This window comes from Kitasatospora sp. NPDC004289 (assembly GCF_053602875.1).
The window spans coordinates 1-55,394 of the sequence record NZ_JBSGEL010000003.1 but is presented as its reverse complement, the minus strand read 5'-3'; the positions used below and the strand labels follow the sequence as shown (position 1 = coordinate 55,394).

54 protein-coding genes and 2 pseudogenes (1 of these 56 running past the window's edge) are annotated in these 55,394 nt (G+C 73.0%); 24 read left to right on the top strand and 32 right to left on the bottom strand.

The window, feature by feature from the left end:
- On the top strand, positions 1-537 hold the 3' portion of the coding sequence (locus ACWEPF_RS02855) for a Gfo/Idh/MocA family protein (RefSeq protein ID WP_452171127.1). It extends 348 nt beyond the left edge of the window; only the last 537 of its 885 coding nucleotides appear in the window; its start codon lies off the left edge, out of view; the stop codon is at positions 535-537.
- Positions 538-613: 76 nt separating this feature from the next.
- Here ACWEPF_RS02855 and ACWEPF_RS02850 read toward each other — a convergent pair whose 3' ends face one another.
- The 4 genes from ACWEPF_RS02850 to ACWEPF_RS02835 form a co-directional block, all read right to left on the bottom strand.
- Complete coding sequence (locus ACWEPF_RS02850) at positions 614-1,129, bottom strand: GNAT family N-acetyltransferase (protein ID WP_452171126.1); 516 nt, start codon at positions 1,127-1,129, stop codon at positions 614-616.
- A gap of 86 nt (positions 1,130-1,215) precedes the next feature.
- Positions 1,216-3,240: a glycosyl hydrolase family 28-related protein gene (locus ACWEPF_RS02845; protein WP_452171125.1), complete on the bottom strand. Its 2,025-nt coding sequence runs from the start codon at positions 3,238-3,240 to the stop codon at positions 1,216-1,218.
- 124 nt (positions 3,241-3,364) lie between these two features.
- A complete protein-coding gene (locus ACWEPF_RS02840; protein ID WP_452171124.1) occupies positions 3,365-5,578 on the bottom strand; it encodes a DUF7927 domain-containing protein in 2,214 nt (737 codons plus the stop codon).
- Between the two features lie 150 nt (positions 5,579-5,728).
- A complete protein-coding gene (locus ACWEPF_RS02835; protein WP_452171123.1) occupies positions 5,729-6,769 on the bottom strand; it encodes a hypothetical protein in 1,041 nt (346 codons plus the stop codon).
- A 211-nt stretch (positions 6,770-6,980) separates the two neighbouring features.
- On the opposite strand from ACWEPF_RS02835, the gene ACWEPF_RS02830 reads away from it, so the two are divergent.
- On the top strand, positions 6,981-8,360 hold the full coding sequence (locus ACWEPF_RS02830) for an erythromycin esterase family protein (RefSeq protein WP_452171122.1): 1,380 nt from the start codon (positions 6,981-6,983) through the stop codon (positions 8,358-8,360).
- Between the two features lie 97 nt (positions 8,361-8,457).
- On the opposite strand, the gene ACWEPF_RS02825 is transcribed toward ACWEPF_RS02830, so the two are convergent.
- On the bottom strand, positions 8,458-9,030 hold the full coding sequence (locus ACWEPF_RS02825) for an SMI1/KNR4 family protein (RefSeq protein WP_452171121.1): 573 nt from the start codon (positions 9,028-9,030) through the stop codon (positions 8,458-8,460).
- Between the two features lie 43 nt (positions 9,031-9,073).
- Positions 9,074-9,391: a hypothetical protein gene (locus ACWEPF_RS02820; protein WP_452171120.1), complete on the bottom strand. Its 318-nt coding sequence runs from the start codon at positions 9,389-9,391 to the stop codon at positions 9,074-9,076.
- Between the two features lie 182 nt (positions 9,392-9,573).
- On the opposite strand from ACWEPF_RS02820, the pseudogene ACWEPF_RS02815 reads away from it, so the two are divergent.
- The 4 genes and pseudogenes from ACWEPF_RS02815 to ACWEPF_RS02800 form a co-directional block, all read left to right on the top strand.
- Positions 9,574-9,999 (top strand): annotated as a pseudogene (locus ACWEPF_RS02815) (IS5 family transposase); the annotation flags it as partial.
- 515 nt (positions 10,000-10,514) lie between these two features.
- On the top strand, positions 10,515-11,051 hold the full coding sequence (locus tag ACWEPF_RS02810) for a hypothetical protein (RefSeq protein ID WP_452171119.1): 537 nt from the start codon (positions 10,515-10,517) through the stop codon (positions 11,049-11,051).
- Positions 11,052-11,139: 88 nt separating this feature from the next.
- The gene (locus tag ACWEPF_RS02805; RefSeq protein WP_452171118.1) at positions 11,140-12,420 is read left to right on the top strand and encodes a VanZ family protein; all 1,281 of its coding nucleotides are present in this window, start codon (positions 11,140-11,142) and stop codon (positions 12,418-12,420) included.
- 40 nt (positions 12,421-12,460) lie between these two features.
- Positions 12,461-12,673: pseudogene (locus tag ACWEPF_RS02800) on the top strand (transposase); the annotation flags it as partial.
- Here the strand turns inward: ACWEPF_RS02800 and ACWEPF_RS02795 are convergent.
- Positions 12,670-13,056 (bottom strand): hypothetical protein, encoded by a 387-nt coding sequence (locus tag ACWEPF_RS02795; RefSeq protein WP_452171117.1) that lies wholly within the window; start codon positions 13,054-13,056, stop codon positions 12,670-12,672. The pseudogene ACWEPF_RS02800 and the gene ACWEPF_RS02795 sit on opposite strands and share 4 nt — an antisense overlap.
- A 211-nt stretch (positions 13,057-13,267) precedes the next feature.
- On the opposite strand from ACWEPF_RS02795, the gene ACWEPF_RS02790 reads away from it, so the two are divergent.
- Entirely contained in the window at positions 13,268-13,921 is a 654-nt protein-coding gene (locus ACWEPF_RS02790; protein ID WP_452171116.1) for a hypothetical protein, read from the top strand.
- A 29-nt stretch (positions 13,922-13,950) separates the two neighbouring features.
- Here ACWEPF_RS02790 and ACWEPF_RS02785 read toward each other — a convergent pair whose 3' ends face one another.
- From ACWEPF_RS02785 to ACWEPF_RS02770, 4 genes are all read right to left on the bottom strand, one after another.
- Positions 13,951-14,595, bottom strand: coding sequence for a hypothetical protein (locus ACWEPF_RS02785; RefSeq protein ID WP_452171115.1), 645 nt, complete (start codon positions 14,593-14,595; stop codon positions 13,951-13,953).
- A 179-nt stretch (positions 14,596-14,774) separates the two neighbouring features.
- Entirely contained in the window at positions 14,775-16,277 is a 1,503-nt protein-coding gene (locus ACWEPF_RS02780) for a SulP family inorganic anion transporter (RefSeq protein WP_452171114.1), read from the bottom strand.
- Between the two features lie 106 nt (positions 16,278-16,383).
- Complete coding sequence (locus ACWEPF_RS02775; protein WP_452171113.1) at positions 16,384-16,989, bottom strand: carbonic anhydrase; 606 nt, start codon at positions 16,987-16,989, stop codon at positions 16,384-16,386.
- 260 nt (positions 16,990-17,249) lie between these two features.
- A complete protein-coding gene (locus ACWEPF_RS02770; RefSeq protein WP_452171112.1) occupies positions 17,250-18,041 on the bottom strand; it encodes a DUF2785 domain-containing protein in 792 nt (263 codons plus the stop codon).
- A 207-nt stretch (positions 18,042-18,248) separates the two neighbouring features.
- Between ACWEPF_RS02770 and ACWEPF_RS02765 the strand changes: the two genes are divergently transcribed.
- Both ACWEPF_RS02765 and ACWEPF_RS02760 read left to right on the top strand, forming a co-directional pair.
- A complete protein-coding gene (locus ACWEPF_RS02765; protein WP_380150049.1) occupies positions 18,249-18,734 on the top strand; it encodes a cation:proton antiporter regulatory subunit in 486 nt (161 codons plus the stop codon).
- A 4-nt stretch (positions 18,735-18,738) separates the two neighbouring features.
- Complete coding sequence (locus tag ACWEPF_RS02760; RefSeq protein WP_452171111.1) at positions 18,739-19,959, top strand: cation:proton antiporter; 1,221 nt, start codon at positions 18,739-18,741, stop codon at positions 19,957-19,959.
- 98 nt (positions 19,960-20,057) lie between these two features.
- On the opposite strand, the gene ACWEPF_RS02755 is transcribed toward ACWEPF_RS02760, so the two are convergent.
- From ACWEPF_RS02755 to ACWEPF_RS02735, 5 genes are all read right to left on the bottom strand, one after another.
- Positions 20,058-20,189, bottom strand: a complete 132-nt coding sequence (locus ACWEPF_RS02755; protein ID WP_452171110.1) for a hypothetical protein — start codon at positions 20,187-20,189, stop codon at positions 20,058-20,060.
- Entirely contained in the window at positions 20,189-20,995 is an 807-nt protein-coding gene (locus ACWEPF_RS02750) for a class I SAM-dependent methyltransferase (RefSeq protein WP_452171109.1), read from the bottom strand. Before ACWEPF_RS02750 ends, ACWEPF_RS02755 begins: the two co-directional genes overlap by 1 nt.
- A gap of 80 nt (positions 20,996-21,075) precedes the next feature.
- Positions 21,076-22,158, bottom strand: coding sequence for a Fic family protein (locus ACWEPF_RS02745; protein WP_452171108.1), 1,083 nt, complete (start codon positions 22,156-22,158; stop codon positions 21,076-21,078).
- On the bottom strand, positions 22,155-23,075 hold the full coding sequence (locus ACWEPF_RS02740; RefSeq protein WP_452171107.1) for a DUF6426 family protein: 921 nt from the start codon (positions 23,073-23,075) through the stop codon (positions 22,155-22,157). The genes ACWEPF_RS02745 and ACWEPF_RS02740 overlap by 4 nt, the downstream gene beginning before the upstream one ends.
- 264 nt (positions 23,076-23,339) lie before the next feature.
- Positions 23,340-24,050 carry an esterase/lipase family protein gene (locus ACWEPF_RS02735; RefSeq protein ID WP_452171106.1) on the bottom strand — a complete coding sequence of 237 codons (711 nt, stop codon included), beginning with the start codon at positions 24,048-24,050 and terminating at the stop codon, positions 23,340-23,342.
- Between the two features lie 179 nt (positions 24,051-24,229).
- Here ACWEPF_RS02735 and ACWEPF_RS02730 point away from each other — a divergent pair, with 179 nt between their 5' ends.
- Entirely contained in the window at positions 24,230-24,778 is a 549-nt protein-coding gene (locus ACWEPF_RS02730; RefSeq protein ID WP_452171105.1) for an LURP-one-related/scramblase family protein, read from the top strand.
- Positions 24,779-24,826: 48 nt separating this feature from the next.
- On the opposite strand, the gene ACWEPF_RS02725 is transcribed toward ACWEPF_RS02730, so the two are convergent.
- On the bottom strand, positions 24,827-25,081 hold the full coding sequence (locus ACWEPF_RS02725) for a LapA family protein (RefSeq protein WP_449796559.1): 255 nt from the start codon (positions 25,079-25,081) through the stop codon (positions 24,827-24,829).
- A 146-nt stretch (positions 25,082-25,227) separates the two neighbouring features.
- Here ACWEPF_RS02725 and ACWEPF_RS02720 point away from each other — a divergent pair, with 146 nt between their 5' ends.
- The gene (locus ACWEPF_RS02720) at positions 25,228-26,307 is read left to right on the top strand and encodes a PP2C family protein-serine/threonine phosphatase (protein ID WP_452171104.1); all 1,080 of its coding nucleotides are present in this window, start codon (positions 25,228-25,230) and stop codon (positions 26,305-26,307) included.
- Here the strand turns inward: ACWEPF_RS02720 and ACWEPF_RS02715 are convergent, their stop codons facing one another.
- Entirely contained in the window at positions 26,308-27,102 is a 795-nt protein-coding gene (locus ACWEPF_RS02715) for a YhjD/YihY/BrkB family envelope integrity protein (protein WP_452171103.1), read from the bottom strand.
- 104 nt (positions 27,103-27,206) lie between these two features.
- Positions 27,207-28,046: an ABC transporter ATP-binding protein gene (locus ACWEPF_RS02710; RefSeq protein ID WP_380150039.1), complete on the bottom strand. Its 840-nt coding sequence runs from the start codon at positions 28,044-28,046 to the stop codon at positions 27,207-27,209.
- A 162-nt stretch (positions 28,047-28,208) separates the two neighbouring features.
- Here ACWEPF_RS02710 and ACWEPF_RS02705 point away from each other — a divergent pair, with 162 nt between their 5' ends.
- The 6 genes from ACWEPF_RS02705 to ACWEPF_RS02680 all read left to right on the top strand — a co-directional run bounded on the left by ACWEPF_RS02705 (position 28,209) and on the right by ACWEPF_RS02680 (position 33,043).
- Positions 28,209-28,640, top strand: coding sequence for an SRPBCC family protein (locus ACWEPF_RS02705; RefSeq protein ID WP_452171102.1), 432 nt, complete (start codon positions 28,209-28,211; stop codon positions 28,638-28,640).
- A 75-nt stretch (positions 28,641-28,715) separates the two neighbouring features.
- The gene (locus tag ACWEPF_RS02700) at positions 28,716-29,033 is read left to right on the top strand and encodes a type VII secretion target (RefSeq protein WP_452171101.1); all 318 of its coding nucleotides are present in this window, start codon (positions 28,716-28,718) and stop codon (positions 29,031-29,033) included.
- A gap of 5 nt (positions 29,034-29,038) precedes the next feature.
- On the top strand, positions 29,039-30,298 hold the full coding sequence (locus ACWEPF_RS02695; protein ID WP_452171100.1) for an amidase domain-containing protein: 1,260 nt from the start codon (positions 29,039-29,041) through the stop codon (positions 30,296-30,298).
- On the top strand, positions 30,298-30,669 hold the full coding sequence (locus ACWEPF_RS02690; RefSeq protein WP_380150035.1) for a hypothetical protein: 372 nt from the start codon (positions 30,298-30,300) through the stop codon (positions 30,667-30,669). Before ACWEPF_RS02695 ends, ACWEPF_RS02690 begins: the two co-directional genes overlap by 1 nt.
- A gap of 69 nt (positions 30,670-30,738) precedes the next feature.
- On the top strand, positions 30,739-32,271 hold the full coding sequence (locus ACWEPF_RS02685; protein ID WP_452171099.1) for an SMI1/KNR4 family protein: 1,533 nt from the start codon (positions 30,739-30,741) through the stop codon (positions 32,269-32,271).
- Positions 32,272-32,515: 244 nt separating this feature from the next.
- Entirely contained in the window at positions 32,516-33,043 is a 528-nt protein-coding gene (locus ACWEPF_RS02680; RefSeq protein ID WP_452171098.1) for a hypothetical protein, read from the top strand.
- Positions 33,044-33,102: 59 nt separating this feature from the next.
- On the opposite strand, the gene ACWEPF_RS02675 is transcribed toward ACWEPF_RS02680, so the two are convergent.
- A complete protein-coding gene (locus tag ACWEPF_RS02675) occupies positions 33,103-33,951 on the bottom strand; it encodes a lysozyme (protein ID WP_452171097.1) in 849 nt (282 codons plus the stop codon).
- 200 nt (positions 33,952-34,151) lie between these two features.
- Here ACWEPF_RS02675 and ACWEPF_RS02670 point away from each other — a divergent pair, with 200 nt between their 5' ends.
- From ACWEPF_RS02670 to ACWEPF_RS02655, 4 genes are all read left to right on the top strand, one after another.
- Complete coding sequence (locus ACWEPF_RS02670) at positions 34,152-34,688, top strand: GNAT family N-acetyltransferase (protein WP_380150030.1); 537 nt, start codon at positions 34,152-34,154, stop codon at positions 34,686-34,688.
- 152 nt (positions 34,689-34,840) lie between these two features.
- A complete protein-coding gene (locus tag ACWEPF_RS02665) occupies positions 34,841-36,544 on the top strand; it encodes a glycosyltransferase family 2 protein (RefSeq protein ID WP_380150029.1) in 1,704 nt (567 codons plus the stop codon).
- Between the two features lie 167 nt (positions 36,545-36,711).
- Positions 36,712-38,715 (top strand): acyltransferase family protein, encoded by a 2,004-nt coding sequence (locus ACWEPF_RS02660; RefSeq protein WP_452171096.1) that lies wholly within the window; start codon positions 36,712-36,714, stop codon positions 38,713-38,715.
- Between the two features lie 121 nt (positions 38,716-38,836).
- Positions 38,837-41,209, top strand: coding sequence for a lamin tail domain-containing protein (locus ACWEPF_RS02655; protein ID WP_452171095.1), 2,373 nt, complete (start codon positions 38,837-38,839; stop codon positions 41,207-41,209).
- A 6-nt stretch (positions 41,210-41,215) separates the two neighbouring features.
- On the opposite strand, the gene ACWEPF_RS02650 is transcribed toward ACWEPF_RS02655, so the two are convergent.
- From ACWEPF_RS02650 to ACWEPF_RS02620, 7 genes are read right to left on the bottom strand one after another with little or no spacing between them, the layout of a single operon-like run.
- Positions 41,216-42,484 (bottom strand): amidohydrolase, encoded by a 1,269-nt coding sequence (locus tag ACWEPF_RS02650; protein ID WP_452171094.1) that lies wholly within the window; start codon positions 42,482-42,484, stop codon positions 41,216-41,218.
- A complete protein-coding gene (locus ACWEPF_RS02645; protein ID WP_452171093.1) occupies positions 42,481-43,554 on the bottom strand; it encodes an LLM class flavin-dependent oxidoreductase in 1,074 nt (357 codons plus the stop codon). Before ACWEPF_RS02645 ends, ACWEPF_RS02650 begins: the two co-directional genes overlap by 4 nt.
- On the bottom strand, positions 43,554-44,414 hold the full coding sequence (locus tag ACWEPF_RS02640; RefSeq protein ID WP_452171092.1) for an ABC transporter substrate-binding protein: 861 nt from the start codon (positions 44,412-44,414) through the stop codon (positions 43,554-43,556). Before ACWEPF_RS02640 ends, ACWEPF_RS02645 begins: the two co-directional genes overlap by 1 nt.
- Positions 44,415-45,164: an ABC transporter ATP-binding protein gene (locus ACWEPF_RS02635; protein WP_452171091.1), complete on the bottom strand. Its 750-nt coding sequence runs from the start codon at positions 45,162-45,164 to the stop codon at positions 44,415-44,417.
- Positions 45,161-45,976 (bottom strand): ABC transporter permease, encoded by an 816-nt coding sequence (locus tag ACWEPF_RS02630; protein ID WP_452171090.1) that lies wholly within the window; start codon positions 45,974-45,976, stop codon positions 45,161-45,163. Before ACWEPF_RS02630 ends, ACWEPF_RS02635 begins: the two co-directional genes overlap by 4 nt.
- The gene (locus ACWEPF_RS02625; protein WP_452171089.1) at positions 45,973-46,995 is read right to left on the bottom strand and encodes an NrtA/SsuA/CpmA family ABC transporter substrate-binding protein; all 1,023 of its coding nucleotides are present in this window, start codon (positions 46,993-46,995) and stop codon (positions 45,973-45,975) included. The genes ACWEPF_RS02630 and ACWEPF_RS02625 overlap by 4 nt, the downstream gene beginning before the upstream one ends.
- 12 nt (positions 46,996-47,007) lie before the next feature.
- Positions 47,008-48,042, bottom strand: a complete 1,035-nt coding sequence (locus tag ACWEPF_RS02620; RefSeq protein ID WP_452171088.1) for an ABC transporter substrate-binding protein — start codon at positions 48,040-48,042, stop codon at positions 47,008-47,010.
- Positions 48,043-48,361: 319 nt separating this feature from the next.
- On the opposite strand from ACWEPF_RS02620, the gene ACWEPF_RS02615 reads away from it, so the two are divergent.
- Positions 48,362-49,144 (top strand): IclR family transcriptional regulator, encoded by a 783-nt coding sequence (locus tag ACWEPF_RS02615; RefSeq protein ID WP_345279958.1) that lies wholly within the window; start codon positions 48,362-48,364, stop codon positions 49,142-49,144.
- A gap of 130 nt (positions 49,145-49,274) precedes the next feature.
- Complete coding sequence (locus ACWEPF_RS02610) at positions 49,275-49,715, top strand: hypothetical protein (RefSeq protein ID WP_452171087.1); 441 nt, start codon at positions 49,275-49,277, stop codon at positions 49,713-49,715.
- Here ACWEPF_RS02610 and ACWEPF_RS02605 read toward each other — a convergent pair.
- Positions 49,696-50,070: a hypothetical protein gene (locus ACWEPF_RS02605; RefSeq protein WP_452171086.1), complete on the bottom strand. Its 375-nt coding sequence runs from the start codon at positions 50,068-50,070 to the stop codon at positions 49,696-49,698. The two genes, ACWEPF_RS02610 and ACWEPF_RS02605, sit on opposite strands and share 20 nt — an antisense overlap.
- 32 nt (positions 50,071-50,102) lie before the next feature.
- Complete coding sequence (locus ACWEPF_RS02600; RefSeq protein WP_452171085.1) at positions 50,103-50,651, bottom strand: hypothetical protein; 549 nt, start codon at positions 50,649-50,651, stop codon at positions 50,103-50,105.
- A 150-nt stretch (positions 50,652-50,801) separates the two neighbouring features.
- Between ACWEPF_RS02600 and ACWEPF_RS02595 the strand changes: the two genes are divergently transcribed.
- Positions 50,802-51,032, top strand: a complete 231-nt coding sequence (locus ACWEPF_RS02595; RefSeq protein ID WP_452171084.1) for a hypothetical protein — start codon at positions 50,802-50,804, stop codon at positions 51,030-51,032.
- A gap of 30 nt (positions 51,033-51,062) precedes the next feature.
- On the opposite strand, the gene ACWEPF_RS02590 is transcribed toward ACWEPF_RS02595, so the two are convergent.
- The 3 genes from ACWEPF_RS02590 to ACWEPF_RS02580 form a co-directional block, all read right to left on the bottom strand.
- The gene (locus ACWEPF_RS02590; protein WP_452171083.1) at positions 51,063-54,074 is read right to left on the bottom strand and encodes a hypothetical protein; all 3,012 of its coding nucleotides are present in this window, start codon (positions 54,072-54,074) and stop codon (positions 51,063-51,065) included.
- 170 nt (positions 54,075-54,244) lie between these two features.
- Positions 54,245-54,577 (bottom strand): hypothetical protein, encoded by a 333-nt coding sequence (locus ACWEPF_RS02585; protein WP_452171082.1) that lies wholly within the window; start codon positions 54,575-54,577, stop codon positions 54,245-54,247.
- Positions 54,578-54,667: 90 nt separating this feature from the next.
- A partial coding sequence (locus ACWEPF_RS02580; protein ID WP_452171081.1) for a LysR substrate-binding domain-containing protein occupies positions 54,668-55,394 on the bottom strand: 727 nt, incomplete at its 5' end.

Genomic DNA, 55,394 nt, shown 5'->3' with positions numbered 1-55,394 from the left:
TTCTTCACCCTGCGGTACCACCCCGACATCGCCGACTGGCTCACCGAGCAGGGCGCCCGCGACGGCTGGTTCACCGCCCGCGCGGAGTGGTTCGGCTCGGTCTTCGCCCCCGGCAGCGGCAGCCCGTACGCGGACTCGCCCTGGCGGCGGGAGAAGGGCGCCCTCTGGGACGTCGGCCCGCACGCCCTCTCGGTGCTCCTCCCGGTCCTCGGCGACGGGGAGGTGATCTCGGCGTCCACCGGCCCCCTGGACACCGTCCACCTGGTGATCCGTCACGCCGCCGGTGCCCTGAGCAACCTGACGCTCAGCCTGACCATGCCGGTCGCGGGTGCGGTGGAGGGCGTGGTCCTGGAGCTGCGCGGTGAGGCCGGCCGCTTCCTGATGCCCGAGCGCCACGAGAGCCCGCAGGAGGCGTACGCCCGCTCGGTCTCGGCGCTGCTGCGCTCGGCGGCGGACGGCACCGCGCACCCGTGCGACGCGGCCTTCGGCCTGCGGGTGGTCGAACTGCTCTCGGATGCCGAGCGGTTGATGCGCTGAGCACCACCGGGGGCCGTCGGCTCGCCGCGCGCCCGCGCCGCGAGCCGCCGACCCCCGCCGGGCTCTGTCCGGTGCCTCAGATGCCGAAGGCCGCCGGGTAGCGGACCAGACCGGAGGGCAGCGGGTCGCCGGGGGTGAGGGCGAGGGCCATCAGGGCCTCGTCGGGGACCTCGATGGAGAGCTTGATGCCGTGCTGGGAGGCGCGCTCGAAGCCGAAGCGCGGGTAGTAGGTGGGGTGGCCGAGGACCACGACGTGGCGCTCGCCCAGGGCGGCGGCCGCGCGGAGGGCGGCGCGGATCGCGGCGGCTCCGGCGCCGGTGCGCTGGTGGGAGGGGAGCACCGCGCAGGGGGCCAGGGCGAGGGCCGGGGTCCCGTCGATGTGACAGCGGGTCAGCAGGGCGTGCCCGACCGGGCGGTCCTCCTCGTCGACGGCGACCAGGGAGAGGCCGTCGATCCAGGCGGTGGGGTCGGCGCGCAGGGCGTCGACCAGGTCGGCCTCGCCCGGGGTGTCGAAGGCGGCCAGGTTGATCGCGCGGACGGCGGGGACGTCGGAGGGGGTCTCGGCGCGGGTGGTCCAGATGGTGGTGCTCATGGTGTCCGAACCTAACCGACCGGGCCCGGAACGGGCGAGGCGCCGCGCCCGGGGTGGGGGTCCCGGGCGCGGCGCTGGGTGCGGGCTCAGCCCCAGGGGGACGGAGCCGGCGGGGTGACCACCGGCGGGCGGTCGTCGCAGGTGATCGTGTTCGGCAGCTCCCAGGGGGCGAGCCAGGGGCCGGTGGTGCCGCCGCCGTCGTTGCCGCCGAGGTCGGTGAGGGCGAACTCGGAGCCGGCCGGGGTGAAGTGGAAGGTGCCGCAGTTGTTGACGCCGACCGCGCCGACGTTGCGGGCGTCCACGTTCTCGAAGGTGGCCGAGCCGGCGGCCCGGGCGCTGAGCACGGAGGTGCCGGTGCCGTCGATCCGCAGGTCCTTGAACTTCAGGCCGTCGATGGAGACCTGGTCCTTGACCGGCCAGTCGGAGACCAGCATCAGGGCGTTGTAGGTGGAGTCCAGCAGGTGGTCACCGGTGACCCGGACGTCGGCGGAGATCGAGCGGTCCAGGGCGTAGAACCAGATCGCGCCCAGCCCGATCTTCCAGTTCAGCTCGTACGTGCCGCCGCGCACCGTGGTGTTGTCGGTGATCAGCAGCTGCCCGGCGAAGGGCTCGGCGCCGAACCGCGAGCCCGCGTGGATGGCGCTGCCCTCGCGGACCGGGTCGGCGACCAGGTTGTTCGAGAGGGTGGTGTCGGTGCCGCCGTAGATCGCGATGCCGTTGGCGAGGACGGGGGACTGCACCGTGTTGTGGTCGAAGACGTTGCGCGCGTTCGCGGTCTTCTCCGACCACATCGCCAGGCCGTCGTCGCCGGTGTTGCGGACGAAGTTGTCGGCGACCACGGAGTCCGTCACGGCGGTGTGGAAGTTGAGGCCGTCGGCGATCTGGTCGGCGATGACGTTCCCGGTCACCTTCAGCCGGGCCATCGGGCCGTCCAGCCAGAGTCCGACCTTGGTGTGGTGCAGGTAGAGGCCGGAGACGGTGGAGTCGCTGAGCGCGCCGCCGATCGCGTTGACCTGGTCGGTGTCGATCCGCTCGCGGACGTCGCCCTCGATCGCGAAGCCGGACAGGTGCACGTTGCGGCTGCCGCCCTCGGCGGCGCTCTTGCCGTACAGGCCGACGCCGGTGTGCACCGAGCCGTCCGGGGCGGGCTGCGGGAGGGTGGTCTGACGCCCCTTCAGCACGGTGTACCAGCTGCCGGCGCCGACGACGGTGACGTCGTCCACGGTGATGTGCCGGTTGACCTGGTAGGTGCCCGGCGGCAGGTAGACCTTGAGGCGGCTGCGCTGGGCGAAGGCGATGGCGCGCTCGATCGCGGGCGCCGAGTCGCGGCGGCCGGTCGGGTCGGCGCCGAAGGCCAGCACGTTGGCGGCGAAGGGCTCGACGTGCGGGGCGCCGACCAGTTGGGAGTCCAGCAGGTCGACGACGGTCCACTCGGCCGCGTTCGCGGTGCGGGGGACGGTCAGGCGGACCACGTCGCCGGCCTTGTACCGCTTGCCGAGCAGCAGTCGCTGCTCGTCGTAGAAGTGGCTGGGTCGGAACGGCTTGTCGACCACCGGAGCCGGGGTGGTCGCGGCCGGGACGCAGCCGCACTCGGTGATCCACCAGTCGGGGTGCAGGAGTTCGGCCTGCGGGTCGTTGGAGAACGGGTACTGGTTGTAGAGCCAGGAGTACTCGGAGGTCAGCGTCATGGTGCGGCGGTCCTTGCCGTTGACGGTGACGTCCAGCGGGCTGGTGATGCCGCCGCCCCGGGGCGCGTCCGGGATGCTGTAGCGGACGGTGATCGCGTCGGCCGCCGCGGGGAGGGTGAACTCCACGTACTGACCCGGGGTCAGCTTCACCGCCTGCCGGCCGCTGGCCTCGGAGGGCAGCGTGTAGGCGGTGCGGTCGGGCCCGATCCGGGTGCCGGTGGTGACGGCCGACTCGGCCTCCTGCTCGGCGAAGGGGACCCGGGCGCCGCGCGCCTCGGTGAGTGCGGGGGCCAGCCCGGCGCGGGTGAGCACGGGGGACGGGGCGGTCGCCGGGGCGGCGTCGGCGGTGCCGCCGAGCAGCGGGCTGAACAGGAGCAGCGTCGCGGAGAGCGGTGTGACCGCCCTGCGGAGGTTCCGTGCCATCAGGTGCCTGCCTCTGGAGGGGGATTGGCACGTGACAGTAGGGCCTCCACAGGGGAGTCCACAAGATTCTTGCGTTGGATTGTTTCAGTTATGCGCTCTCGGCGTCACATTCTTGCGCATCGGGTCAGCTGCGGCGGCTGCGGCGGCCGCGGCGGGAGAGGCGGAACAGGACGAACCCGGAGATCAGGGTGGCGGCGGCCGTCAGCGTGGCGAGCGTGACGCCGGCGCCGGTGTGCGGGAGCAGCCCGCCCTGGTCCGGGGCCGGGCTGGGGGAGGGGTCGGGCGAGTGCGACGGGTCCGCGGTCGGGCTGCCGCTCGGGTCCGGGCCGGCGCTCGGGGAGGGGCTGGGCGAGGGGTGGTCCACCACGACCGTGGCCGTGCAGGCCGGGTCGGTGGAGCCGCGCGGGCAGTTGCCGCCGGCCCGGTCGGCCACCGCCGTGTTGACCAGGGAGCCGTCACCGGCCGCGGGCTGACGGACGGTCACGCCGTAGGCGATGGTGGTCCTCGCCGCCGGGGCGAGGTCGCCGGTCCAGCTCAGCACCGGGGCCCGGTAGGACACCTGGCCGGTGGAGGCGGTGGCGTCGCCGTCGTACTCGGCGTCGTCCAGCACCTCGGTCAGGTCGTCGGTGAGGGTGAGCCTGTCGATCGCCACCGTGCCGGTGTTCTCCACCGTCACGGTGTAGGTCACCTTGTCGCCCGGCTCGGCGTCGGCCTTGTCGGCGGTCTTGGTGACGGCGTACTGCGGGGCGGCGGTCACGGTGTTGCGCACCGTGTTGCTGTCGCGCTGCTGGGTGCGGCCGGTCTGGGCGCCGGTGAAGGAGACCGAGCTGGTGTTGTCCAGCTTGGTCCCGGCGGCGGTCGCCGGGTCGACGGTTGCCTTGAAGGAGATCGTGGTGGTGGCGCCCGGCGCCAGGTCGGGGACCTGGCAGGTGACGGTCCGGCCGCCGGCCGCGCAGTCCGGGTTGGACCCGGCGACGAAGCTCGCCCCGGCCGGGAGCTCGTCGGTCAGCTCGATGCCGGTGGCGGTGTCCAGGTCCGCGCTGGTGCCGTCGCGGTGCTGGTTGGCCACGGTGAAGGAGTAGGTCACCTGGCCGCCGGCCTGGACCAGCCCGGGCGGGTTGTCGTCGGTGGTGCCCGCCGGGTCGTTGGCCTTGGTGATCCGCAGGTCCGGCTCGACCGCCTCCAGGGCAAGCCAGACCGCCTGCGGGTGGAGGGCGTCGCCGTCACCGTTGATCCGCAGCACCGCCTGGGTGCTGCCGGCCGGCAGCTTGCCGGTGATGTCGATGATCCGGGCGTCGTAGCCCAGGTTGTTCACCGGGTTCGGGGTCCGGTCGGTGAGGTTGGTGCCGGTGCCGTCGGCGGCCACCCGGTCGATCCGGCCGGTGAAGGCGTTGTCGTCCACCACCTGGCCGCTCGGGGTGGGCATCATCAGCTCGGTGAGCGAGGAGGGGTCGGCGCCGACTTCCAGTGAGTCGCCCGCGATCGGGGTGTCGCCGTCGCCGACCGTCACGCCCATGGTGGCGGCCGGGGCCTTGGCGGCGGAGGTCCGGATGCCCGAAAGGGTCAGCGTGGCGGCCGAGTTGGGTGGGCGCACCAGCTGGTAGCCGTCCCAGACCTGGAGGTAGCGCAGCGGCTCGGCCGCGTTCTCGTACGCCACCACCAGGGACCAGCCGCCCCAGCAGCCGACGTTCTGGCCGCCGTAGTCGGCGGTGGAGGAGCGGCCCTGGCAGGCCTGGATGTCGGCCACCGTGTAGGAACCCGGACCGGCCGCGCTCACCAGGTCGGTGACGTCCTTGACCCCGGCGTGGGCGGTGATCGGCTTCGGCGGGTTGCCGCCGGTCTGCTGGTCGAACCAGTCGTAGGTGTCGGCGGTCAGCCGCTGGTAGCCGGCCGCCCCCGGCACCTTGAGCTCCACCTGGTTCGCCTTGCTCGCGTCGCCGGAGGTGGAGGTGACGCTGGTGCCGTCCGGGTTGAGCTGCCAGTACAGCCGGGCCGAGAGCACCTTGGAGCCCGGAGGGACCGTCAGGGTCGCGGCGGAGGCGGTGTTCCCGGGGGCGGCCGGGTCGGACTTCACCCACTTGGTCCGGCCGTTGTTGTAGCTGTTGTCGTTGCAGTCGTCGCCCTGGCTGTCGTCGCAGGCGAGCACCGAGTTGGAGGCCATCGTCAGGTTGCCGTGCGCCAGCAGGGTGACCGCGGGGTCCGGGCCGATCGGGCGCTGGGTGCCCGCGCCGCGGGGCCGGGCCTGGTTCGACTGCGGGGCCGGCCCGGCGGCGACGGTGGCAATGGCGGCGACGGCCATGGCGACCAGGATGCGGGTGCGGGCACGTGGGCGCTGCACTGGTTCCTCCGTGTATGGGGGGTTCTGTCCGCCGCTGATCATGGCAGTGGGGATCATGAACGGGCAGAAACCATTACACGTGACCTGTATCGCCCCAAACGGACATTGCGGTTGTCGGCGTGGCGCGCGAGCGGCCGGGCGGTGTTCGGCTCACGCGCCGCCGATCGGGGCGAGGCCTGGGAAGAGGTCCTGCCAGCGGTAGCGCGGGGAGTGCAGGTGCCAGTACGCGAAGCCGGTCAGGTACCTGTCCAGGTGCGGTCGTTGGGCATCGCTGGCGAGGGCGAGGATGCGCCGGCGGGCGGCCTCGCCGCTCTCGGAGGTGCGGCGGTGGACGGTGACGTAGGGGACCCCCTCGCGCAGCGCCTGGCGGTGGAGGCGGCCGGCCAGGAAGTCCGGCGTGTCCACCGCCTCCTTATAGCAGGAGAGCACGTCGTTGACGTCGTTGAGGAAGTCCACGCCGGAGCTCAGGGCGGCGGCCCAGAAGGCGCGTTGGTGGTCGGCGCTCAGGCAGGGGTCGGTGAACTGCAGCATGGCGAACCAGAATTGGGAGAAGCCGTTGTAGGCACGGACGAAGTCGCTGTCCAGTCCGTCGGTGGCGTCCGGCTGGAACTCGGCCTCCATCAGGAGGCCGGTGAGCGCGTTGTGGAAGAAGCTCTTGAGGACGGCCAGGACGGTCGGTTCGCAGTGCGGCGCCAGCTGCTCGAACATGTGGCGGACGTAGCGGGTCTCGGGGGTGGTGACGGGCTCCCCTGGCAGCAGGCCGGCCCGCAGCAGGGCCGCCGCCCCGGCGGGCTCGCGGCAGCAGACGTCGTCGGTGTTGGTGGTGAACACCCAGACGCGGTCCACCGCGAGGGCCAGCGCGTCGTCGGCCAGGGGCACCATCAGGGCGTGCATCAGGGTGATGTGGTGGACGGTGGCGGCGGGCAGCGCGACGCCGAAGGCCGCCAGCTCGGCGGTCAGCGTCCGGGCGTCGGCGGCCGCCTGGGCGAGGTCCGAGGGCGGGTCGAAGGCGTACGCGTCGGTGCGCGCGATCTCCCGCTCGATCGCCCCGGAGTCCAGCACGCTCGCGATCATCGCCCGGTGGGCCGGGTCGGGGATCGCGGCGAGGCCGCGGTGCGGAGTGCGGCGCAGGGTGTCCAGGCCGGGTGGGTGCGGGTGTCTGGGGGTCTGCGCGGGGGCGGTCGGTTGCACGGGAACTCCCTCCTCTGGGTCGGCCCCTGACTACCCGTGGGGCGCGCTCGAACAAACCGCGGGCAAGGGTGATGTCCGGAAGGGCAGACGGCGGTGGGGGTGACCCCGCGCGGAAGAGGGCGGACAGCGGGAGGGCGGTGGCACGCGGCCCCGGGACAAGATCGTTCCAGTGGTCCCGAGGGGCGGGGCCGATGGCTGGAGGGTGTGCGGCATGACGGAGCGTGGGATGCGGTTCGGGCGGAGGCAGTTGCTGGTGGCGGCCGGTGCGGGGGCGGCCGCGCTGGCGGTGGGGACCCGGGCCTCGGCGGCGGCATCGGCGCCGGCGGGCGTGGAGGAGGGGTGGTTGGTCCGGGCACTGGAACGCGGGGCCCAGCCGCTGACCACGACCGAGCCGGGCGGACGGACGGGAGACCTGCGGGCGCTCGGGGCGATGATCGGCGGCGCCAAGGTGGTCGGGCTCGGCGAGGCGGCGCACGGGTCGCACGAGTTCTTCGCGATGAAGGAGCGGGTGTTCCGGTACCTGGTGGAGGAGAAGGGCTTCACCACCTTCGCGCTGGAGATGAGTTGGACCGCCGGCCTGCGGATCGACTCCTACGTACGGGGCGAGACGGGCGGCGGCCGCGACGACGACGCGGTGCGGCTGGTCCACGAGGAGTTCGGCGGATCGCCGTGGGAGCGGGCCGAGTTCGCGAGCCTGATCGGCTGGATGCGGGCGTACAACCTCCGGCGGCCCGGGCGGCCGCTGCGCTTCGTGGGCGACGACATCGGCGCTCCCCGCCTGGGCGACGACGTCTTCCGGCGGGTGCTCGACCACCTGCGGGGTACCGCGCCGTCGGCGGCCGCGAGGGTGGAGGCGCTGTACGCCGTGCTGCGCCCGCTGGACGACGCCTTCTCCTACCTCGGGCGGCCGGTCGCCGAACGGCGGGCGGACGCGGCCCGGGCCGCGGAGGCGCTGGCCCTCGTCGCCCGCTCCGGCGGCGGCGAGGCCGGCGCCTGGGCCGAGCAGCACGCCCGGGTGATCGCCCGGACCTTCGAGTTCCTCTCCCTGGACGTCACCGACCCGGCCGCCGTCACCGCCGCCGAACTGCTCCGCGACCGCACCATGGCGGAGAACACCGCCTGGTGGCAGCGGACGGTCGGCGGCCGGGTCCTCGTCTCCGCACACAACGGCCACGTCGGCTACCTGGCCACCGACCCCGCCATGTACCCGAAGACCCAGGGCGCCTTCCTCCGCGACACCCTCGGCCGCGACTACTGCGCGATCGGCTTCACCTTCGCCGGCGGCTCCTTCCTCACCAAGGACTCCTCCCTCGGCAGCCACGACTGGAAGACCGTCACCGTCCCCGCCGCCGCCCCCGGCAGCAACGAACACCTCCTCGACCTGCTCCGCCACCGCGACTACTACCTCGACCTCCGCCCCCTCCCCACCCCGGCCCGCCGCTGGCTCGACACCTCCCGCCCCACCTACGACGCCGGCTCCGAGTACCACCCCGACCCGGCCCCGACCCTCGCCCTCGGCTGCGCCTACGACCTCCTGATCCACCTCCACCGCGTCCGCACCGCCGACCGCCTCCCGGCCCGGACGGCCTGAGCCCCCGTTAGGCCCACCAGGCGGCCTCCGCTCCGCCACGGCCCCGTGGGGCCCGCGAGCTCACGGACCGCTGCGCGCTGGACGGGGGAACTGCCGCTCACCATCTGCGGTACTCGGGTCGGATCACGGGCAGTCCCCACGGCTCCAGCGCGCCGCTGATCAGGTCGGCGAGGAACTGCACCAGCCCGCCGGTGTAGTGCCACCAGTCACCGTTGCGTGAGGCGACCGTGACCGTCCACTCGTGCGGGCCTGCCGCGTTGGTGCTCCACAGGAAGAAGTCGCCCTGGTTCGAGCTGCCCCAGGGGAGCAGGCCGCCCGGGGCGGGGTACGGGGTCAGTGGGATGACGGGGTCGTCGTCCTCGCACCACTCCATGACGATCTGCAAGTCCTCCTGGAGCGCCTGCGGCCAGTCCTGCTCGCGACCGGCCGCGGGGTAGTGGACGGACAGGAAGTCGCCGAGCACGAAGGTGGGGTAGAGCTCGCAGAGCCGCTTGTAGTCGGCGGGGAGTGAAGCTCCGAGTTCGCCTTCGAGTGCTGGCCAGTCGAAGGTCTGAGGCACCGTGAGGCGAAGTGCGCTGAAGCCGGGCACGGCACGCTCGAGTTCCGCGATCGCCTCGTCGGGGTCGGTCATACGGCGGTGCGGTGCCTGGAGACCGATGCGATCGTCCACCAGCTCAGCTTGTCGTTCAACTCTGAGCCGCTGGTGGGCTGGGTCAGCTGGAGGTTCGGGGCTCGACACTTTCATCCTTCAACAGCTCGGTGACGCGTGCTACGAAGCGGCTCAGGACTGCAAGTGGGAGCTGGTGGTCCGTGTCGAAGTGGACGAGGGGCGGAATCTCCTCGTCCTTCTGGTGGGTGGTGACGGTGACAAGGGCTGGGCCGGGGATGCGGACGGCTTCGGTGGGTGTGGTCGTCCATTGGGCCGGAGTCGGACGAGCTTCACTGAGCTCGAAGTACCTCGTCCCATCTGCTACGTGGGTCGACTGTAGGCAGAAGTGCTCGCCGTCATGCTCCCAGTTCTCCAAGGCCATCCCAGGATCTTGTCACACGGGTGCCTCGGAAATCCGCCTTGGCTTCGTCCCTCGCTTGTGGTGGGCGGACCGGGCGTACACCTCGCCGGTGGCGAGGACTTTGCCTGCTTCGTAGCGGGCAGCGGGCTGCTTGTTCTTCACAGGCCCGTCGGGGCGGCCCAAAACTGGGCTGAGCTTCGGTCGACCGTGCCCGGCCCGGCTCGAAGCACCACGCCCTCACCGACGCCGGTGGCACCCCGCTCGCCATCACCCTGACCGGCGGCAACAGGCACGACGTCACCCAACTGCTGCCCCTGCTCGACGCCATCCCCCACATCCGGGGCGCCACCGGCCGTCCCCGGCAACTGTTCGCCGACCGGGGCTACGACTACGAAAAGTACCGCCGACTGCTGTGGAAGCACGGCATCAAACCGGTCATTGCCCGCCGTGGGATCCCGCAGGGCTCCGGCCTGGGCACGGTCCGCTGGGTCGTCGAGTGCATCAACGCCTGGATCCATGGCTTCCGACGCCTACGCATCCGTTGGGACATTCGCGACGACATCCACGAGGCATTCCTCAAACTCGCCTGCTGCATCATGACCTACAGGCGAGTCCAAGCATTGTGTTAGCTCCTCTCACCAGCTCCGTGTAGGCGGTTGCGGCGCCTACCGCGTTCGCCGCCTCTCCCTGCCATCGGGCGAGGTCGTGCCCTGGTCGACCACCTCTCCGGCAGCCAGTGGAGCGCCACGGTCGAGCCCTTTGGCAAGACCGTCCACGCCGACCTGTGCACCCGTCCGCCCGGCCCGACCCGCACCACTGGCGACCGGAGCATGACAACATCAGGCATCCATTCGTTACGTCACTGTTATGTGACGCTCTGAAGTAGCTGCATCCGGAACGTGCTGGAAACCCGATGCCAAGGGCAGGTGAGCAGTTACTTTAGGTGATGGCCAAGTAGGGGATTCCCGGCAGAAGCGGGACGAGGGGGGCCAACTGATTTCGCTTGCTCGGGTGGAGTGCATACGGAAGGCTCAAGGCGTGCCGGGCCGCGCAAGCTGTCAGGCCGCAATCTGTGGGCTGGGGGGTCCGCGCTGCAACGCGGAGCCCCCCTCCTCGCCATCTTGATGCGCTTTGGGAGGACATCATGACGAAGACCGCTGCCCCGATGGGCGGGGTGCGTACGACGATGGTACGGCTCGGTATCGCCGCTGTGCTGGCGGCTGCTCCGGTCGCGACCGCCGTCGACGCCCAGGCCGCCCCGGCTCAGAAGGGCAACCACCAGCTGAACCTGCCCTCGACGGGTGGCGCGGCTGCCCAGATCAACGACGGCACCGCCACCTCCACCACCACGGGCGGCGTCCAGCCCCTGGTCAGCACCTCGCTGAGCAGCGGCACCCTCTACTTCTGGTCCGAGAACGGTGCGAAGCACGGCCAGTCCTACTACTCGGCGCTCACGGCCATCCAGTACCAGAAGAAGTCGGGCGGCCAGATCATCGCCCGCTTCGCGTACGAGGAGGGTGGCAACACCCACTGGGACCAGGGCGCGTTCACCCAGAACGCCGGTGAGACCAAGAGCTTCAACTGGGGTTTCGCCCCGCTGCCGGCGAACTGCAGCGCGATCGGCAAGATGTGGGTCTCCGGGCAGCAGACCTTCCAGACCCCGCCGGACCACCCCTGCTGATCCTGACACGCTGACCTTGCCCCGGGGTGGGTGCGAGCTCGGCTCGCAGCCACCCCGGGGCACTACCCGACCGCGTCCCGGAAGACCGATGATCGAAGCGATTTTCTCCTCAGCTCCCGCGCTCGTCCCCGTCTTCGCCGTCCTCGGCCTCATCTTCGGGACGGTGGCTCTGCGGCAGGCCCGGGCCAGACAGTGGCCGCAGGCAGCCGCAGTTCTGTGGGGGTTGTCGCTGGCCGGCGTGGTCGCGGCGACCCTGACACCGACCACCACCGGGTCGTCGGGGCGGACCTGTGCGATCGGGAGCGGGGTGTGGGGTACCGCCACCACCCAGCAGGGGCTGATGAACATCGCCCTGTTCGTGCCTCTCGCCTTCTTCGCCGCAGTGGTGCTGCGCCGGCCGCTGACCGTGCTCGCGGCGTGCACGGTTCTCTCCGCTGTCACCGAGCTCTGCCAGACTCTGCTGGGCACCGGCCGCTCCTGTGACGGCGCGGACTTCATCGACAACGCGCTCGGCGCGCTCGTCGGCACTGTCGCTGCGGTCGTCTGGTTGTGGCTCCGCTCCCACAAGGCAGGGTTCGGGCGCCGAGACGTCCTTCACGGTCTCACGGTCGCCGGCGTCGGCCTGGCCGCGGTCACGACCGTGGTCTGGCTGTGGGTACCGCTTCACCGCGACGCGGTCGGCTTCGGCGCGACCTCTTCGTCCGACGAGATCGAAGTCCCCCAGCGCGTCGCCGATCGGCTCTTCGGCCCCGGTACCCTGCTGCAGAACACCCGTCTGACCGCCATCCCCGAGGATCCCCCGCAGCAGGTCCTGGAGGCCACTACCGACCGCGGACAGTTCCGCATCGACTGGCCCACCGGGCGTCTGCTCATCAGCGCTTCGGCCGACAGCCAGATCGACCCCGGTCCGCTCACCAAGGACCAGGTCCTCAAGGTCGGCACGGACTTCGCGGCCACCTGGTTCCCCGAGCTCACCCAGGCAGCGACCTCCACCCTGACCTCAACCGACAGCGGGGGTGGCGCCTACATGCTCACCTACCGCCGGTACAACGCGGACAACGTCCTGATGCCGATGCGCCTGGACATCACCGTCTCCACCTCCGGCAGGGTCATGGCGTCATCCGCACGCTGGGACGCCGACCCCCAACTGCCACACTCCACCGTCAACGCCGACACCGCCAAGCGTCAGGCTGTATCAGCCCATCCCGGCTCCCGCGCTGACACCACGTTCCTCCTGGCCAAGAAGATCGATGGCCAGTGGCGGCCGTGCTGGGCGGTCAACATCGTCAAGCCCGGGGACACACAGGCCACCGGAACTGTCGAGTTCGTGGACGCCGTTACCGGCAGAGTGGTGGCGACGCGAGGCTGACCACCGGCACGGTGCCGACCGGCCGACGCGCTCCAGGTAGCTGCCACCGGTCAGCGCCCGCCGCGGGGTCCCGCGCGGCTCCGGCCTGGGCACGGTCCGCTGGGTCGTCGAGCGCACCAACGCCTGGATTCACGGCTTCCGACGCCTACGCATCCGTTGGGACATTCGCGACGACATCCACGAGGCATTCCTCAAACTCGCCTGCTGCATCGTCACCTACAGGCGAGTCCAAGCGTTGTGTGAGCTCTTCTAAGTGCGGTGAACGAGCACGAAGACCAGCAGCCCGAGGACGTGGAACAGCGCCACGGACACGAGGCCGATCAGCCCCAGGCGTCGGCGGCCGCGGGAGCTCAGGGCGCCGAACCAGATCAGGGCACCGAGGGAGAGGAGCATCAGGGCCAGGCCCGCGAGCACCTCGGGCCAGTACGGCCCGTACTGGTCGGGCGGCGTCTCGGGAGCGGGGTCGGACATTCCTCCGGCGACCACCATCACGAAGCCGAGGAATCCGCCCACGCAGAGGGCCAGGACGGAGGCTGCGACGGTCAGGGTCCGGCCGACTGCCCGCAGCCGCGGGCGGCCGGTGCCCGGCGCCGGGGCCGTTGCGGGGATCGACAGGTGCTGGTCGGAGTGTTGCACCGTCAGACGATCTCGTAGAGCACCTCGTTGTACAAGCTCGGCGCGGATTCGCGGACGGGCCACGTGATCGGAGGCCCCGGTGGCGGCGTGCTCAGGGGTACGCTCGGGGTCGCCTGTCCCGGCACGAACTGCCCCGCGGTGAGCGAGCCGCCGTCGGCGACCGGGCGACCCACGTCGGGCGAGGCAGCCGTCGCAGCACCACGGAGCGCAGATGAAGCTACCGATCGTCGTACACCGGGCCCGGTCGGGAGCCGACGAGTTCAGGGTCATCCGGCCCGCTCTGCCGCTGACCCGTGCGGTCCTCGTCGACCACGACCGGTACCTGAACGCCTATCTGGACCAGGACGCCGCCCGCAGCATCGCCGGACTGTGGATGCTCGCGGCCCGCTCGCCGCGTTCGCTGATCCACCTCCCCCTGCGGGCCAACCACCCGCCGGCCCGGGAGGTGCCGGAGGACGTCGGCCGCCGGCTCGACCTCGTCCTCCTGCACCACTCGCTCCAGTTCGCCCCCTCACGCTGGAAGGAGCTCCGAGGCCGTCTCGGCCCCGGTCGGCCGCAGACCGCGAGCCTGCCCGAGGAGGAGCACGACGACGGTGCGGCGATCGACTACGCGGCCCGTCACCACCGGGAGAACCGCGACCTGTTCCACCAGCACCTCCATGCCGAGACGCTGTTCATGACCGGCAGCGCGAAGGTGTTCCGCGAGACCGCGCGGCTTTTCCTCGAGGTGGCCCGGGATGGACCGGGCTTCACCCCGGTCCATCCCGGCCACCCGCACTTCTGCACCGAGCTGCACTCGAACGATGGCGTCCTCGGCGACGCCCGTGAGATCCACATCGAGTACTGCGACCGGTGGAGCTCCTGATCCGCGGGTGACCTGCGGACGCCGTTCCGTCAGTGCTCGACGGCGGTGCGGATGGCGGCGAACAGGCGGGCGGCCTCCGGCGGGGTGGTGGCGGGGAGGAGGGCGACACCGGCGGTGGTGGTGTCGGACCAGCCGCAGATGACGTCGGTGGGGCCGGTACGGGCCGGGAGGCTCAGGCATTCGAGGGAGCCGCCGAGCGGGCCGGGCGCGTACGGTTCGGCGGTGGTGGGGTCGCCGGCGGAGCCGGTCCCGAGGGCGTAGTCGATCAGGCCGCGCCAGAGGTGCTCGCGTCGCTTGTTCGGGTCCTCGGGGACGTTGTCCACGGCGAGGACGAGGATCCGGCGGGCGGACGGCTTGCCGGGGCGGTCGTACTCGGCCTGGACGAACTGCATGCCGTCGACCATCTCCCCGGGGTCGACCGGTACGTCGGTCAGGGTGCCCGGGCCGGTGGCGAGGGTGAGGCCGCCGGCGGTGGGGGCCTCGGTGACCTTACGGGGCCCGGCCGGTGAGGGCTTGGCGGTCGTCGGAGCAGTGGTCGGGGCGGGGGACGGCGGGGGAGCCGCAGCGGCAGTGGTGGTGGCGGCGGAGGGCGCGGGGGCGGGTTCGGGGACGCAGGCGGTGAGGGGGAGGGTGAGGGCGGCGGTGGCGAGGAGGAAGACGGTTCTGCGGTACACGGTGCGGTGAACTCCCCGGTGCGGTGGGTGTGTCCGGGCTGCTGACCCGGTGCCCAGAGGGTACGGGCGGCGGGTCAGCGCCGGGGAGTCGATCGCGGATGTGGGACACCGTCAGGACCTGACGGTGACACAGGTGCCCGGGGTCGGCGCCGCCGAGGCCCCGGGCACCTGAGGGGCCGTCAGACGGACGCCGGGATGCGGACCACCGCCGTGGCGCCCTCGGTGCGGTTGTGGCGGTCCTCCCAGGTCTCCAGCGCCGTGCGGCAGGCGTGGTCGAGGTGCCGCAGGGCGGTGAGGTCCAGGTGGACGGGGCGATCGGTGGGGAGGCGTTCGAGGGCTTCGAGGAGCCGGGGGAGGCGGAGGAAGGTGGCGTTGCCTGAGAGGGCGACGTGTATCGGGCCGTCCGCTCCGCGGTCCGCGACCTCGACCTGGAGGTGGGAGGTGTCCCAGGCGGACTTGAGGACGGAGAGCAGCAGGCCGAGCAGGACGCCCTCGAAGAGGTTGGTGGCCACGATCGCGACGGCGGTGACGACCAGGATGAGCGCCTCGTGCCGGTGCGAACGCCACAGCGGCACCAGGGACTTGACCGGGATGAGCTTGGCCCCGGCGTGCACCAGGACACCGGCCAGGGCGGCCAGCGGGATGACGGTGAGGGCGGCGGGGATCAGGGCGGCGAAGAGCAGCAGCCAGAGGCCGTGCAGGACGCGGGAGGCCTTGGTGCGGGCGCCGGCCTGGACGTTGGCGGCGCTGCGGACGATGACGGCGGTCATCGGGAGGGCGCCGAGCAGGCCGCAGACGGTGTTGCCGGCGCCCTGGGCGAGCAGCTCCTTGTCGTACTGGGTGCGGGGGCCGTCGTGCAGGCGGTCGACGGCGGCGGCGCTGAACAGGCTCTCGGCGGAGGCGATCAGCGCGAAGGCCAGCACCGTCCCGAGGGCGGCGACGCTGCCGAGGGCGGCCAGGGAGGACGAGTCCGGCAGGCTGATCACCCCGGCCAGCCCGGCGACGTCCACCTTGGCGACGGGCAGGGAGAGCAGCGCCGTGACGGCGGTGGCTCCGGCGACGGCGGCGAGCGGGGCGGGGAGGGTGCGGAAGGGGCCGGGCAGTTTGGGCCACAGGACCAGCACCGCCACCGTGCCCGCGCCGATCGCGGCGGCGGTGAGCGAGGCGCGGGAGGAGAGCGCGTCGGTGGCCAGGCCCGGGAGCCCGGCCAGCTTGGAGAGGCCGTCGGCGGGGGCCTTGAGGTCGGCCATCGCGTAGAGCTGACCGGCGATCAGGACCAGGCCGATCCCGGCCAGCATGCCCTGGACCACCGAGACCGAGATGGCCCGGAAGAGGCGGCCGAGGCGGGCGGCGCCCATGGCGAGTTGGAGCAGCCCGGCGGCGGCGGTGATCACGCCGAGGGTGCCGAGGCCGTGCTCCTGCACCGCGCCGTACACCAGCACGGTGAGGCCGGCGGCGGGGCCGGAGACCTGGAGGCTGCTGCCGGGGAGCAGGCCGGTCAGCAGACCGCCCACGATGCCGGTGACCAGGCCGAGTTCGGCGGGGACGCCGGAGGCCACGGCCACGCCGACGCAGAGCGGCAGCGCGACCAGGAAGACGACCAGGGAGGCGGGTAAGTCCGCCTGGAGGGAGGCGAGTCGGGAGGTGCGCACGGGCGGCGCGGTTTCGTGATGGCGGGGCATCGGGTCCTCGGGTCCTCGTGAGGGTGTACGGACGGGGCGGGAGGGCCTGGGTGGGGCGGTGGAACAGTGGAGCGGTGGAGCGGTGGAGCGGGGTTTCGGGGCGGGTCTAGAGCGGCAGGAAGAGGCCGCTCTCGGGGCGGTGCGAGAGCACCAGGCCGGTGTGGATCTCGTAGAACCAGCCGTGCAGTCTGATCCGGCCCTCCGTCAGGCGGCGGGTGATGGACGGGTAGGCGCGCAGGCGGTCGAGCTGGGCCAGGACGTGGCGTTGGACGGGGCCGGCCACGGTCGGGTCGAAGACCTCGGCCTCGTCGCCGGAGCGCAGGATCTGGTGGTCGGCGGTGCGCAGCCAGGCGTCCACGGCCGGGACCACGCTGAGGTCGTCGCCGCGCACCACGGCGCCGACGGCGCCGCAGTGCGAGTGGCCGCAGACCACGACGTCGCGCACGCCGAGCACTTCGACGGCGTACTCGATGGTGGCGGTCTCGCCGGAGGTGGCGTCGGGGTGGTGGGCCGGGACGATGTTGCCCGCGGTGCGCAGTTCGAACAGGTCGCCGGGGTCGGCGCCGGTGATCAGGCTGGGGACCACCCGGGAGTCGGAGCAGGTGATGAAGAGCGCCTGCGGAGCCTGGCCGGCGGCGAGGCCGGTGAGCTCGCGGCCGGCGTCACCGGCTCGCTGGGGGAAGGCCCGGGCGCGGTCGATGAGCGGTTCCAAGAGTAAGTCCTCCTTCGGCTGGAACGGGCATGGCGGAGGAACGCCGGGCTCACCAACGGTGGAGCCGTGGTGACTCGACGTTACGTCAAGACTCAGTAAAGCACGAGTATGTACCGGTCAAAGTCACGGGAAGCGGAGGAGGTGTGCCCGTGTGGTTAACATCTTGTTGCCGGGCATGGCGGGAGCCGTGCGCTGGACGGAAAAAGCCGGTCCGCACGGGGAGTTGACGCCCCGTCGGACCGGCTCCGATGGCCGAGGCGTCAGCGCCGGACCATCCGGTCCAGCGCGTCGGCGAGTGCCGCCTTCACGGCCTTGGGGTGCGTGAGGGTGCGCGCCGGTGCCTCGCTCCGGGCGCGTACGCCCCTGTCCGCCAGCACGTAGAGCAGGCGCAGGGTGCGCAGGCAGTTGGAGAACTCCGCGGGGACGGGCATGGCGAGGGTGTCTGACCCGAAGTGCTCGGCCAGCGGGGCCAGCCAGCCGATCGTCTGGGACTCCGTCAGATCGGGACGGGTGAGCACCCGGCCGACCGCGCGGGCGAGGCGGTCGTCCTCCAGCTGGTCCCAGACGTGTGCGGTCGGCGCCGTCAGCCGGGCGGCCGCCAGGGCGAGCATCCGCTCCGGCGCCACCTCCGGGTGCAGGCCGAAGGTGGCGAGCAGGTCGGCGCCGTGCGCGACGGCGTGCAGCCAGCCCAACTCGGCGTCGTGGCCGCGCAGGTCGTGCTCGGCCGGGTACCAGTGCTCGAAGGCCGCCACCCACTCGGGTGCGAAGTCCCCCGCCTCCACCAGCATGTCCAGCACCAGCGGGGCGAAGGTGCGGGCCTGCACCCGGGGGTCCTCGAAGCGGGAGGCCATCCGGGCGCCGAGCGCGCGCCGCAGCGGTGCCGGGATGACGCTCCGGGAGATCCAGGTGGACAGCACGGCGTACGGCGCGCCGTCCCGGACGGCGGGGTCGGGGTCGGCCAGCGCGGCCGCGAGCAGGGGCACCAGCTCGTCCATGGTGCGGCCGCTGGGAACGGCGAAGTCGGCCGCCTCGGTCAGGCTCCAGTCGATCATGGCGGGGAGGGTATGCGGGCCGCGCCCCACGAGGCCCGCGAATTACGTCACCGGGCCGCCGAGGTGACGGAGGGTCAAGGTGCTGAACGTCACGCCTTGATCTGCTCTTTACTTTTCGTTGACCCTTACGGAGGCGGCCGCTCGCCTGAAAGACTGTGGGACCACCCCTTGACCTGCGCATCAGCGCCCTGCCGGAGGGATGCCCCCGTGCCCGTGCCCCGACTGCAATCGACCCCGCTGCCCGGAATCGGCGTGCAGTACGACCTGACCACCCGAGAACATCAGCACCTCTCGGTGATCGCGCACCGGGACGGCACCCGCACCCTCAACACCTACCGCCGGGACGATCCGGACGCCTGCTCGCTCTCCGTCCACCTGACGGAGGGTGAGTCCGCCGCCCTGATCGACGCCCTGACACCCGCTCACCACAGCCCCAACGTGCTGCACACCCTGGGCCTGGGCCTGGTCGCCGAGCGGATCGAGCTCTCCGGCGCCTCGCACTGGAACGGGCGCGAGCTCGGCGACACCCGGATGCGCACCGAGACCGGCGTCTCCATCGTCGCCGTGCTGCGCCGCACCGGCGCCGTGCCCTCCCCGACGCCGGACTTCCGCCTCGCCGGAGGCGACACCCTCATCGTGATCGGCACCCGCGAGGGTGTCGACGCCGCCGCAGTGATCCTCGGACGGGAGTGAACGCTTGCACACCGCCACCATCTTCATCGAGCTCGGCGCGATCATCCTGACCCTCGGACTGCTCGGCCGAATAGCCGGCCGGTACGGCCTCTCGCCGATCCCGCTCTACCTGCTCGGCGGCCTGGCCTTCGGCCACGGCGGACTGCTGCCGCTCAGCAGCAGCGTGGAGTTCGTCGCCACCGGCGCCGAGATCGGCGTCATCCTGCTCCTGCTGATGCTCGGCCTGGAGTACACCGCCACCGATCTGGTCACCAACCTCAAGAGCCAGTACCCCGCCGGGATCGTGGACTTCGCGTTCAACGCCCTGCCCGGCGCGGTGATGGCACTGCTGCTCGGCTGGGGCCCGGTGGCCGCCACCGTGCTGGCCGGCGTCACCTGGATCTCCTCCTCCGGGGTGATCGCCAAGGTTCTCGGCGACCTCGGTCGGCTCGGCAACCGGGAGACCCCGGTCATCCTCAGCATCCTGGTGCTGGAGGACCTGGCGATGGCGGTCTACCTGCCCATCCTCACCGCCCTGTTGGCCGGTGCCGGGCTGGTCGCGGGCGGCATCACGCTCGCCATCGCGCTGGCCACCGCGGGGGCGGTGCTCTTCGTCGCCCTCCGGTACGGGCGGCTGATCTCGCGCTTCGTCTCGCACGACGACCCGGAGAAGCTGCTGCTGGTGGTGCTCGGCCTCACCCTGCTGGTGGCCGGGGTCGCCCAGCAGCTCCAGGTCTCGGCGGCGGTGGGGGCGTTCCTGGTCGGCATCGCGCTCTCCGGGGAGGCGGCCGAGGGCGCCCACACCCTGCTGAGCCCGCTGCGCGACCTGTTCGCGGCCGTCTTCTTCGTCTTCTTCGGCCTGAACACCGATCCGGCCAGCATCCCGCCGGTCCTGCTCCCGGCACTCGCGCTGGCCGTGGTCACCGCACTGACGAAGATCGCCACCGGCTGGTGGGCCGCCCGCCGGGCCGGCATCGCCTCGCGGGGCCGCTGGCGGGCCGGGGGCGCACTGGTCGCCCGGGGTGAATTCTCCATCGTCATCGCGGGGTTGGCGGTGGCGGCCGGGATCGAGCCCGCGCTCGGACCACTGGCCACCGCGTACGTCCTGCTGCTCGTGATCATCGGCCCGCTGGCCGCGCGCTGGACCGAGCCGATCGCCTCGGCACTCGGCGCGCGCCGCCGCAGGGCCGCCGCCGAGGTGGCCGAGGCCGAGCCGCTCCGCGGCGAGCCGGAGACCGTCGCCTGAGGGGCCGTCAGCAGACCGGCGGAACCGACCGGCCCGGCCCGGCGCGAGAGCGCGTCGGGCCGGGCCGGTCCGCCTGAAGGCCTTCAGGACCCGCTCGTTCAACGGCGGGCCGTACCGCCCAGCCAGGGGCCGAAGATCGTGCGCCAGTCGGCCAGGGCCAGAGCCGGGGCAGGGGTCGGGGCCGGGGCCGGGTGGCCGGGGAATCGCGGGGTCGTGGTGGTGGATCGCATCATTGCTCCTCGGGGTCGACGGCGGGTCGGAGCCGGTGCGTACGGAGCACACCGGTCAGCAAGGGGAGGGTGAACGCGCCCACGGCGGTCTCCGGGGTCGCGGCCAGGTGCCCGCGGATGCGGGCGAGCGTGGCGGCGCGCTCCGGCTCCGGCATGACGATCACGCCCGCGCGGGTGGCGAGTGCGGCCACCAGGGAGTCGGCGGTGCGGAGTTGACCGTGCGGGAAGGTCCGCTGCTCCGGGCCGCCGAAGCGGGCGGCGCTCCCGTCCTTCGGGAGGTGCAGCCCGGTGGTCGCGGTGCGCCAGGCGGCAGGGGTGTCGCGCGGGCCGATCACCGCGCTACCGCTCACCCCGGCGAGACCGGCCACCCAGGGGACCTGGTCGTCCATCAGGTTCCACAGCCCCGCCAGCACCCCGCCCGGTGTCAGCACCCGGGCGATCTCCGGCCCGGCGACTGCGAGGTCGAACCAGTGCATCGCGTTCCCCGCCAGCACGGCGTCGACGGAGCCGTCCGGCAGCGGGATCGCCTCGGCGCTGCCGGCCAGCGCGCGTGCCTGGGGAAGGCCACGGCGCAGCTCGGCCAGCATCGCCGGATCGGGCTCCACGGCCACCACCTCGACGCCCGCCGCCAGCAGCGTGCCGGTCAGCTTTCCCGTCCCCGCACCGAGATCGAGCACCCGCCGGCCGGGCGCGGCCTCCAGCGCCCACCGGACGGCGGCCGGCGCGTAGTCGGGGCGGTGCTCGGCGTAGGCGACGGCGGCGAGGCCGAAGGACGAGGCGTGCCCCGGGTGTTCGTCGGAGTCCATGGGGTGCACGCTAGCCGCACCCGGTGGGCGTCGTCCTCAGACCTGAGGGTGATCCCCGGTCACGGTGCGGGCCGGGCTGGTCAGGGGGCTCCGGCATCGGGTTCGTACGGCGCGTCGAGGAGTTCGAGCAGCCGGGGGTGGATCAGGGCTCCGGGCAGGCGGGGGTGGTCGGTGAGGAGGCCGGCGGTGCGCAGGCGGTCGAGGGGTGGTCGGGGGTCGTACGGGAGGACGTCCCGGAGGGAGTCCGCCGAGACGGCGGGAGCGGCGCGCAGGTGGGTGAGGGCCACCATGGCGGCGGGGTCGTCGGCGACCCGGGCGATGGCCGTGTCCAGCACCGCGCCGTAGGCGTTCACGGTGGCCGTCCGGTGGAGGGCCGTCTCGGTGACGGCGCGCGCGAACAGCGAGCCCCAGCCGGTGAGTTCGCCGTCGGCGGCGGCGACCAGGGCGCTGTCGTGCTCGGCGTGGTGCCGCTCGGCCCAGGCCTCCAGGTCGAGCAGCAGGCCGGGGAGCAGGCGAGCGCTCACGAGGTCGCACTGGGCGAGCAGGCGGGCCGTGCGGCCGTTGCCGTCCGGGAACGGATGGATCGTCAGCAGGCCCGCCATGGCCAGGGCGGCGGCGTCCAGCGGGTGGGCGGTGGTGTGGGTGCCCCAGTGGTGCCAGTACGCGATGCGGTCCCGGAGCTCTGCGCCGGGGGCGGTGGCGATGGTGAACCTCTCGCCGTCGCGCCAGGTGACGGTGGAGACCCCCCGGCGGAACCCGCCGGGCTGGGTGATGTTGGGGTCTCCCGCGACGAGCATGCGGTGGAGTTCGGCGAGCGCCTCGGGGGTGAAGCAGAGGCGGTGGCCGGGGTGTTCGAGGAGTTCGGCGCGGACGGAGTGGACGGCGAGCAGGCCGACGGCGGTGCGGTTCTCGGCAGCGGCGGCGAGGAGACGCGGCAGCTGTTCCGAGGCGATGCCGGCGGTGCGCCCGGGGTGGATCTGGCGTCGCCAGCGGGGGCGGTGGAAGAGGTCCGGGTTGGCCAGGTGGGTGCCGACGGCCGTGGTGAGCCGGGCCAGTGCGTCGAGGGCGGTCGCGCGCTCGGCGGGCGGGACGGCGACGGCGTCGAGCGGCGGTGCGACGGGGCGGACCCGTCGCACCGCCGCCGTGGTGGAACGGTCGTTCACTGGCAGGAGGAGAACGACACGTGGCCGGTCGGCTTGGTGACGTTCACGTACTCGACGGTGTAGCCGCCGAGCCACGTCGTGGTGATCTGGTAGGCCACGGTCTCGTACTGCACGTCGAGCGCCCAGCTCTGGCCCGGGCCGAGCGTGATCTCCAGGGTGTGGGTGCGGTTGAGCTGCTTGTTGAGCTCGGCGCCGAGGTTGGCGCTGAGCAGCTCCGAGGCCTTGGCCGTGACGTTCGCGCTGACCTTGTAGTTCACCTGGTAGCTGATGCTATCGGTGATCTTGGTCGAGGCCGGGCTCGGGTTGGTGTAGCAGTTCTGCCGTTCGAACCAGGTCTGGCCCCGGCCGATGATCCACGCGCCGGGCATCGTGCCGCTGCCCGAGCCGCCGGTGCCCCCGGTGCCGTCGGTCCGGACGTAGTCGGACCCGCCGCTGCCCTGGTAGAGGGAGCGGTCGAACTCCTGCCTGGGCGCCGTGATCACGACCGTCGGGATCTCCGGTGAGAACCAGTCACCGATGTTCCCGGTGCTGAGGTCGGTGAAGTCGGGGCCCGGGTCCCAGGTGGTGCCGGCGCCCCCGTCGCCGCCCCAGTCCCCGCCGCCGTCACCCCAGTCGTTCCCGGTGCCGGAGTCTCCGCCACCGGTGTCCCCGCCGCCGCCCCAGTCCCCGCCGGTGTCGCTGCCGCCGTCGTCACCACCGCCGTCGTCACCGCCGTCGTCACCGCCACCGCCACCGGTGTCGCCGCCCCCGCCGTCGTCCCCGCCGCCGCCCGGGTCGGTCGGGTAGTCGGGCTCGCAGTCGGAGTAGTACTGGCTCCAGCAGCTGGCGGCCGCCTCCTGCGGCGCGATCAGTGCGGGGACGGTGGTCAGCACAGTGGTGCCGAGTGCTGCTGCCAGCACGAACTTCCTGAGTTCCATGGTGCTCTTCCCTGGATGAGGTGTCCGGGGCGGTGGGCGGCGCGGTCGGCGCGTGACGGGTCGTCAGCGGCCGCTCCGGGCGGGGGGAGTCCTGCCCGCGCCGGCTGCCCATCGCCGAGTCGGTCGGGTTGCTCGACGGTGCGGCGGCAACACTGGCAGAGCGGGACGTCATTAGCCAGTGTGAATTTTAGCCAGAATCTCTACATCTCCGCTGTCATGGCTTGGAACGGTCCGGTCGTTTCGCCGGTGTCTCCTGACGCGGGGTCAGTCGCTGAGCGAGGCGGCGAGTTGGGCGAGGACGGTGGGGTCGGTCAGCAGGTCGTTGTGCTTGAGGCAGGCGGCCGTGCGGGTGTTGACGGCGCCGGCGAGCTCGGTGCTGGAGGGAGGTGAGATCTGCTCGTCGCAGGAGGACCAGAAGGTGTGGTAGTGGACCGGGTCGGGAGTCTCGGGGGCGGTGTTGAGGTGGCCGAGGACGTAGGAGTTCGGGGTCATGTCCTTGCAGCCCTGGTCCCAGAGCGCGCAGAACCAGGCGAGCCCGGTGCCGTGGTTGGGGCCGCCCAGGGAGACCCAGTTCCGCACGGTGCGCCCGCCGTCGCCGAACTTGACGTACCAACGGGTCGGCAGGCTGCCCAGGCTGTGCGCGACCAGGTCGACCTTGGCCGCGCCGGTCTCGTGGAGCACCTGGTCGACGTAGGTGGCGAGCCGGCCGGCCAGCACCTCGTTGGTGGAGGCGGACGTGTCGTACGACCAGGCGAAGATCCGGTCGGCGGGGACGCCGCGGGCGGTGAGCGCGGCGGTCGCGGCGCCCCAGACGCCGGGGCCGGCGTTGCGGCCGTGCACGAGGATCACGGGCGTGACGCCGGCTGCGGCCCCGGCCGCGGCCGGGGCGGTGGCGGTGTCCGCGAGGGCGGGCGCGGAGAGGAGGGAGGTGGTGGCGGCGGCGGTGGCGACGGCGATCGGGAGCAGGCGGCGCATGGTGGTGTCCTCCGGGGTTCGCGCGGGCGGAGGTTCAGCATGGCCCTGACAGGTCGGTGCGGTCACCACCCCTGCACGGGCGGCGTTCGCTCCAGGGGTCCTTCGAATGCCCGCAAGGCGCGCGGGCCGTTCGGGGCGGCGGTAGGAAGGGAGCGGATCGCCGAGGAGAGGATCGTGGGATGTTCGAGGACCGTCGGGCCCGGCGCCAGGCCAACCACGCGTTCGACGCGGGGGAGGGCGTCACCCGCTACCGGATGCAGCAGAGGATGTTCTCGATCGGGGACGACTACTGGATCGACGACGAGGCGGGGGAGCACGCCTACAAGGTGAACGGGAAGGCGCTGCGGTTGCGCCACACCTACGCGATCGAGGAGCCGGACGGGCGGCGGGTGGCGAAGGTGCAGAGCCGGCCGCTGCGGATCAAGGACTCGATGGAGATCGAGGACGCGGACGGGAAGCGGATCGCGTTGGTGAAGAAGGCCCTGATCAGTCCGCTGAGGGAGCGTTGGACGATCAAGCAAGAGGACGGCGGCGAGCTCTCCGTGCAGGGCAACATCGTGGACCACGAGTACACGATCGAGCAGGACGGCGTCAAGGTGGCCGAGGTCTCGAAGAAGTGGTTCCGGATGCGGGACACCTACGGCCTCGACGTCTCCGACGCGGTGGACAAGGCCACCATCGTGGCCGCAGCCATCGCGATCGACTCCATGGCGCACCCCGCGAAGTGACGCGGCCTCAGGTCGGGGCTGTGGCTGTGGTCGGGGGTGGGCCCGGCGTCAGCGCTTGGCGCGGCGCCGGGCGGCCATCCAGCCGATCGCGGCGCCGACGAGCAGGGTGGCCGCCAGCACCAGCCAGAGCGGGAGGGTGACGGTCGGGATCCAGAGCCTGATCCGGACCGAGGCGGTGTTGACGCCGATGAACCAGATCGCCAGGGCCGCGAGGAGGACGATCCCGAGGGTCCGCAGTCGGAAGGACCGGCCGCGCACGGTGACGGTCGAGGGGCGCTCGGACGTGGTGGTCTTCTCTTCCATGCGGCCCAGTATGAGCAGGTACTCCGATTTCCGCCGTTTCAGCCGTTATATCTGCTTTATTCATCCTTTGCTCGCTCTTTACCTGTTCTGATAGGATTCGCGGCACGTGCCCGGGGGGAGCGTCCCCCGACAGGCAGGTGAGAGCAGTGACCACGACCGTGCACCGCCGACTGGTGGCCGCCTACCCCTTCGCCGTGCTGACCGCCGTGGTCGGCACCGACGTCCTGGTGGGCGAGGAGCTGACCCTGCTGGCCGCCTACTCCGTCGCGCCCGCCGTGGCCGCCGCCAACGAGCGGGTCAGGCGAGTCGTGTGGACGGGGGCGGTGGCGCTGTCCGTCTGTCTGGTCGTCGCCGTTTCCGCGGGCACCGCGCACAGCTTCCGGGCCTGGGTCGCCTACTCGACCACCGTCGGGGTCACGGCCGCGGCCGCCTACGCGGCGGCCCTGCGGTACCGGACCGAACGGGCCCGGGACGAGGCGCGCAGGGCGCTGGACGCACTGGCCCCGGTGGTGCGGGTCGCCCGACAGGTGGTCTTCGAACCGGTGCCGGCCAGCGTCGGACCGGTGGCGGTGGCCGCCTCCTGCACCTGCGCCGGGCACACCACGCCGATCGGCGGCGACCTGTACGGGGTGGCCGCCGTGCCGGGCGGGGTGCGGATGGTGATCGGGGACGTCCAGGGCAAGGGGCTGGAGGCCGCCGGGACCGCGACCAGGGTGCTCGGCGCGTTCCGGGAGGCCGCCCCGTACGTGGAGAGCCTGGACCGGATCGGCGAGCGGATGGAGCGCGCGCTGCGGCGGGGCCGCGACTCGGACCGCTTCGTGACGCTCGTGCTCATCGAGTACACCGAGGACGGCGTGCTGAGCGTGCTGAACTTCGGTCACCTCCCGCCCCTGGTACGGGCGGTGGACGGCCGCACCGCCTTCGTGGAGCCGACGGTGCCCGGCCTGCCGCTCGGCCTGGGGGACCTGCTCGACGAGGGCCCCGGCCGGAGCCGCCTGCGGTTGGCCGACGGGGACCGCGTACTGCTCTACACCGACGGGATCGTCGAGGCGCGCGACCGGGCCGGGCGGTTCTTCCCGCTCGTCGACCACGCCCACCTGCTGGACGCACCGCTCCTTCCTGACGCCCTGTCGGACCTGCGGGCCGCGGTGGAGCTGCACGCCAGCGCGCCGAGTGAGGACGACGCGGCGCTGGTGCTGTTCGGGCCCTCGGCGCGCGCCTGCTGATCAGCCGGGGCCGGGGGCGGCATCGGAGTCGGGGTGGCGGGTGTGGTGCAGCGTCCGGCCGGCCAGGGCGCCGCCGTAGACGGTGTAGCCGACGCCGATCAGCCAGGACTGGACGACCAGGACGGTGCCGACCACTCCGTAGGAGATGGCGCTGTCGACCACCAGCGGGGCGAAGACCAGCCGGGAGAAGACGCGTAGACCGGTCAGGGCGACCACGGTGCACAGGGCACCCGGGAACAGGGTGCGCCAGGGGACCCGGGAGTTGAGCAGGAAGTGCTGCAGCCACCAGAAGAGCAGGACCCCCGCCACGATGGTGGTGGACCAGCGGAGCGCGGCCCGGGCGGCGGTGTCGTGCCAGGGCACGCCGCTCCAGGCCGCGGCCAGGATGTAGCCGATCAGGCCGGCCAGCGCGACGGTCTGGCGCCAGACGTTGTGCCAGGCGCCGGCCGGGAGGCCCCAGATGCGTTCGTAGGCGTTCTGGACCGCCGACATCAGACCGATGCCGAAGACCGCCAGAGCGGTCAGGCCGAGGGCGGTGGTGGTGCTGAGCACCTGGCGGGGCGAGGCGAACAGCTCGCTCACCCGATCGGCCGAGCGGCCGGAGAGGCCGAGGCCGTCGATCAGCCAGTCGGCGATGCCGCTGCCCTGGGTGGGGGAGGCGGCGGCGATCACGATGAGGAGGGGGACGAGGGTGACGAAGCAGAGCGCGGCGAAGGCCATGGCCCGGTGGAGCAGCTCGATCTCACGGCCGCGCGCCCACAGTTCGGCGGCGGCCCGGCGCGCTGCGCGCCTCACCGGTGAGGGTGCGGTTGCCGGGGGACGGACATGGATGCCTCCGTTCGGGCCTCCTCGCGTGTACCCGGCGCGGGAACCCGTGTACCAGGAGCCATCCGTTCGGGTCAGCCGCCGCTGCGACCCGAACGGGCGTACCAGCGCCCCTCGTCGTGGGTGACCTGGACCGGGCGGCCGAAGCAGGCGCTGAGGTGCTCGGCGGTCAGGGTGGTGGCGACCGGGCCGGAGGCCAGGACGCGGCCGTCGCGGAGCAGCAGCGCGTGGGTGGTGTTCGGGGGGAGCTCCTCGAGGTGGTGGGTGACGGTGATGGTGGTGAGGCCGGGCTGACGGTCCGCCAGCAGGTGCAGCGCGTCGATCAGGTCCTCGCGGGAGGGCAGGTCGAGGGCGTTGAACGGCTCGTCGAGCAGCAGGAGGGAAGGGTCGGCCATCAGGGCCCGGCTGATCAGGACGCGGGCGCGCTGGCCGCTGGAGCAGTCCCCGAAGCGGCGCTCGGCCAGCTCCTTCAGCCCCAGCTCGGCCAGCAGCCGGTGGGCCCGCTCGCGGGTCGCCGCGTCGTACGCCTGCCAGACCGGCTGCACCGTGCCGGTGGCCCCGGTCAGCACCACGGTGTGCGCGGTGGCGTCCTGCGGGACACTCTGAGCACTCGACACCAGGCCGATCCGGGCGCGGAGTTGGCGCAGGTCGACCTTGCCGAAGCGCTCGCCCAGCACCTCGACGGAGCCGGAGGTGGGGAAGGTGACCGCGCCGACGATCTTCAGCAGGGTGGTCTTGCCGGCTCCGTTGGCGCCGAGCAGTGCCCAGTGCTGACCGGTTCGCACGGTCCAGTCGACCCGGTCGAGGATGACCTCCTGGCCGGAGGTGGGGCGGTGCAGCGAGACCTCGGAGAGGGAGAGGACGGCGGGTTGCGGCGGTTCGGTGGGCCGGGGCGACTGGGGCGCGGTGGTCATTCCGGCACGATAGCGGCCGACGGTCCGTCAGGCGGTGGTGCGTCTGCGGACCGAGACGGGGCGGTGGTCGGCGCCGGGAGCGTGTGGGTGCGTGTGGACCGGCGGATCGGGGGCAGGCGGAGAGCTCGGAGGGAACCGTCGTCGAACGCAGAGGAGTGTCCCGTGTCGCACATAGCGGAGTCGGTGGAGGTCGAAGCGCCGGTCACGGCCACGTACGAACGGTGGCTGGCGAGCCCCGGCTACCCGCGCTTCCTGCACGGGGTCGAGGCGGTCCGGCTGTCGGGCTCGGCCCTGCAGTGGGTCACCGAGGTCAACGGCGAGCAGCGGGAGTCCGAGGCGACGGTCACCGAACTGATCCCGGGCGAGCGGATCGCCTGGCAGCCGGCCCGCCGCACCGACGCGGCCGGCGTGGTCACCTTCCACGCCCTGGACACCGGCCGGACCAGGGTGATGCTCCAACTCGACCACACCCCGCACGGCGTCCTGGACAGCGTCACCGACTGGCTCGGCTTCACCGCCCACGACGCCCAGCGCTGCCTCCAGTCCTTCAAGACCACCGTGGAGCAGGGCACCCAGGGCACCCAGGGTTCCTGACGCACCGTCGGACGGCCCCGCTAGGGTGGCTCCGGCTACGACCGGTGTCGAGACGGGGAACGGACGGGGGTCCGGATGCAGGACATAGGCATCTCCACTGACGGGGTGCGCAGGGCGGGGACGAGCATGGGGGAGTTGAGCGGGCAGACCAGGAGCCGGCTCTCCGGTGCGCTGGACTCCAGCGAGACCGCGGGGTCTGCGGACCCCGGCTGGTCCTCGGCGGCCGCGCTGCGGGAGTGCGCCGCGGACTGGGAGCGTCACATGGTGGTGCTCGCCGACCGTCTGCAGCGGCTCTCGGAGCAGCTGCACAGCTCGGCCGACGGCTACGACGCCGCCGACGCCGAGGCGGAGGCCCGGATGCGGGCCGCGATGACCGAGCTCGGACGGGCGTGAGCGGCATGATCACCTTCTCGGACCTCAAGAACGCCCATCCGAGCCTGTGGCAGGCAGCCGCCGAGGACTGGCTCTCGCTCTCCAAGCACGCGCTGCAGGCGGCCGAGGACATCCGGGCCAACGGCTCCCGCCCGCTGGAGGAGAACTGGACGGACGCCGTCGGCCGGGAGGCCGCCGGCGACCTGAAGGACGTCGCCGACCGGCTGGAGGCCGGCGCCGACGTCATGCGCGGCATCACGATGGTGCTGGACGGGCTCGCCTCGTCGATGGAGTACGCCCGGCGCACCCTGCAGCACGCCCTCGAACTCGCCGACGCCCACGGCATCACGGTGGACGAGAACGGCAACGCCTCCACCCAGGGCGACGGTGTCACCAGCCAGAAGCTCACCGACCTCAACGACGTCTCCGACCTCATCAAGGAGGCGCTGCGCCAGGCCCGCGAGGCCGATGCGCTCGCCGAGCCGGAGCTCCGCGCGCTGATGGGCATGACGTACGAGTCCGACCCGGCCAAGGCGCTGGACGAGGCCCAGACCGCCGCCTCGCACACCCAGATGAACATCCTCTCGGCCGCCATTCCCGACGGCCGTGACCCGCAGGTCGTCCGGGACTGGTGGGCCGGGCTCTCGGTCCAGGAGCAGCGCGAGCTGATGCGCGCCGAACCGGTGCGGATCGCCAACCTCGACGGCATCCCGGAGAGCGTGAAGCTCGACCTGCGGGGGCGGGACGGCAAGTACGACCGGGTCAAGCAGGTGCAGTGGGCGCTGGAGCACTGGGACGACACCTCGATCGACAAGCTCGACAACAACTGCACCAACTTCGCCTCCGAGTCGCTGAAGCAGGGCGGCCTGCGGGAGAAGCCGGACAGCGGCTGGGGCCCGGGCTGGTCCGACGACAGCTGGGGGCGCGACGACGACGCCGACTCGGGATGGTGGGACGAGCGGATGGACTACTCCAAGAGCTGGGGCGCCGCCGAGAACCTGCAGAACTTCATGCTGCAGAACGGCGGTCACGAGGTCCCGGTCTCGGAGGCCATGCCCGGTGACCTGATCTTCTACGAGCAGGCCGGCGACAACGAGCACATCGAGAAGGGCAACACCCACCACGCCGCCGTGGTCACCGCCGTCACCCCCGACGGCGACGTCAAGTACACCCAGCACACCACCTCCCGGCAGAACGTCAGCCTGGAGGGCCGCCTGCCCGCCACCGAGAAGTCCGAGGGCGAGCAGCGCGTGCGGGTGGTCCGAGTCTCCCCGAGCTGGTACTGATGACGGCCCGTCGGGCCCCGTCGGGGGCCGGTGTGTTCGCCGTGGTGGCGGCGGTGCTCGGTGCGCTCTGCGCGTGGTGGTTCGAGGTGGCGTACGAGGAGCGGCACCGGGCGGTGCTGGCGAGCTGCCTGGACCTGCCCGCCAACTCCGGTATGCGGGTGGGGGCTTGGGGGGTGCTCGGGTTCGGGCTGCTCGCCGTGCTGGTGCCGCTCGCCCTGCGGCTGGCCGGCCGGGCCAGGTACGGCGTCCTCGCGGTGGTCGCCCTGGTGGCGGGGGTGGTGCTGGTCGGGACGGGGGCCCTCATGGTGTCCGACACCTTCGACCTGGGGACCGGGCGGCGGCTCTGCTCCGGTGCGGCGCCGCTGCGCTGAACCCACGTCAGGGCAGTGTCGTGGCCTGCTGACATGATCGTCCGAACAGCGAGGAACGAGGGGGCGGTCATGGATCCGGCACTGGAACACGCGGTGCGACAGATCATGGAGGAGGTCGTCGCGAAGGCCCCTGACGCCTGGACAGCATGCGTGCTGCGGGGGCACGGGAGCCGGGGCAGTGTCGGCCTGGCCGGTGGCGGATACGCGGTGCCGAGCCGTCCAGGCCTCCGCGTCGGGGGTCCGTCCCCGTACCGTGGCCTGGCCGCGCTGGGGTCCTGGTTCAGGGACAACCAGGGCTGGGAGAGCATCGTCCTGGAGATGACCTGCCGTCCGACGGGTGACTTCGAGCTGGTGGTGTCCCCCGGCGCGCTGGAGCCCGGGGCCAGCCCGGGGGACGGCTGGACACTGACCGTCGACCCCGACTTCCGACCGTCCGAACCGGGCGCGGCCGACGACGCCGAACCGTCCCGGCTGCGCCCGGACGGGGATCCGGCACGGGCCGTCGAGCGGCTGCGGGCCGTCCTGCGCCGACACGCCGAGCGCTCCGGAACCGACCTGCGGATGCCGGCACCCGTCACCGAGGAGCAGCTTGCCGCGACCGAGCGCGAGCTCGGCCTGCCGCTGCCCGCAGACCTGCGCGCCCTCTACCGGGAGGCGGACGGGGACGGCGACAGCGAAGCCCTGGACGGGTACTGCTGGCTGCCGCTCAAGGCGGCCATGGCCCAGCACGGCGAATACATCGGGGTTCCGACCTGGTTCGGCTGGGGTCTCGACTGGAACCAGGTGGTCTTCGACGCCGACCCGTCGAACACGGTGCGCCGCTGCTCGGGGCATCCGGGCTGGCTTCCGTTCGCCACCTGGTTCGACGGGAACTACTTCGCCGTGGACCTGGCACCCGCCGCGAACGGCCGCCCGGGCCAGGTGATCGAGGTCGGCCGGGACTTCCACGACGGCCCGCGCTACGTCGCCCCCTCCGTCACCGCCTGGCTCGGCCAGATCCTGGACCAGCCCGACGAGCAGCAGGACCGCCACGCGCGGCAACAGGTGATCCGAACCCTCGACGAGCCGCTCAGCCCGCACGCCCAGGCGATCCACCTCAATGACGCCCCGTCACCCGTCGACCTCCGGCCGCTCACCGCCACCCCGCACCTGCGACGCCTGCACCTCAACCGCTGCGCCACCACCGACCTGACCCCGCTCGCGGCGCTCCCCATCGAGGACCTGGCTCTCGACCTCACCCCCGGAGCCGACCTCCTCCCCCTCACCGGCCACTCACACCTCACCTCCCTCGCCGTCGGTGCACAGGACGCCGTCGACCTCACCCCGCTGCGCACCCTGCCCGCGCTGCGATCCCTCGACCTGTCCCGCTGCCCCACACCGGACCTGACGGTGCTGGCCGACCTGCCCGGCCTGCGCTACCTCGCCCTCTCCGAGGCCCAGTGGGCAGCCCTGACCACCGCCGGCCGCCTCCCCGCCCACCTCGCGGCCGCCCGCCTGGCCGGGGCCCCGACCCTCGCCGCCGCCATCGAGCTGCTCGCCTCCCTCGGGGGCACGGCCTCCACCGCCTACCGCCTCCAAGGCACCGTCGACGCCAGGCCCTGAGGCCGTGACCGCCATGCGTTCGGGCGGTCGGCCGTGGTCGGGTCGACGACGGCGCACTCAGCGCGGCGTGGTCCCGCCGCCGGCGTGCATCACCACGCGAACCTCCGGATCCCCAGCTGTCGCGATCCGCTTGCGGTGGGCCCCACCGGCACCACCCTCACGGTGGACGGCGGCGGTGCCGTGGTGTGACCCTGGCTCCCCGGCGGTGACGGATGGTCAGCCCACGGCGAGGTGGCCGTCTGGCATGATCTCGATCATGGGGAACTCGCGGGCGTATCCGATCCGGAGGACGACGGACCTGGCCGAAGTGCTCGACCTGACGCGGAGGTTGCTGGCGTCCGTGCCGCAGGCCTGCCTGGACTCCTCCTTGCAAGGGTGGGCGCGGACCGAAGCCGAGCTGGAACGGCTGGAGGCAGCCTTCCCCGAAGCTCGTTTCGTTCCACCCTTGGATCGGTTTCCCGTCTCGGTGGCCTGGGACCCGGCCACCTTCGAGGAGGCGGCCGAGGCCCTGTACGCCGGCGAGGGCATCTGCCCGCTTTCCCTGTCGTGGGGCCATCTGACGTGGCCGCCGGTGCCCGAGCTGAACCTCGGCCAGGACTCGAAGCACGCCGAGCTGCAGATCGCGCTCAACAGTCGCGACATCCACGGTAACGACCCCGGCCCTGAACACACGGTCTTCGTCCACACCTGGGCCGGAGAGGACGAGCGGGTGACGTGGCTGGCGGCCAAGGCCGGTGCGGGGATCGTCGGGCAGCCGCAGTTCGGTTGGTAGGGCTTGAGCGGAGCCGGCCCGGGAGGTGTGGGGTGCCTCCCGGGCCGGGGTGGTGGGGGTCAGCCCTTGGCGAGGGCTTGGAGGCGGTCGTAGGCGCCGTTGAAGTAGTTCTGGTCGCCGGGGAGGGGGCCGGAGTCGGCGAACTGCCAGATGGTCTGGTAGGTCCAGCCGGCCGGGAGGGTGCCCGGGGTGGAGGCGTAGCGGGCGAGCCAGAGGGGGTTGGTGGTGGCGAAGGAGGCGTTGTTGCCGGTGCACTGCTGCCACCAGTTGGTGGTGGTGTAGATGGCGGGGTAGCGGCCGGTGCGGGAGTGGACGGTGTCGGAGAAGGAGCGGATCCAGCTGACCATGGCGCTCTGGGAGAGGCCGTAGCAGGTGGCGCCGTAGGGGTTGTACTCGATGTCGAGGGCGGGCGGGAGGGTCTTGCCGTCGGCCGACCAGCCACCGCCGTGGTTGACGAACCAGGTGGCCTGGGTGGCACCGCTGGAGTTGTTCGGCAGGGCGAAGTGGTAGGCGCCCCGGATCAGCCCGGCGTTGTAGCTGCCGTTGTACTGCTGGGCGAAGTACGGGTTGGTGTAGCTGGTGCCCTCGGTGGCCTTGACGTAGGAGAAGCGGGCGCCGTTGGCCTTGGCGGTGGACCAGTTGACGTTCCCCTGCCAGCTGGAGACGTCGTTGCCGAGGGTCTGGGTGACGGCCAGGGAGGCGAGCGGGGCGGCGGCCGATCTGCCCTCGTGGGCGGCCACGGTGGAGCCGGCGAAGTCGCGCTCGGGGTGGGAGGGGTGGGAGGGGGAGGGGGCGGCCTGCGCGAGGGTGGCCGTGCCGAGGAGGAGGGCGCCGGTGGTGGCGGCCGTGAGGGCGGCGCGCAGCAGGGAGCCGGCGGGGGTGCGGAGTACGGGTGCACGGTGGGGCATGGGCACTCCTGGGAGACGGGCGAGCGAGGGGGCTCGCCGGGCGCGGACGAGAGTAGTCATGCACGGGACAGCGGCGCCATGGCGCGTAGACCACACCATCGGCGCCCAGATGGTGGTGGAAGCCGACATGGCGCGGCGCTGTGGCACGATGCAGGGGCGGGCCGGCGGTCGGCCCGGGAAGCGGAAAGCGAGTACCGACGATGACCTCCGAGACCTCCGAACTGACCTTCCGTCCGGCCGGGCCCGCCGACGTTCCGGCGCTGGTGGCGCTGGTCGAGTCGGCCTACCGCGGTGACAGCAGCCGGGCCGGCTGGACCACCGAGGCGGACCTGCTGGAGGGTCAGCGGACGGACGCCGAGGGCGTGGCCGCGGTGATCGAGGCGCCGGGCAGCCGGCTGCTGCTGGCGGAGCGGGACGGCGAGCTGCTGGCCTGCTGTCAGCTCGAACACCGGGGTGACCGTGCGTACTTCGGCATGTTCTCGGTCCGTCCGGAGCTCCAGGGCGGCGGGGTCGGGCGGCAGGTGCTGGCCGAGGCGGAGCGGGTGGCCGGGGCCGAGTGGGGTGCGCGCGAGCTGGAGATGACGGTGATTGAGCAGCGGGCGGACCTGATCGCCTGGTACGAGCGGCGCGGGTTCCGCCGCACCGGCGAGTTCTCGCCGTTCCCGTACGGGGACGAGCGGTTCGGCGTTCCGCTCCGTGAGGACCTGCGGTTCGAGCGGCTGACGAAGGCGCTCTGAGGCGGGGGCGCGAGGGCGAAGGGGCTGATGGAGCGTCAGGAACCTTGCTGCCTGGCGTGATTCATACCCTGTTCACGATTGGTCCAGACCAATGTGGGAGACTGACGGGCGTACGGTTCCGTCCGTTCGAGCCCGGGGGGGCTTTCTTTCGCATGCCCGCACGCCAGATCACTCCGTCCGCGACGCCCGGTTCGCCGGGTTCGCCCGCTCCGGCCCTGCCGGAGCCGCCCGACGACCGGGAGCTCTACTGGTACTTCGGCCCGCAGCGCCGCTGGGTGCTGCTCTGCTCCGCGCTCTCCTATGCCGGAGCCACCGTCACCCTCGGCCTGTTCGCCCTGAGCCACCCGCTGCTCTGGCCCTTCCTGGTGCTGGTGGTGCTGAACGGCGCCACCTGGCTGCTCGGCCTCGGTGACGGCCAGCGCCAGCGCCGCCACTCGCTGGACAGCCACCAACTGCTGCTCCGGGCCTGGCGCCCCGAGCGGATCCCCAGCGTCGACCTGCTGCTGCCCACCTGCGGCGAACCCCTCACCGTCCTGGAGAACGCCTACCGGCACGTCTCCCGGGTGCGCTGGGACGGCGAGTTGACCGTCCGGGTGCTCGACGACGCCGACGACCCGGCCGTCCGAGCCCTCGCCGAGGAGTACGGCTTCCGCTACCACAGCCGACCCGACCGGGGCCGGTTCAAGAAGGCCGGAAACCTCAACTTCGGTCTCGCGGCGGGTAGTTCCGACCTGGTGGCGGTACTGGACGCGGACTTCTGCCCGCGCGAGGACTTCCTGGACCACCTGGTGCCCTACTTCGACCAGCCCGAGACCGGCATCGTGCAGAGCCCGCAGTGCTTCGACACCGACGCCTCGATGAGCTGGCTGGAGCGCGGGGCCGGAGCGACCCAGGAGATCTTCTACCGCTGGATCCAGCCCTCCCGGGACGCCCAGGACGGCACCGTCTGCTGCGGCACCAACGCGCTGTACCGGCGCCACGCCCTCGAACTCGCGGGCGGATTCTTCGAGTCGGACCACAGCGAGGACCTCTACACCGGCCTCGCGCTGGCCCGGCACGGCTACCGCACCCGCTACGTGCCCACCCTGCTCGCCAAGGGCCTCTCGCCCACCGGCCTGTCCGCGTTCATCAGCCAGCAGTACCGCTGGTGCCTCGGCTCGCTCGCCCTGCTGCGCGACCCCGACTTCCACCGCGGCCCGCTGTCCCGCTCCGCCCGGATCTGCTTCTGGAACGGCATCCTCGGCTACCTCAGCAGCGCCGTGAACGTCTTCGCCGTGCCGCTGCCCGCCCTGCTGCTGCTCTTCTTCGCCCCCGAGCGGATCGAGCCCTGGCAGGTGCTGCCCTTCCTGCCACCGCTCTGGGTCTCGCTCGCCCTGCTGCCCGCCGCCTCCCGTACCCGCTGGCGGTTCGAGGTCACCCGGGTCCAACTCCTCAGCGGCTTCTGCCACGTGATCGCGCTCGGCCACGCGCTGCGCAGCCGCAGCGCCGACTGGGTGCCCACCGGCGCCATCGCCGGCCGCTCCGCGCTCGGCCGCACCGTCGGCCGGATCGGGGTGCTCTGGCTCTCGTTCTGCCTGGCCGCCGGCGTCGTCGGCCTGGTGCGGGCCGTCCTGCTGCACGGCTGGCAGCCGTACTGGGCGCTGGCCGGGCTGCTGGTGCTCACCGCGTACACCACCGTGCCGGTGCTCACCGCGCTCTGGGCGCTGCTGCGCGGCGAGGACCAGGTGCGCGGGCCGAAGCGGGCCCCCACGGAGGCCGGCGCGGAGAGCTTCGGGCGCCCCGAGGCGCTCGCGGTCACCGCCGTGCTCGCGCTCACCGCCCTGCTGGCGAGCGGCTGGGCCGACCCGCTCTTCTGACCGGCCCTCAGCACCGACACGCCCCCAGCACCGACACACCCTCGGTACCACCACACCCTCAGCACCTCCGTGCGCGTCGCCCCACCGGCGCGGGAACGGCCGCCGGGAGGCCCACCCCCATGGGCCCGGCGGTAACACCCACCGCAGCCGTCGCAAGGAGCACCACCGTGTCCGACCTGATCACCCTGACCCGGCCGACCAGAACGGCCCCCGCACCGCCCGCACCGCGCAGCGGCGCCGCACCCTTCCGCCCCGACATCGAGGGCCTGCGCGGCGTCGCCGTGCTGACGGTGCTCGCCTTCCACGCCGGAGTCCCCGCCCTGAGCGGCGGTTACGTGGGCGTGGACGTCTTCTTCGTCCTCTCCGGCTTCCTCATCACCGGCCTGCTGGCCGGCCCCCGCCCGCTCGCCCTGCGGGACTTCCTGGCCCGCCGTGCCCGCCGCATCCTGCCCGCCGCCGCCGTGGTGCTGACCGCCACCGCGCTGGGCGGCTGGCTGCTGCTGGACCCGTTGCGCGGCGCCGACCTGGCCCGTGACCTGCTGGCTGCCGCCGGGCAGTTCGCCAACTGGCGGTTCGCCGGGCAGCAGACCGACTACCTGACCGCCACCCGGGACCCGAGCCCGGTGCTGCACTTCTGGTCGCTCGGCGTGGAGAACCAGTTCTACCTGCTCTGGGGCGGCCTGGTCCTGCTGCTGGCCAAGGGCCGCCGCCCGGCCGTCTGGGTCGTCACGCTGCTGGTCGGCACGCTGTCGTTGCTGCTCTGCCTGCGCTGGACCGCCGACGCCGCGCCACTCGGCTACTTCTCCACCGCCACCCGGCTCTGGGAGTTCGCGATCGGCGGGGCCGCCGCCCTGCTCTACCGGCGCCGCCTGTTCGGCTCCACCCTGCTCGGCTGGCTCGGCCTGGCCGCGGTGCTGACGGCCGCCCTGCTCTACGACCGCGCCACCCCCTTCCCCGGCAGCGCGGCCCTGCTGCCGGCCCTCGGCACCGCCGCCCTGCTGCTGAGCGGCCCGGGCACCGGCCGCTGGTACCAGGCCGGCGGGCTGCTGGCCAGCCCGCCGCTGCGGGCCGCCGGCCGCCTGTCGTACGCCTGGTACCTCTGGCACTGGCCGGTCCTGACGCTCGCCCAGGCCCGGTACGGCGCCCTGCCGTTGGCCGTCACGGTCGCCCTCGCGCTCGGCTCCGCGCTGCCCGCCTGGCTGACCCTGCGCTACGTCGAGAGGCCGCTGCGGCGCGGCCGCTCCAACGCCCCGCGCAAGGGCCTTTCGGTCGGCGCGGTGGCCCTCACCGTCCCGCTGATCGCCGGGCTCACCCTGGGCGGCGGGGCCGTGCGCGCCCTCGGCGACCCGGACGCCGTGGTGGTGATCCCGGCCGGTGCGCCGAGCGGCCCGCTGCTGCTCGCGCCCGGCGTCCAACTCACCGGTCTGACCCCGACCTTGGCCCGGGCCCGGACCGACCACCCGCCGGCCGGCGACTGCCAGATCGCCCTGACGGCCGATCAGAGCCCGCCCTGCCTGTTCGGCGACACCCGCTCCCCGGACCGGGTGGTGCTGCTCGGCGACTCGCACGCCGGGCAGTGGATGGCCGGGCTGCTCTCGGTGGTGCGCCAACGCGGCTGGGCGCTGGAGGTGTTGGTCAAGCCCGGCTGCCCGCTGCCCACCATGACGGTGCGGGACGAGGTGCTCGGCCGCGAGTACACCGAGTGCGACCGCTGGCGGGAGAACACCCTCACCCGGCTGGCCACCGGCCCGAAGCCCCGCCTGGTGGTGGTCGCCGGCCTGAACCGCTTCGGCGGCGCCGAACAGCGCTCGGCCGGCTGGGCCACCACCCTGGAGCGGCTGAAGGCCGTCGGGGCGCCGGTCGCCTACCTGGCCGACACCCCGATGCCCGGCAAGGACGTCCCGGTCTGCCTGGCCTCCGGCGAGGCCTGCACCTTCTCGCGCGAAGAGGCCCTGCTGCCCGAGCCGTTGCTCACCGACGGCCTGGCCACCAAGTACGGGGTCACCGTGCTGGACTACCGCGCCCTGCTCTGCCCGGGCGAAGGGGAGTGCCCGCCGGCCCGTGAGGGGGTGCTGCTCTACCGGGACACCGGCCACATCACCTCGACCCTGGCGGCGACGCTGGCGCCGCGGATCGACCTGGACCTGCGGACGGCCGGGCTGCTGCCGTGAGGTGAGCACGCCGGCTGTTCGTCCGGCGTACGCCTGGGCGTCGGTGTCAGCGGGGGAAGACGGGGGAGGAGTGCTGACCGTACCGTCCCCGTCCCTCGTCGGCTCCTCAGGAGGACACCCGATGTCGCGTCGTATCCGGTCGCTCCGGCGGCCACGCACGGTGGCGGCGGCCAGTGCCGCCACCGTGCTGGGCGCCCTGCTCGCCCTGCCCGGCCAGACCGCCCAAGCGGTCTCCCCGGACGTCGTGATCAGCCAGGTGTACGGCGGTGGCGGCAACGCCGGCGCCCCGTACACCCATGACTTCATCGAGCTCTACAACCGGGGGTCCGCTACCGTCTCGCTGGCCGGCTGGACCGTCCAGTACGCCTCGTCCACCGGATCGTCCTGGTCCACCACGGCCCTCTCCGGCACCATCGCACCCGGCCGCTACCACCTGGTCCGCGAGGCCGCCGGCAGCGGTGCGGGCGCCGCGCTGCCCACCCCCGACAGCACCGGCACCATCGCGATGAGCGCGACCACCGGCAAGGTCGCCCTGGTCACCAACGCCACCGCGCTGACCTGCTCCACCGGCTGTGCCACCAAGCCGGGCGTACGGGACTTCGTCGGCTACGGCAGCGGCGCCAGCTCGGCGGAGGGGTCGCCGACCGGCACCCTCTCCAACACCACCGCCGCCGTGCGGTCCGGTGGCGGCGCCACCGACACCGACGCCAACTCGGCTGACTTCGCCGTGACTTCGCCCAACCCGCGGAACTCCTCCTACAACGGCGGCGGAGGCGGCTCGGCCCGGATCCGCGACGTGCAGGGCGCCGCGCACCGCTCGCCGAAGACCGGCCAGTCCGTCAGCGGTCTGCCGGGGGTCGTCACGGCGGTGTCCGCGACCGGCTTCTGGTTCCAGGACCCGAACCCGGACGCCGATCCGGCGACCAGTGAGGCGGTGTTCGTCTACACCGCCTCGGCGCCCACCGTGGCCGTCGCCGACTCGGTCACGGTCGGCGGCACCGTCGCCGAGTACCGGCCCGGCGGCACCGGTGGCACCAACAACCTGACCACGACGGAGCTCACCTCGCCCACCGTCGCCCTGGTCGCCCACGGCGCAGCGCTGCCCGCTCCGGTGGTGGTCGGCACGGGTGGCCGGGTGCCGCCCGCCGCGGTGATCGACGACGACGCCAACGGCGATGTGGAGACCGGCGGTTCGTTCCAGCCCACGACCGACGGCATCGACTTCTGGGAGTCCCTGGAGGGCATGCGGCTCCAGCTGAACGACGCCGCCGTGGTCGGCCCGCGCAGCTCCGTCGGCGAGATACCCGTCGTCCCGGCGGGCAGCGCCACCCGGACGGCGCGTGGCGGGATCGTGATCCAGGCGGGCGACTTCAATCCCGAACGCGTGCTGCTGGACGACGCGTTGGCGCCCACCCCGGCCGCCGACACCGGCGACACGCTGGCCGGGGCCACCGTCGGGGTGCTCGACTACTCCTTCGGCAACTTCAAGCTGCTGGTCACCGCCACGCCGGTGGTGAGCCCCGGTGGCCTGGTCAGGGAGACCACCCCCGCCCCGGCGGCCGGCACCCTCAACGTGGCCACCTTCAACGTGGAGAACCTCGACCCGAGCGACCCGCAGAGCACGTTCGACGGCCTGGCCGGCGCCGTGATAGGCAACCTGCGCGCCCCCGATCTGCTGGCCCTGGAGGAGATCCAGGACAACAACGGCGCCACCGACAACGGCGTGACCGCCGCCGACCAGACCATCACCAAGCTCACCGCCGCCATCTCGGCGGCGGGCGGACCGAGTTACTCCTACCGCCAGATCAACCCGCAGAACGACCAGGACGGCGGCGAGCCCGGCGGCAACATCCGCCAGGTGTTCCTCTACCGCACCGACCGCGGTCTGAGCTTCACCGACCGTCCCGGCGCCGGAGCCACCACCGCCACCGCGGTGGTCAACAACTCCGGTACGCCCGCGCTGAGTTACTCCCCGGGCCGGATCGATCCCGGCAACTCCGCCTTCGCGTCCAGCCGCAAGCCGCTGGCCGGGGAGTTCAGCTGGCACGGCAGGCCGGTCTTCGTGATCGCCAACCACTTCAACTCCAAGGGCGGTGACCAGCCCCTGTTCGGCCGCTACCAGCCGCCGAGCCGCTCCTCGGAGACCCAGCGCACCGCCCAGGCTGGCGTGGTGAAGGCCTTCACCGACCAGCTGCTGGCGGTCGACCCGGCCGCCTCGGTGGTGGTGCTCGGCGACCTGAACGACTTCGAGTTCTCGCAGACCGCCGACATCCTGACGGCGGGCGGCGCGCTGGCCGACCTGCCGCGCACCCTGCCGGCGCCCGAGCGCTACACCTACGTGTACGAGGGCAACTCCCAGGTGCTGGACCACATCCTGGTCTCCGGCGCGCTGGCGGCCACCCCGTACGCGTACGACATCGTCCACCTGAACAGCGAGTTCGGCAGCCAGCTGAGCGACCACGACCCGCAGGTGGTCAGCCTCCCGCTGCCGTAGCCCCGCTCAGCCGGTGAACCGCCCCTCGCGGGCGACGACCTGCCCGCCCTTGACCACCAGGTCACGGGCGGGCAGGTCCACCACCACCTGGGGCAGGCACTCGCCCTCGACCAGGAAGAAGTCGGCCGGGGAGCCGGGGGCGAGGGTGGCGGCCGGGAGGCCGAGCAGCTCGGCGCCGCCGGTGGCCGCGAGATCGAAGCACTCGGTCAGGTCCCGGTCGGTGCGGGCGTCGGTGGTCCAGCCGAGCAGGTGGGCGCGGTGCAGCATGTCGGCGTTGCCGAACGGGCTCCAGGAGTCCCGCACGCCGTCCGAGCCGAGACCCACCCGGACGCCCGCGGCCTGCAGCCGGCGGAACGGAAGCACCTGGTGGGCGGAGGGCGCCACCGTGGTCAGCCCGACGCCCGCGCCGCTCAGCAGCCCGGCCAGCTCCTCCAGCGCACGGCCCGTCAGCTCCGGCACGCAGAACGCGTGGCTGACCACCACCCGGCCCTGCAGCCCCGCCGCCACGGTGCGGGCGGCGATCTCGCGCAGCGGCGCCAGGCCGCGCTCGCCGCGGTCGTGCAGGTGGACGTCGACGGGGAGGCCGTGGCGCTCGGCGAGCGCGAAGACCTGGTCCAGCTGGGCGGGGCCCTCGCCGCCGTCGACCCCGTCGAACCCCGCCGGGTCGAGGCCGCCGATCGCGTCGACCAGCCCGCTCGCCGCCGCCTCCGCCAGCAGCGCCCCCGCACCGGGTTCGCGGCGCACCCCGTGCTGCGGGAAGGCCACGATCTGCACGTCGAGGGCGGCGCGCAGCCGCTCGCGCGCCTCGGCCAGACCGGTCACCGCCTCCAGCCCGTAGGCCGGGGCCACGTCCACGTGGGCGCGGACGGCGCGGGTGCCGCGGGCCACCGCGTTGGCCAGCAGGCGGGTGGCGCGGTCGGCGAGGGAGGTGCGCTGCCAGTCGTGCAGCTCCACGTCCCCCTTCACGTACTCGGGCAGCCCGGCGGCCGGCCGGCGGCTGTACCAGGGCTCGCCCCAGGCGGTCTTGTCCGGGTGGATGTGCGCGTCCACCAGCCCCGGCAGCGCGATCCGCCCGCCGCCCTCGACGTACTCCACCGCCGCGCCGGCCGGCACCGCTGCCGCGAACACCCCGTCGACGGCCACCAGGTCGACGGGCCCGCCCTCGCCGAACGGGCGGACGTCGCGGAACACGGTGGCGGTGGCGGTCGACGCGGGCATGGAGCCTCCTGCTCGGGCGGGCGGACGGGCAGACGGTGGGTCGTGCCCGATCCTCATTCTCGCAGGGCGGGCAGCACGGTCTCCGCGACCCGGTACGCCTCCTCCAGCAGCGGGTTGCCGGACAGGATGAAGGTGTCGACGCCGAGGGACCGGTACTCCTGGAGGCGCTCGATCACCTGCCGGGTGCTGCCCACGACGGCGGTGCCCGGGCCGGGGCGGAACAGGCTCATGCCGGGCCAGAGGTTGGGGTGGGTCTCCAACTCGCGGGCGTGGCGCGGGACCCGTCCGCCGTGCTGGCGGAACTGGCGCTGCCAGCCGACGCCGTCCTCGGCGCCGTTGCCGAGCATCCGGGTGTAGGTGGCCTGGCTGGTGACGTCGAGCAGGTGGTCGGCCGCGGCCCAGGCCTGTTCCTCGGTGTCCCGGACGATCAGGTGCAGCCGCAGGCCGAGCCGCAGGGTGCGGCCGTGGGCGGCGGCCCGCGCGCGGACCGCGTCGAGCTTCTGCCGCAGCTGCTCCAGGGGTTCGCCCCAGGTGAGGTAGACGTCGACGTGCTCGGCGGCCATCTCGATGCCGGCCGCCGAGGAGCCGCCGAACCAGAGCGGGGTGGGCCGGCCGCCCTGGACGGGGGCGAGTTCGCGCAGGGAGCTGCCCGCGCCCGGCAGGTCGTAGAACCTGCCCTTGTGGTCGAAGACCTCACCGGCCGTCAGGCGCTTCACGATCGACCAGTACTCGGCGCTCAGCAGGTAGCGCTCGTCGTGCTCCAGGTGCAGTCCGGACTGGCGGAGCTGCTCGGTGGAGCCGTTCACCACGTTGAAGCGGAGCCGGTCGGGGCCGAACAGCTGACTGAAGCTCAGTGCCATCTTGGCCAGCAGGGTCGGCGAGATCAGCCCGGGGTGCACGGCCAGCAGCGGCTTGAAGCCCGGGCGGGTGACGGCGGCCAGCGCACTGGCCAGCGGCCAGACGTCGTAGAGGTCGGTGGCGAACAGCGCGCCGTCGTAGCCCAGGCGGTCGGCGGCGACGCCGAGCTGCTGGAGGTAGGCCAGGTCGACGGAGCGGCGGCCCTCGGGTTCCCAGGGGAAGGCGCCTTCGCGCGGGATGACGTACCAGAGGATTTCGGGGGCGGGCATCAGCGGGCTCCGAGGACGGCGTCGGCGACGGTGATCGGGGTGGGCAGGAAGCCGGCGGCGGTCAGGAGGTCGGCGGCCTCCTGCTGCTCGGCCAGGAAGGCGGCGGAGACCGGCTCCAGGGTCCAGGGCAGGACGGCGAGCGCCTCGCGCCAGTCGGCCGCACTGCCGCCCTGGTCGGCGGCGGCGATCGCGGCAGCCTCGTCCAGGTGGCCCGCGGCCCAGGCGTCGGCTTCGGCGAGGGCGGCCACGATGGCCGAGACCAGCTCCGGGCGGGCGGCCGCGAAGTCCCGGCGGGTGAAGAAGACGGACCGGTCGGTGATCACGTCCCCGGCCTCGGCGAGGGTGCGGACCGTACCGGCCCGCCGGGCGGCGGCCAGCTCCGCGCCCTGGGCCACCCAGGCGTCGATCCGGCCGGCCAGCAGGTCCTCGTACGAGCCCGCGTCGGACCGCCGCGCGGTGATGTCGGTACCGTAGCCCAGCCCTGCGGCGGCCAGGGCCTTGGCGGTGAAGTGGGTCTGCCAGGAGCCGATGGCCAACGCCACGGTCCGCCCGCCGAGTTCGGTGACGGTGCGGACCGGACTGTCGGCCGCGACCAGCAGTGCGCCGTGGCCGGGCCGGGGTGCGGAGACGGCGGCGTACACCAGGTCGTGCCCGGCGGCCTGGGCGGAGAGCGGCGGGGTGGAGCCGGTGCCACCGAAGTCGATGGTGCCGTCGGCCAGTGCGGCGGCGGTGTCGAGGCCGCCGACCTGGTGCCAGGCCACCGTCTCGCCGAGCGGGGCGAGGGCGGCCTCCAGCAGGCCGAGGCGGGACAGGTGGTAGAGGGACGGGTTCGCGTTGTGCACGCCGATGTTGACGGTCATTCAGTGCGCTCCAGAGGCAGACGGGGTGACGACGGGAGTGTGCACGCCGAGGTCGGCGAGCAGGCGGCGGCGGAGGTCGGCGAAGGCCGGGTCGGCGGGGTCGCGCGGGTGGTCGAACGGGATCCGCTCGTCGGTGACGAGCCTGCCGTCGCGCAGCACGGCCACCCGGTCGGCCAGCCGGACGGCCTCCTCGACGTCGTGGGTGACCAGCAGCACGGCCGGGCGGTGGGCCCGGCAGAGTTCGCCGACCAGGTCCTGCATCCGCAGCCGGGTCAGCGCGTCCAGGGCGGCGAACGGTTCGTCGAGCAGCAGCAGTTCGGGCTCCCGAACCAGGGCCCGGGCCAGCGCGACCCGCTGGGCCTCGCCGCCGGAGAGCGTTGCGGGCCAGGCCTCGGCGTGACGCTCCAGCCCGACCTCGGTCAGCGCGCGCAGGGCGGTCTCCCGGCCGGCCGCGCCGCGGGGCAGGCCGACCAGGACGTTGGCCAGCACCTTCTTGGAGGGCACCAGCCGGGGCTCCTGGAAGACGATGGTGCGGGCCTCGGGCACCAGCACCGTGCCGGCGTCGTGGCGGTCCAGCGCGCCGAGGATCCGCAGCAGCGTGGTCTTGCCGGTGCCGCTGGCGCCGAGCAGCGCCAGGAACTCGCCGCGGGCCAGGTCCAGGTCCAGGCCGTCCAGCACGCTCCGGTCGCCGAAGGTCCGGCGCAGGCCGCGCAGGTGGACGGCGGTGCCGTCGGGAACGGTCGTGGTCATCGCTGTGCTCCTTGGGTGCGCCACGGCATGAGCAGGCGCTCCAGCAGGCGGACGAGCCCGTCCGCGATCAGCCCGATCAGGGCGTAGACCAGGATGCAGACGGTCAGGATGTCGGTGCGCGAGTACTCCTGTGCGGTGGACATCAAGTAGCCGATCCCGGCAGTGGAGTTGATCTCCTCGGCGGCGATCAGCGCGATCACGCTGAGCGTCATGGAGAGCCGCAGGCCGGAGAGCAGCGCGGGCAGCGCGCCCGGCAGCACCACCTCGCGGACCAGGGCGGCCCGGCCCATCCCGAAGCTGCGCATCGCCTCGATCAGCTTGCGGTCGGTGTTGCGCACCCCGCCCGAGGCGGAGACGTACATCGGGAAGCTGGTGGCGACCGCGATCAGCACCACCCGGGCGGTCTCGCCGATGCCGAACCAGACCATGAACAGCGGGACCAGCGAGAGGAACGGGATCGTGCGCAGCAACTGGACGGTGGAGTCGACGAGTTCCTCGCCGATCCGGGAGAAGCCGGTCAGCACGCCGAGCGCGAGGCCGGTGCTCGCGCCGATCAGCAGACCGGTGCCGGCCCGGCCCAGGGACACGGTGAGCGCGTCGGTCAGCTGACCGGAGGACCAGAGCTCGCCCAGTGCCTGGAGCACGGCGCCGGGAGAGGCCAGCAGGTCGTCGGTGAGCAGACCGGTGGCCGAGGCGGCGTACCAGGCGAGCAGGACCACCAGGGGGCCGAGGGCGCGCAGGGCGAGGGCGGTGCCGGGCCGGCGTGGGCGGGCGGTGCGGGGGCGGGGGGTGACCAGGTGACCGGCGCTCATCCGGCGCTCCCGGGAAGGGTGGTGACGTCGATCAGGTAGGGCTTCACGTCGAAGAAACCCTTGATGATCTGCTGGTCGGCGAAGAACTGCGCCACCGTGTGGAAGCGGTTCAGATCGGCCTCGGTGATCGGCTCGGCGACGCCCCGGGCCTTGTCGAACGGGATCTGGATCTCCCGCTGGGCGGCACTGACCGCCTCCGGCCCGGAGCTGGTCTTCACGTTCAGGTAGGCGGCCGGGTCGGCCTGCAGCTTGAGGCCGGACGCGTGCAGGTACTCGTACAGCGCCTTGACCACGGCGGGGTGGGCGTCGGCGAACTTGGTGCGCACCGTCCAGACCGCGTAGTTCTCCGAGCCGACCTGGCCGCCGTTGACCAGGAAGCGGGCGTTGCGGTCGGCGAGTTGCGGGACGGAGTAGGTGCCCCAGGTGGACCAGGCGTGCACCTGGCCGGAGTTGAAGACCGGGGCGGCCTGGTTGGGCTGGAGGTACACCCGCTCGACCTGGTCGGCCGGGATGTCGTTCTGCTTCAGCGCCTTCAGCAGCAGGTACTCGCTGGTGCCGCCGTGCCAGACCGCGACCTTCTTGCCGACCAGGTCCTTCACGGTGCTGATGCCGGAGTCGTTCTTGACCAGGATGCCCTCGCCGAGCGCGTCGGGGGCGACGGCGGCGAACAGCTTGAAGCCCGGAGAGGCGGCCAGTGCGGCGGTGGCGGAGGTGATCGAGCCCTGGGCGAAGTCCAGCGCACCGGCGTCGAGTTGCTGAGCGGCGGGGGCGAAGGCCCCGGCGGTGCCGGTCCAGACGACCTTGGCGTTCACCTTGGCCAGCGCCGCGTCCAGCGAGCCGTCCTTCTTGGCCAGCGCGAGCAGACCGGAGTTGCCGTCCTCGGGGATCCGGACCTCGATCGGGGCGGCCTTGTCGCCGGTCGCACCACCGCTGGTGGAGCTGCAGGCGGCCAGGCCGAGCAGGGCGGCGGTGAGGAGCGCGGTGGACGGGAGCCAGCGGGAGTTCATGAAGGTTCGCATTCTGGTAGCGGGTCAGTTGCCGTGGCGGGGGAGGGAAGAGCGGTGGGGAAGGGAAGGGCGGGGGAGGGAGGAGCGGCGGGAGTCGAGCAGGGCGCGGGCCCGCGCCAGCGGGGCCGGGTCGACCCAGCTCCGGACGTCCACCGGGGCGGGCAGGAAGCCTTGGGCGGAGAGGAAGCGCTCCTGCTGCGCCAGCAGGTCCAACCGCTCGTCGGACAGGTCGATCTGCAGTGAGTGGCCGATCTCGGGGCGGTAGGCGCCGGCCACTCCGGAGGCCCCCGCGCCGGTCTCGGCGCTCAGGATACGGGCCAGCTCGGCCGGCCGGTCACGGGCCCACTCGGCGGACTCGATCAGGACGGCGAGGAAGCGGGCGACCAGGTCCGGGCGCTGCTCCAGAAGGCGTTGGTGCACGGTGATCGGGCGCGGGGTGCCGTTGTTGACCCGGTGCCGGCGGTCCGGCAGGGCGTCCAGGTCGATCGCCACCACGGCCCCGAAGCGCTCAGCCGCCTCGACCGCCAGCGCACCCTTCACGTAGACGGCGTCCACCCGGCCCTCCCGCAGGGCGGCCAGTTCGCCCTCCCACTGGCCGACCGGGGAGCCCGGAACCTCGGTCAACTCGGCGTCGGCCAGGGTGAGTCCGGCCGAGGCCAGCGCACCGGCGAAGCCGGCCAGCGCCATCGCCCGCCAGAAGTCGATCCCGACGGGGTGCACGGGGACGGCCAGCCGCAGCCCGCGCAGCGCGGCCGGCCCGCTGAGGTCGCGGCCGGCCCGGACCAGCACCGACTGCCGCTCCTCGATCCAGGTCAGCCCGATCAGCCTGGTCTGCTCGCCGCCCGAACGGGCCCACAGGGCGGGCACGTTGCCGCCCTCGCGGAACAGCCCGTCCAGGGCGTGGGTGAAGTGGTGGTCGGCGGCCTCGGCGGCGGAGGCCTCCTGCAGCGACCGGACGGTGATGCCGTCCGGGGCGAACTCCTCGGCCAGTCGGCCTCGGTCGGCGGCGATGCCGGTGGCGGTCGGCACCGGGCAGCGGGTGAACCAGAGTCGGTCCATGGACGGAACTCCCAGAGTGTGGTGACGCGTTGGCGCACGGGGTTCTCACCACGCGGCAAGGCGGAGGGGCGGAGCGGTCGCGGGAGGGTCAGCGACAACAGCGGGAGAGGGCCGGGCGCAGCGGTCGAGCGATGGTCATCGTGCTGCTCCTTTCCGGTCCCGGCGGCCTGGTGACTGGAGGTTGGCACGGAGCGGGCGGCCGGGGCAAGGCTGCCACATGGTGGGAACCCATCTGTTGGCAGAGTCGTCAGGGGGTGCAACTCGCGTTCACACTGCGGCAATGGTTGCCAGATGGTGGCAGCGTTCGCATGCTGGGGACATGACGACGACGGACGCCCCCGCCGGGGCCCAGGCAGTCACCCGCGCGCTGGGACTGCTGCACTGCTTCCGGGACAACACGGGCGAACTCAGCGCCTCCGACCTGGCCCGGCAGATGGAGCTCTCCGTCTCCACCGCGCACCGGCTGGCCCGCACCCTGGTCGCGGCCGGGTTCCTGGAGCAGAGCGACCGCACCTCCCGCTACCGGCTCGGCCCGGCCGTCGCCGAGCTCGGCCAGCTCTCCCTGCACCAACGCGGACTGCACCGCGCCACACCGGAGTTGGCGGCCCTCTCGACCGCCACCGGCGCCGCGGCCGACCTGGCGATCCGGAGCGGCGACCACGCGGTGATCCTGGTCGGCGCCTCCATCCAGCCCAGCACCGGCCTCGGGCTGCGGCGTCCGCTGCACTCCACCGCGCTCGGCAAGGTCCTGCTGGCCTGGGCGGGCCCGGGCGAGGACGACCTCACCGCACTCCCGCCGCTGACCGCGCAGACCGACCGCACCATCGTCGACCGGGCCGCGCTGGCCGCCGAACTCGACCTGGTCCGGTCGGTCGGCTACGCCGTGAACGACGGTGAATCCGCCTACGGCGTCCGGACCTTGGGCGTCCCGGTGCTGGACTCGACGGGCCGGGCGCGGTTCGCCCTGGCGCTGCGGTCCACGCCGGACGTGCTCACCGATGCCCGGCTGCCCTCCTTCCTGGCGCGGGTGCGGGCCTGCGCGGAGGCGCTGGAGGTCCTGCTGCTGCCGCCGGACCGGCGCAGGGTGCGCGTCTTCGACTGACGGAGCCGCTGCGGTCCGCTCGGGTGTCAACGCGGCATGAACACCTCGTGACGGCGGCGGACCTGGCGCCGGCGCCACCAGGTGTCGTCCGGGGTGCGGCGGAGCGGTGCGGTGTGGTTCGGTGACGGTCATGTTCAGCATCACCGTGTCACAGGAGCTCACCCCCGCCGAGGTGCGTGCCGTGTTCGAGGCGGCGGTCCTGCCGGGGCTGCGGATCGTGGTCGAGCCGGACGACGGCGGACCGCCGGACCTCTCGGGAGACGCCTGGGTGGGGCTGGTGGCCAACGAGGACCCCGCGTGGCCGCTCTCCCTGGACGTGCTGGCCGGGGACGACTGCGGGCTTGGCCCCCACCCCGACCTGCGGATCGCGTCACGCCTGGCGGAGCGGCACGGCGTGGACGTGCTGTGCGGCACCGACACCGCCTTCGTCGACGTCGACCCCCAGGACACCTACTACCGCCTGGCGTTGGTCGGCGGCCACTGGTACCTGGCCAGCACGGCCGGCCCCCGGCTGGAGCTCCGTGCCCCGGTGCCGGTCCTCGACGGTGGCTCTACGGGTCCTTGCGGGTGATCCTCCGGCCGGCGTCGGTCTCGACCAGGGTCAGGGCACCGATCCAGTCGCCGTCGTCCGGGTACTCCCAGCTCGCCTCGTCCTGCAGGACCGTCACCAGGTGGTCGCGCGGCACCGGATCGCCCACCGCGTTCCCCATCTGGCCGGTGGGCGAGACCCACGGCACGATCCGTCGGACCTCGACCCATCCGCGGTCGACGAGGGCGAGCAGGACCGCGGCGACCTCGCCGACCGGTCGGTCTTGGTCGGCCTCGTCGAAATCGCCCCTGGCTCCCGGGAGGATGTCGATCTCGAAGGCATTGATCATGAACGCCTTCTCGATCCCGGGCAGGTCGTCCCACGGGTTCTCGCTCATGCGGTGATCATCGCAGATGTCGAGGACGGAGGTCAGCCGCCGTAGAGGGCGCGGCAGATGCGGGCCTGTTCCGAGCCGGGGGGCCACTGGCCGAGCTGTTCGGCCTGGGAGCAGATGCCTAGGGCGGCGAGGAGGGGTGGGCTGGGGGACGGTTTGGCGGAGGCGGGGGGCTTGGGGGAGGCGGAGGGCTTGGGCGAGCGGGGCTGACGGGGTTTCGGGGGTGGGGTGGAGCGGGTGGAGGAGGGGCTCGGGGAGGGGGACGGGAGAGGGGTGAGGGCGGGGAGCGGTGGTGGGGGTGGCATCGGGATCAGGGTGGGGGAGGTGACCGGGCTCGGTTCGGGGGAGTTGAGGACGGCGGCGGTGGGGGCCTGGTCGGAGGAGCAGGCCCCCGGGAGGAGGGCCAGCAGGCCGACGACGCCGACCGCGCCGGCGGCCCAGGCGGCGCGGCGGCGGTTCCGGTGCGCCGGAGGGGGCGGGGGTACGGGGAAGGGGGTGACCGGGGGTTGCCACGGGTGGGTGGGCGGGGGTGGGGGCTGGCGCTCCCACTCGTACTGCCACGGGGCCTGCCACTGCTCGTTCACCGCTGCACCTCCACCGCTGCGCCTCCCCTGACGGTCCGCCAGATGGCGGCAACCGTGGTGCTCAACGACGGAGCGGGCCGGGCGGTGCGCTCCGCCGTACGGCGGTGGCCGGGGATGCGGAGCGGGTGGGCGCGGACGATGGTGGGTGGTATGAGCGCACACGAGACCCCCACCGTCCTCGTCGAGGTGGCCGAGTTCCGCACCGACAGCCGCTACCGCCTGGTGCACTTCCGGGGGACGGGCTGGGAGCCGCTCGCCCCGGAGGAGTTCGAGCCGAGGGCGCTCCAGCTCTTCCCCGAGCTCGACCCGCACGACCCGATCCGGGTGCACTGGGCCGACCGCCCGTGGGAGTGGCCCACCTGGCACCCCGGCGAGGCCTGAGGCGACGGAGGCGGGCCCCCGGGCTCCCGCTCAGGTCCGCCGGCGGTCCGGCCGGATGCCGAGGTCGCGGGCGAAGAGGACGTAGGGCACCGAGACGAGTGCCTCCAGCCCGAGGTCGCCACCCCGGACCTCGCTGTCCAGCTGCCGGGCGGAACCGACCAGGTCCACCCGCTGGTCGTTCACCAGCCAGTGCAGGATCAGGGTGAACACATCTCCCAGGAACTGCATGTGAACCGGCATGAGATCCCGGTCCCCGGACAGGAGGATCGGTCCCAGTCCCTGCAGGCCCTTCTGGGTGGCGTCGAAGGTGCCGGTCTCGATGGCCTTCTTGAGCGAGTCGACCACCAACGGCAGCACGTCCGCCCACAGTCGCTGCTCGGCCCCGGCACAGAGCCGGCTGCCCCAGCCGGCCACGGCCCACAGGGCGTCGGAGTCCTCCAGCCGGGCGGCGCAGTCGGCGATCGCGCGCAGCACCGGCGTGGCCATCACCCACGCGTTGAGGTCGACGAGCAGTCCCGCCGCCAACCCGTAGTGGGGGAGGGCCTCGGCCTCGCTGCCGCGCATGCGGAGGACCTCGGCGGTGAGCCACTGGAAGTGTGCGGCGTCCATCGGGGATTCGAGGGCGTACGCGCGGGCCAGTCCGGTGGCGGCGTACCCGGAGGCGGTGTCGAGGTCTCCCTTGCCCAGGTACGAGACGCAGAGCCCGCCCGTGGCGGTCAGCTCCTGGCGGTCGTCGTGGTCGGCGAGGGCCTGCTCCAGTGCGGCGCCGGCCGCGGCGATCGCCTGGTCGAGGCGGCCGGCCGCCTGGTGCAGGTGCGCCTCGTCGAGCAGGGCGTCGACCTGCCGCTTGCGGCTGCCCAGCTCCTGCGCGCGGACCCGGCCACTCTCGACGTGGCGCGCCGCCTCGTCGTGCCGGTCGAGCAGGCCGCTCAGACGGCCGAGCAGGCCCGTGCTCTCCAGCAGGCCGTGCTGGTCGTCCTGTCGGAGGTAGAGGTCGTACGCCTCCCGGGCCGGTGGGAGCGCCTCCTCGAACTGGCCGTGCCGCATGCGCAGTTTCGCGATCCGGAGCAGGAGATCCGGACGGGGCCGGGACTCCCCGCCGAACTCCATGCAGCGGCGGAAGTCGGCCACCGCGGCCTCGACGGCGTCGCGCCGGTCGTGCCACTGCCCCGCCAGTTCGAAGCGGGTGGCCCACCGCCGGTCGGCGCTCTCCTGCGGAAGGTCCAGCCGTTCGAGGAGGCTGTCGATCCGGCCGAGGAGCCCGTGCACGGCCTGCTCGTCGGTCGCCGTGTACCGAACCGTCAGGGCGAGTTCGTCCATCAGGACGTCCAGGTGATCGGGCGTCACGCCGTGCGGGGTCCGCTCGACCGACTCGCGCAGTGCGGTGATCTCCCGGAGCAGCAGCCGGACGGCGGGGTGCTTCCGCCGCAGGGCGGCCTGTGCGAGGGTGGCGCAGGCGGCGAGTGCGGCTTCGGCGGTGTCGACGGGCCGGGCCCGTCGCGGGTGCAGCCGTCCGTTCGCGGTTCCCACGTAGAGGTAGGAGCGGTCGATCCCCGAGGTCAGCTCCGTGCTGACGATGGCCTCGCAGACCCGCTTCCCCGCGGCCGCGATGCGCGGCAGGACGGCGCGGCCGAAGTCGGCGGCCTGCGCCGACGGGACGCTCCACAGCGAGCCGACGTAGCCGCGGGCACCGACCCGGACGAATTCCCGGCCGACACCCGTCCAGGACTGGCAGGAGTTGTTGAACACCACGGGCCGGTGACGGAGTTTCAGCGCCTGCGGGATGAGCCAGTTCTCCAGGGTCAGGTCCTCGCCCAGGACGATCGCGTCATCGGTGCCGTGCGTGTTGAAGAACAGCAGCTCGACCGGCAGGTCCGTGGGCAGGGTCTGCACGGCGTCGAGCATGAGGTCATCCGGCCCCGACACCTGGATGGGACGGTTGATGCTGCGGCTGGCCTCCATCACGTCGCGCGTCTCCGAGGCCTTGAAGAACCCGGGGTCGAAGACGAGGCTGAAGGTGGCCGGGGCGCGGTCGAGGCCTTCGCTGTACAGCTCGTTGAGGATGATGAGGAGGGGGTCCGCCGCGACGTGCCCGATCGGTTTGCGGGCCCAGTCGGCGTTCTCGTTCCGGACGAAGGAGTACGGCAGGCCCGTGGTGAATGCGGTGAGCCGACGCGGACCGACTGCGCTGACCGCGGCCGGCGGGACCTGGGCGGTCACTGCCCGCTCCAGCTCCCGGTAGGGGTTCAGGGCACCGAAGCCCGGCCACCTCCCCAGCTTCCGGCCGAGGGCTGACCGCTCGTCATCCTCGCTCCCCCGCCGCCCGCGTGCCGTGATCCGGCGCTGTCGCTCCTCGATCGCACTCCGGACGTCGGTGAGATCGGGCTGCGGGGTGACCACCAGGCGCGCGCCGCGGTGGTGGGCGTACACCGCGCCGAGCAGGGCGTTCACATCGGCGGTGTTCTCGACCAGGGTCGCCTCGTCGGAGTCCGGATTGCACTGCTGGAACAGTTCGTCGAGCGGGGCCACCGGGTGGTCGACCATCCGCAGGACGGCGCCGGTGCGCAGCGCGGTGAACAGCGCGACGACGGAGCCGGCCGGGTCGTCGGCCGGAACCTCGATCACCCGCTCCGGCGTGGTGCCCGGCCCGCGCAGCAACTGCCATGCGGCGTCGGTGAGTTCCTCCGGGCTTTCGCAGCGCAGCTGGAGCCGGACCGGGACGGCGGAGAACATCCCGTCGTCGGGGCGCTCCTCGCTCTCCCCGGTGTACGCGGACCACAGGCGGGCCGCCTGTGCGACGAAGACGGGATGCCGGGTCGTGTGGAGCTCCTCCGGGCTGAACTCGGCGAGCAGGACGGCGCGTTCGAAGCCCATCTGCCGGAGCAGCTCGCCCACCATCTCGTTGTGCTTCGCCCAGGAGAGGTACTCGCCCATCGCCCGGCTGAGTTCCAGGTCCGCCAGGAGGTCCTGGCGGGTGCGCCGCCCTCCGCGCCGGCTGCGTTCGAGCTGCTCGTGCAGCTCGGCGAACCGGTCCTCGCCCATGGGCGGTGCCTCCATCGCCACGACGGGCGTGAGCCGGTCCGAAGGAAGGCAGGAGACCACCACCGCCGCCTCCCGGATCTGGTCGGGCCGGCACACCACGACCGTGTCACCGACTTCGAAGGCGCCCGGGCGGTGCCGTTCCCCGGACGGGACGCCGAGATCCACCGGGCCTACAGCCCGTACACGTAGGAGTCGACGGCCGAGTGCTGCGTCGGGGCCGCCGATGCCGGCGGCCAGGAGCGCAGCTGGGGGCGGGTGCGCTCGCGTCCCTTGCGCACGATGGAGTTGATCAGGACGGGGGTCGACACGCCGATGTACAGCGCACCCCAGTAGGTGGTGGCCGGCATCGCCACGGCCAGCAGGCCGCCGAGCGCCGCGAACGCGGCGGAGGCCACCAGGTAGAACCACGACCACTGGAAGCGCTCGGGGTCGTTGCGGATCTCGTAGAGTCTGACGATCTCCGGAGCCAGGGCCCCGGCCATGCCCAGCAGGAATATGGCCACCGTGCGCATCCCCTTCTTCGCGGTCCGAGCGGCGGTTGCTCATGGTACCCACGGGGGTCCGACAACTCGGGCCGTTCCCACAGAACTTGGTCACGCCCGGTAGGCGGTGGCCGCGATCCGGAGCAGGGAGCGGAGCAGCGGGTTCGGGTCGTCCTCGTTCCAGGCGGCCACCACCGGGCTGGGCTCGACCTCGGGGAGCGGGACGGCCGTCAGGCCGGGCGGCAGGGCGTGGCCGAGCGGGGTCAGGCCGACCGTGCCGTTCCAGAGCACGGCCTGGCGGCACTCCTGCACGGCCCGGACCACCGGGCCGGACCGGGGTTCGCCGCCGCTCCAGTAGGCGGCCCACTGGGCGTCGGTGCCCTCGGGAAAGCGGAACCAGCGGCGTCCGGCCAGCTCGGCCAGGGTGAGGTGGTCGCGGTGGGCGAGGGGGTCGTCGCTGCGGAGCACCGCGCCGACCGGGTCGGTGCGCAGCTGATGGACGGTCAGGCCGGTGGTGTCGAAGGGGCCGCGGGTGAGGGCGAGGTCGACCCGGCCGGTGCGCAGGCCGCAGGTGGGGTCGGTGAGGTCGGCCTCGCGGATACGGATCTCGACGGCCGGGTGCCGTGCGCGGAAGGTGTCGGCGAGGCGGACGGCGCCCGGGTCGGTGCCGTCGCCGAGGAGTCCGACCGTGACCACGGCGGGGCCGGCCGCCGCGGCGACCCGGGTGCGGGCGAGCTCCGCCCGGTCCAGCACCTCGCGCGCCTCGGTCAGGAGGACCGCGCCCGCCGGTGTCGGGCTGACGCCCCGTGGGGAACGGTCCAGCAGGACGGCGCCGAGC

Coding starts and splice junctions, on each gene's coding strand:
- ACWEPF_RS02605 (WP_452171086.1), bottom strand. CDS start 50,070: ATGAGCGAGAACCCGTGGGACGACCTGCCCGGGATCGAGAAGGCGTTC.
- ACWEPF_RS02625 (WP_452171089.1), bottom strand. CDS start 46,995: ATGCGAACCTTCATGAACTCCCGCTGGCTCCCGTCCACCGCGCTCCTC.
- ACWEPF_RS02610 (WP_452171087.1), top strand. CDS start 49,275: ATGTTCAGCATCACCGTGTCACAGGAGCTCACCCCCGCCGAGGTGCGT.
- ACWEPF_RS02805 (WP_452171118.1), top strand. CDS start 11,140: ATGATCGAAGCGATTTTCTCCTCAGCTCCCGCGCTCGTCCCCGTCTTC.
- ACWEPF_RS02670 (WP_380150030.1), top strand. CDS start 34,152: ATGACCTCCGAGACCTCCGAACTGACCTTCCGTCCGGCCGGGCCCGCC.
- ACWEPF_RS02665 (WP_380150029.1), top strand. CDS start 34,841: ATGCCCGCACGCCAGATCACTCCGTCCGCGACGCCCGGTTCGCCGGGT.
- ACWEPF_RS02700 (WP_452171101.1), top strand. CDS start 28,716: ATGCAGGACATAGGCATCTCCACTGACGGGGTGCGCAGGGCGGGGACG.
- ACWEPF_RS02635 (WP_452171091.1), bottom strand. CDS start 45,164: ATGACCACGACCGTTCCCGACGGCACCGCCGTCCACCTGCGCGGCCTG.
- ACWEPF_RS02590 (WP_452171083.1), bottom strand. CDS start 54,074: ATGGGCGAGGACCGGTTCGCCGAGCTGCACGAGCAGCTCGAACGCAGC.
- ACWEPF_RS02650 (WP_452171094.1), bottom strand. CDS start 42,484: ATGAGGATCGGGCACGACCCACCGTCTGCCCGTCCGCCCGCCCGAGCA.
- ACWEPF_RS02770 (WP_452171112.1), bottom strand. CDS start 18,041: ATGATCGACTGGAGCCTGACCGAGGCGGCCGACTTCGCCGTTCCCAGC.
- ACWEPF_RS02845 (WP_452171125.1), bottom strand. CDS start 3,240: ATGGCACGGAACCTCCGCAGGGCGGTCACACCGCTCTCCGCGACGCTG.
- ACWEPF_RS02725 (WP_449796559.1), bottom strand. CDS start 25,081: ATGGAAGAGAAGACCACCACGTCCGAGCGCCCCTCGACCGTCACCGTG.
- ACWEPF_RS02710 (WP_380150039.1), bottom strand. CDS start 28,046: ATGACCACCGCGCCCCAGTCGCCCCGGCCCACCGAACCGCCGCAACCC.
- ACWEPF_RS02690 (WP_380150035.1), top strand. CDS start 30,298: ATGACGGCCCGTCGGGCCCCGTCGGGGGCCGGTGTGTTCGCCGTGGTG.
- ACWEPF_RS02755 (WP_452171110.1), bottom strand. CDS start 20,189: ATGCGATCCACCACCACGACCCCGCGATTCCCCGGCCACCCGGCCCCG.
- ACWEPF_RS02595 (WP_452171084.1), top strand. CDS start 50,802: ATGAGCGCACACGAGACCCCCACCGTCCTCGTCGAGGTGGCCGAGTTC.
- ACWEPF_RS02620 (WP_452171088.1), bottom strand. CDS start 48,042: ATGGACCGACTCTGGTTCACCCGCTGCCCGGTGCCGACCGCCACCGGC.
- ACWEPF_RS02830 (WP_452171122.1), top strand. CDS start 6,981: ATGACGGAGCGTGGGATGCGGTTCGGGCGGAGGCAGTTGCTGGTGGCG.
- ACWEPF_RS02740 (WP_452171107.1), bottom strand. CDS start 23,075: ATGGAACTCAGGAAGTTCGTGCTGGCAGCAGCACTCGGCACCACTGTG.
- ACWEPF_RS02790 (WP_452171116.1), top strand. CDS start 13,268: ATGAAGCTACCGATCGTCGTACACCGGGCCCGGTCGGGAGCCGACGAG.
- ACWEPF_RS02675 (WP_452171097.1), bottom strand. CDS start 33,951: ATGCCCCACCGTGCACCCGTACTCCGCACCCCCGCCGGCTCCCTGCTG.
- ACWEPF_RS02655 (WP_452171095.1), top strand. CDS start 38,837: ATGTCGCGTCGTATCCGGTCGCTCCGGCGGCCACGCACGGTGGCGGCG.
- ACWEPF_RS02810 (WP_452171119.1), top strand. CDS start 10,515: ATGACGAAGACCGCTGCCCCGATGGGCGGGGTGCGTACGACGATGGTA.
- ACWEPF_RS02640 (WP_452171092.1), bottom strand. CDS start 44,414: ATGACCGTCAACATCGGCGTGCACAACGCGAACCCGTCCCTCTACCAC.
- ACWEPF_RS02820 (WP_452171120.1), bottom strand. CDS start 9,391: ATGGCCTTGGAGAACTGGGAGCATGACGGCGAGCACTTCTGCCTACAG.
- ACWEPF_RS02645 (WP_452171093.1), bottom strand. CDS start 43,554: ATGCCCGCCCCCGAAATCCTCTGGTACGTCATCCCGCGCGAAGGCGCC.
- ACWEPF_RS02730 (WP_452171105.1), top strand. CDS start 24,230: ATGTTCGAGGACCGTCGGGCCCGGCGCCAGGCCAACCACGCGTTCGAC.
- ACWEPF_RS02750 (WP_452171109.1), bottom strand. CDS start 20,995: ATGGACTCCGACGAACACCCGGGGCACGCCTCGTCCTTCGGCCTCGCC.
- ACWEPF_RS02850 (WP_452171126.1), bottom strand. CDS start 1,129: ATGAGCACCACCATCTGGACCACCCGCGCCGAGACCCCCTCCGACGTC.
- ACWEPF_RS02780 (WP_452171114.1), bottom strand. CDS start 16,277: ATGCCCCGCCATCACGAAACCGCGCCGCCCGTGCGCACCTCCCGACTC.
- ACWEPF_RS02695 (WP_452171100.1), top strand. CDS start 29,039: ATGATCACCTTCTCGGACCTCAAGAACGCCCATCCGAGCCTGTGGCAG.
- ACWEPF_RS02680 (WP_452171098.1), top strand. CDS start 32,516: ATGATCTCGATCATGGGGAACTCGCGGGCGTATCCGATCCGGAGGACG.
- ACWEPF_RS02735 (WP_452171106.1), bottom strand. CDS start 24,050: ATGCGCCGCCTGCTCCCGATCGCCGTCGCCACCGCCGCCGCCACCACC.
- ACWEPF_RS02685 (WP_452171099.1), top strand. CDS start 30,739: ATGGATCCGGCACTGGAACACGCGGTGCGACAGATCATGGAGGAGGTC.
- ACWEPF_RS02615 (WP_345279958.1), top strand. CDS start 48,362: ATGACGACGACGGACGCCCCCGCCGGGGCCCAGGCAGTCACCCGCGCG.
- ACWEPF_RS02630 (WP_452171090.1), bottom strand. CDS start 45,976: ATGAGCGCCGGTCACCTGGTCACCCCCCGCCCCCGCACCGCCCGCCCA.